This window comes from Pseudomonas sp. FME51, assembly GCF_014897305.1.
The window spans coordinates 1-57,671 of record NZ_JABUYN010000017.1; the positions used below are offsets into that span (position 1 = coordinate 1).

At 59.7% G+C, this 57,671-nt stretch carries 49 protein-coding genes and 2 pseudogenes (1 of these 51 running past the window's edge); 23 read left to right on the plus strand and 28 right to left on the minus strand.

All coding sequences use genetic code 11. The features are described 5' to 3' along the window. Positions 1-651: 651 nt before the first annotated feature. The 4 genes from INT39_RS20515 to INT39_RS20530 all read left to right on the plus strand — a co-directional run bounded on the left by INT39_RS20515 (position 652) and on the right by INT39_RS20530 (position 6,303). Positions 652-3,501, plus strand: a complete 2,850-nt coding sequence (locus INT39_RS20515; protein WP_193075830.1) for a valine--tRNA ligase — start codon at positions 652-654, stop codon at positions 3,499-3,501. An 86-nt stretch (positions 3,502-3,587) separates the two neighbouring features. Further along, positions 3,588-4,559, plus strand: a complete 972-nt coding sequence (locus tag INT39_RS20520) for an ABC transporter substrate-binding protein (RefSeq protein WP_193075831.1) — start codon at positions 3,588-3,590, stop codon at positions 4,557-4,559. Between the two features lie 59 nt (positions 4,560-4,618). After that, positions 4,619-5,509 carry an ABC transporter permease gene (locus INT39_RS20525; RefSeq protein WP_193075832.1) on the plus strand — a complete coding sequence of 297 codons (891 nt, stop codon included), beginning with the start codon at positions 4,619-4,621 and terminating at the stop codon, positions 5,507-5,509. Next, positions 5,509-6,303 carry an ABC transporter ATP-binding protein gene (locus INT39_RS20530; RefSeq protein WP_193075833.1) on the plus strand — a complete coding sequence of 265 codons (795 nt, stop codon included), beginning with the start codon at positions 5,509-5,511 and terminating at the stop codon, positions 6,301-6,303. Before INT39_RS20525 ends, INT39_RS20530 begins: the two co-directional genes overlap by 1 nt. Positions 6,304-6,517: 214 nt before the next feature. On the opposite strand, the gene INT39_RS20535 is transcribed toward INT39_RS20530, so the two are convergent. The 3 genes and pseudogenes from INT39_RS20535 to INT39_RS20545 all read right to left on the minus strand — a co-directional run. Then, positions 6,518-6,766 carry a Rho-binding antiterminator gene (locus INT39_RS20535; RefSeq protein WP_193075890.1) on the minus strand — a complete coding sequence of 83 codons (249 nt, stop codon included), beginning with the start codon at positions 6,764-6,766 and terminating at the stop codon, positions 6,518-6,520. Between the two features lie 221 nt (positions 6,767-6,987). Beyond that, positions 6,988-7,104 (minus strand): annotated as a pseudogene (locus INT39_RS23060) (hypothetical protein); the annotation flags it as partial. A 41-nt stretch (positions 7,105-7,145) separates the two neighbouring features. Further along, positions 7,146-7,271: pseudogene (locus INT39_RS20545) on the minus strand (DUF2170 domain-containing protein); the annotation flags it as partial. Positions 7,272-7,653: 382 nt separating this feature from the next. Here INT39_RS20545 and nhaD point away from each other — a divergent pair. Beyond that, positions 7,654-9,027: a sodium:proton antiporter NhaD gene (nhaD, locus tag INT39_RS20550; protein ID WP_193075835.1), complete on the plus strand. Its 1,374-nt coding sequence runs from the start codon at positions 7,654-7,656 to the stop codon at positions 9,025-9,027. A gap of 86 nt (positions 9,028-9,113) precedes the next feature. Here nhaD and INT39_RS20555 read toward each other — a convergent pair whose 3' ends face one another. After that, the gene (locus tag INT39_RS20555; RefSeq protein ID WP_193075836.1) at positions 9,114-11,309 is read right to left on the minus strand and encodes an OsmC domain/YcaO domain-containing protein; all 2,196 of its coding nucleotides are present in this window, start codon (positions 11,307-11,309) and stop codon (positions 9,114-9,116) included. Positions 11,310-11,579: 270 nt separating this feature from the next. Here INT39_RS20555 and INT39_RS20560 point away from each other — a divergent pair, with 270 nt between their 5' ends. The 7 genes from INT39_RS20560 to INT39_RS20590 all read left to right on the plus strand — a co-directional run bounded on the left by INT39_RS20560 (position 11,580) and on the right by INT39_RS20590 (position 21,609). After that, entirely contained in the window at positions 11,580-12,833 is a 1,254-nt protein-coding gene (locus tag INT39_RS20560; RefSeq protein ID WP_193075837.1) for an aspartate aminotransferase family protein, read from the plus strand. Then, on the plus strand, positions 12,830-13,774 hold the full coding sequence (locus INT39_RS20565; protein WP_193075838.1) for a D-2-hydroxyacid dehydrogenase: 945 nt from the start codon (positions 12,830-12,832) through the stop codon (positions 13,772-13,774). The genes INT39_RS20560 and INT39_RS20565 overlap by 4 nt, the downstream gene beginning before the upstream one ends. A gap of 100 nt (positions 13,775-13,874) precedes the next feature. Beyond that, the gene (locus INT39_RS20570) at positions 13,875-15,299 is read left to right on the plus strand and encodes an amidase (protein ID WP_193075839.1); all 1,425 of its coding nucleotides are present in this window, start codon (positions 13,875-13,877) and stop codon (positions 15,297-15,299) included. A gap of 4 nt (positions 15,300-15,303) precedes the next feature. Then, complete coding sequence (locus tag INT39_RS20575) at positions 15,304-16,509, plus strand: pyridoxal phosphate-dependent aminotransferase (RefSeq protein WP_193075840.1); 1,206 nt, start codon at positions 15,304-15,306, stop codon at positions 16,507-16,509. Positions 16,510-16,685: 176 nt separating this feature from the next. Then, positions 16,686-18,512: an SLC13 family permease gene (locus tag INT39_RS20580; RefSeq protein WP_193075841.1), complete on the plus strand. Its 1,827-nt coding sequence runs from the start codon at positions 16,686-16,688 to the stop codon at positions 18,510-18,512. A gap of 107 nt (positions 18,513-18,619) precedes the next feature. Continuing rightward, a complete protein-coding gene (yejK, locus tag INT39_RS20585; RefSeq protein WP_193075842.1) occupies positions 18,620-19,630 on the plus strand; it encodes a nucleoid-associated protein YejK in 1,011 nt (336 codons plus the stop codon). Between the two features lie 173 nt (positions 19,631-19,803). Then, positions 19,804-21,609 carry a glycoside hydrolase family 15 protein gene (locus INT39_RS20590; protein WP_193075843.1) on the plus strand — a complete coding sequence of 602 codons (1,806 nt, stop codon included), beginning with the start codon at positions 19,804-19,806 and terminating at the stop codon, positions 21,607-21,609. Between the two features lie 24 nt (positions 21,610-21,633). Here the strand turns inward: INT39_RS20590 and INT39_RS20595 are convergent, their stop codons facing one another. From INT39_RS20595 to INT39_RS20610, 4 genes are all read right to left on the minus strand, one after another. Continuing rightward, positions 21,634-22,395: an ABC transporter permease gene (locus INT39_RS20595; protein WP_193075844.1), complete on the minus strand. Its 762-nt coding sequence runs from the start codon at positions 22,393-22,395 to the stop codon at positions 21,634-21,636. Beyond that, positions 22,392-23,345 (minus strand): ABC transporter ATP-binding protein, encoded by a 954-nt coding sequence (locus INT39_RS20600; protein WP_193075845.1) that lies wholly within the window; start codon positions 23,343-23,345, stop codon positions 22,392-22,394. Before INT39_RS20600 ends, INT39_RS20595 begins: the two co-directional genes overlap by 4 nt. Continuing rightward, positions 23,345-24,280, minus strand: a complete 936-nt coding sequence (locus tag INT39_RS20605; RefSeq protein ID WP_193075846.1) for a glutathione S-transferase family protein — start codon at positions 24,278-24,280, stop codon at positions 23,345-23,347. Before INT39_RS20605 ends, INT39_RS20600 begins: the two co-directional genes overlap by 1 nt. An 85-nt stretch (positions 24,281-24,365) precedes the next feature. Continuing rightward, complete coding sequence (locus INT39_RS20610) at positions 24,366-24,683, minus strand: GIY-YIG nuclease family protein (protein ID WP_193075847.1); 318 nt, start codon at positions 24,681-24,683, stop codon at positions 24,366-24,368. 29 nt (positions 24,684-24,712) lie between these two features. On the opposite strand from INT39_RS20610, the gene INT39_RS20615 reads away from it, so the two are divergent. Continuing rightward, positions 24,713-25,195, plus strand: a complete 483-nt coding sequence (locus tag INT39_RS20615; RefSeq protein WP_193075848.1) for an asparaginase domain-containing protein — start codon at positions 24,713-24,715, stop codon at positions 25,193-25,195. Positions 25,196-25,525: 330 nt separating this feature from the next. On the opposite strand, the gene tldD is transcribed toward INT39_RS20615, so the two are convergent. The 8 genes from tldD to mreB all read right to left on the minus strand — a co-directional run bounded on the left by tldD (position 25,526) and on the right by mreB (position 36,387). Further along, positions 25,526-26,971, minus strand: coding sequence for a metalloprotease TldD (gene tldD / locus INT39_RS20620; RefSeq protein ID WP_193075849.1), 1,446 nt, complete (start codon positions 26,969-26,971; stop codon positions 25,526-25,528). Positions 26,972-26,975: 4 nt separating this feature from the next. Further along, entirely contained in the window at positions 26,976-27,821 is an 846-nt protein-coding gene (locus tag INT39_RS20625; protein ID WP_193075850.1) for a carbon-nitrogen hydrolase family protein, read from the minus strand. A 1-nt stretch (position 27,822) separates the two neighbouring features. Further along, entirely contained in the window at positions 27,823-31,677 is a 3,855-nt protein-coding gene (locus INT39_RS20630) for a YhdP family protein (RefSeq protein ID WP_193075851.1), read from the minus strand. A 29-nt stretch (positions 31,678-31,706) separates the two neighbouring features. Continuing rightward, positions 31,707-33,164 carry a ribonuclease G gene (gene rng / locus INT39_RS20635; protein WP_193075852.1) on the minus strand — a complete coding sequence of 486 codons (1,458 nt, stop codon included), beginning with the start codon at positions 33,162-33,164 and terminating at the stop codon, positions 31,707-31,709. Between the two features lie 54 nt (positions 33,165-33,218). Further along, complete coding sequence (locus INT39_RS20640; protein WP_193075853.1) at positions 33,219-33,815, minus strand: Maf family protein; 597 nt, start codon at positions 33,813-33,815, stop codon at positions 33,219-33,221. Then, positions 33,805-34,278, minus strand: a complete 474-nt coding sequence (gene mreD, locus INT39_RS20645; RefSeq protein WP_193075854.1) for a rod shape-determining protein MreD — start codon at positions 34,276-34,278, stop codon at positions 33,805-33,807. Before mreD ends, INT39_RS20640 begins: the two co-directional genes overlap by 11 nt. After that, entirely contained in the window at positions 34,268-35,257 is a 990-nt protein-coding gene (mreC, locus tag INT39_RS20650) for a rod shape-determining protein MreC (protein WP_193075891.1), read from the minus strand. The genes mreD and mreC overlap by 11 nt, the downstream gene beginning before the upstream one ends. Before the next feature lie 92 nt (positions 35,258-35,349). Further along, positions 35,350-36,387, minus strand: coding sequence for a rod shape-determining protein MreB (mreB, locus tag INT39_RS20655; RefSeq protein ID WP_193075855.1), 1,038 nt, complete (start codon positions 36,385-36,387; stop codon positions 35,350-35,352). A 257-nt stretch (positions 36,388-36,644) separates the two neighbouring features. On the opposite strand from mreB, the gene gatC reads away from it, so the two are divergent. The 5 genes from gatC to INT39_RS20680 all read left to right on the plus strand — a co-directional run bounded on the left by gatC (position 36,645) and on the right by INT39_RS20680 (position 42,495). After that, positions 36,645-36,932, plus strand: a complete 288-nt coding sequence (gene gatC, locus INT39_RS20660) for an Asp-tRNA(Asn)/Glu-tRNA(Gln) amidotransferase subunit GatC (protein WP_193075856.1) — start codon at positions 36,645-36,647, stop codon at positions 36,930-36,932. 42 nt (positions 36,933-36,974) lie between these two features. Next, positions 36,975-38,426, plus strand: a complete 1,452-nt coding sequence (gatA, locus tag INT39_RS20665) for an Asp-tRNA(Asn)/Glu-tRNA(Gln) amidotransferase subunit GatA (protein ID WP_193075857.1) — start codon at positions 36,975-36,977, stop codon at positions 38,424-38,426. 12 nt (positions 38,427-38,438) lie between these two features. Next, entirely contained in the window at positions 38,439-39,884 is a 1,446-nt protein-coding gene (gene gatB / locus INT39_RS20670; protein ID WP_193075858.1) for an Asp-tRNA(Asn)/Glu-tRNA(Gln) amidotransferase subunit GatB, read from the plus strand. Between the two features lie 61 nt (positions 39,885-39,945). Beyond that, a complete protein-coding gene (locus INT39_RS20675) occupies positions 39,946-40,338 on the plus strand; it encodes a septal ring lytic transglycosylase RlpA family protein (RefSeq protein WP_193075892.1) in 393 nt (130 codons plus the stop codon). Between the two features lie 99 nt (positions 40,339-40,437). After that, the gene (locus INT39_RS20680; RefSeq protein ID WP_193075859.1) at positions 40,438-42,495 is read left to right on the plus strand and encodes a BCCT family transporter; all 2,058 of its coding nucleotides are present in this window, start codon (positions 40,438-40,440) and stop codon (positions 42,493-42,495) included. A gap of 43 nt (positions 42,496-42,538) precedes the next feature. Here INT39_RS20680 and INT39_RS20685 read toward each other — a convergent pair whose 3' ends face one another. Both INT39_RS20685 and INT39_RS20690 read right to left on the minus strand, forming a co-directional pair. Next, positions 42,539-43,123, minus strand: coding sequence for a YajG family lipoprotein (locus INT39_RS20685; protein ID WP_193075860.1), 585 nt, complete (start codon positions 43,121-43,123; stop codon positions 42,539-42,541). 48 nt (positions 43,124-43,171) lie between these two features. Beyond that, positions 43,172-43,477 carry a PA4642 family protein gene (locus INT39_RS20690; protein ID WP_319021403.1) on the minus strand — a complete coding sequence of 102 codons (306 nt, stop codon included), beginning with the start codon at positions 43,475-43,477 and terminating at the stop codon, positions 43,172-43,174. 242 nt (positions 43,478-43,719) lie between these two features. Between INT39_RS20690 and dauA the strand changes: the two genes are divergently transcribed. Continuing rightward, positions 43,720-45,459 carry a C4-dicarboxylic acid transporter DauA gene (gene dauA, locus INT39_RS20695; protein ID WP_193075861.1) on the plus strand — a complete coding sequence of 580 codons (1,740 nt, stop codon included), beginning with the start codon at positions 43,720-43,722 and terminating at the stop codon, positions 45,457-45,459. Here the strand turns inward: dauA and INT39_RS20700 are convergent. After that, complete coding sequence (locus INT39_RS20700) at positions 45,453-46,010, minus strand: hypoxanthine-guanine phosphoribosyltransferase (protein WP_193075862.1); 558 nt, start codon at positions 46,008-46,010, stop codon at positions 45,453-45,455. The two genes, dauA and INT39_RS20700, sit on opposite strands and share 7 nt — an antisense overlap. Positions 46,011-46,213: 203 nt before the next feature. On the opposite strand from INT39_RS20700, the gene upp reads away from it, so the two are divergent. After that, positions 46,214-46,855 (plus strand): uracil phosphoribosyltransferase, encoded by a 642-nt coding sequence (gene upp, locus INT39_RS20705; protein ID WP_193075863.1) that lies wholly within the window; start codon positions 46,214-46,216, stop codon positions 46,853-46,855. After that, complete coding sequence (locus INT39_RS20710; RefSeq protein WP_193075864.1) at positions 46,855-48,105, plus strand: uracil-xanthine permease family protein; 1,251 nt, start codon at positions 46,855-46,857, stop codon at positions 48,103-48,105. Before upp ends, INT39_RS20710 begins: the two co-directional genes overlap by 1 nt. A 7-nt stretch (positions 48,106-48,112) precedes the next feature. On the opposite strand, the gene INT39_RS20715 is transcribed toward INT39_RS20710, so the two are convergent. The 6 genes from INT39_RS20715 to INT39_RS20740 form a co-directional block, all read right to left on the minus strand. Further along, a complete protein-coding gene (locus INT39_RS20715; RefSeq protein WP_193075865.1) occupies positions 48,113-48,517 on the minus strand; it encodes a type IV pilin protein in 405 nt (134 codons plus the stop codon). Between the two features lie 11 nt (positions 48,518-48,528). Beyond that, on the minus strand, positions 48,529-51,420 hold the full coding sequence (locus INT39_RS20720) for a PilC/PilY family type IV pilus protein (protein ID WP_193075866.1): 2,892 nt from the start codon (positions 51,418-51,420) through the stop codon (positions 48,529-48,531). Then, a complete protein-coding gene (locus tag INT39_RS20725; protein WP_193075867.1) occupies positions 51,401-51,901 on the minus strand; it encodes a PilX N-terminal domain-containing pilus assembly protein in 501 nt (166 codons plus the stop codon). Before INT39_RS20725 ends, INT39_RS20720 begins: the two co-directional genes overlap by 20 nt. A 17-nt stretch (positions 51,902-51,918) precedes the next feature. After that, positions 51,919-52,704, minus strand: coding sequence for a PilW family protein (locus INT39_RS20730; protein ID WP_193075868.1), 786 nt, complete (start codon positions 52,702-52,704; stop codon positions 51,919-51,921). Next, positions 52,701-53,189 (minus strand): type IV pilus modification protein PilV, encoded by a 489-nt coding sequence (gene pilV / locus INT39_RS20735; RefSeq protein ID WP_193075869.1) that lies wholly within the window; start codon positions 53,187-53,189, stop codon positions 52,701-52,703. The genes INT39_RS20730 and pilV overlap by 4 nt, the downstream gene beginning before the upstream one ends. Before the next feature lie 131 nt (positions 53,190-53,320). Beyond that, positions 53,321-54,277, minus strand: coding sequence for a 2-hydroxyacid dehydrogenase (locus tag INT39_RS20740; protein ID WP_193075870.1), 957 nt, complete (start codon positions 54,275-54,277; stop codon positions 53,321-53,323). A 63-nt stretch (positions 54,278-54,340) separates the two neighbouring features. On the opposite strand from INT39_RS20740, the gene INT39_RS20745 reads away from it, so the two are divergent. Continuing rightward, positions 54,341-54,979, plus strand: coding sequence for a LysE family translocator (locus tag INT39_RS20745; RefSeq protein ID WP_193075894.1), 639 nt, complete (start codon positions 54,341-54,343; stop codon positions 54,977-54,979). Between the two features lie 21 nt (positions 54,980-55,000). Here INT39_RS20745 and hemH read toward each other — a convergent pair whose 3' ends face one another. Beyond that, positions 55,001-56,020, minus strand: a complete 1,020-nt coding sequence (hemH, locus tag INT39_RS20750; protein WP_193075871.1) for a ferrochelatase — start codon at positions 56,018-56,020, stop codon at positions 55,001-55,003. A gap of 50 nt (positions 56,021-56,070) precedes the next feature. Here hemH and INT39_RS20755 point away from each other — a divergent pair, with 50 nt between their 5' ends. Next, positions 56,071-56,739 carry a DUF2878 domain-containing protein gene (locus tag INT39_RS20755; protein WP_413468957.1) on the plus strand — a complete coding sequence of 223 codons (669 nt, stop codon included), beginning with the start codon at positions 56,071-56,073 and terminating at the stop codon, positions 56,737-56,739. Between the two features lie 52 nt (positions 56,740-56,791). Here the strand turns inward: INT39_RS20755 and INT39_RS20760 are convergent, their stop codons facing one another. Both INT39_RS20760 and murI read right to left on the minus strand, forming a co-directional pair. Beyond that, positions 56,792-57,316, minus strand: a complete 525-nt coding sequence (locus tag INT39_RS20760; protein WP_193075872.1) for an acyloxyacyl hydrolase — start codon at positions 57,314-57,316, stop codon at positions 56,792-56,794. Between the two features lie 46 nt (positions 57,317-57,362). Further along, positions 57,363-57,671 carry the final stretch of a glutamate racemase gene (gene murI / locus INT39_RS20765; protein WP_193075873.1) on the minus strand. The gene runs 480 nt beyond the window's last position, so 309 of the gene's 789 nt are visible here — the last part of the coding sequence; its start codon lies off the right edge, out of view; the stop codon is at positions 57,363-57,365.

Genomic DNA, 57,671 nt, shown 5'->3' on the forward strand with positions numbered 1-57,671 from the left:
TTGGTGGCGGAATTTTGTTTTCAAGAATCATCATTGTTACCCCTTGAGGCATAACAGTGATTAGACCGCATGCGGCACTAATACATAACAGTGACTGCGACATAACTCCGCTTCATCGAAATTACGCCGCCAGAAATACGCTTAAAAAACAATATCTTATAGATCTCGCCACAGCCCACCCCGTATTCGCTTGACTGCGTCTTTTCATGAACCCATTACTACTGGATAAAAACCCACCTCGCCAGCCACGCTACCGCCCCACCCTCTACAGGCAGGCAAGCCGGTACGCTCTCAATTCGGGTATGGAAGGTAGGCTGTCCTTGGCCCTTGGGCGGGAACGGCTGCAATCCTTGCTTTGAGGTCAACATAGCCCAGAGAATGGCGCTTGGCCATAGTCAGAAAGTCATAGAGGGTGAATGCAGATATCGGGGCGGCGTTCAGCCAGCGCTCAATGCACCCTGCACACCATGCAAACAAGGATGCGACCACCCTCCCTCCTCGCTATAATGGCCGTTTTTGCGACTCTGTCTCATGGCGCGCGGAGTTCCTGCTTTATATAGCCCCACCGATCGGCGGGCCAGGCGGGACTCCTGTAAGCTGCCGTGGCACCCTTTACCGTCGCCAGCCATATACCGGACAGCCAAAACACCCATGGATAAAACCTACCAGCCCCACGCTATTGAATCCTCCTGGTACCAGACCTGGGAGCAGAACAATTATTTTGCTCCGCAGGGTTCTGGTGAGTCGTACACCATTGCTCTGCCGCCGCCGAACGTGACCGGTAGCCTGCACATGGGCCATGGTTTCAATAACTCGATCATGGATGCGCTGATCCGTTTCCGCCGTATGCAGGGTCGCAATACCCTGTGGCAGCCGGGTACGGACCATGCGGGTATTGCCACGCAGATGGTGGTGGAGCGGCAGCTGGGGGCTCAGGGTGTGAGCCGGCATGATCTGGGCCGGGAGATGTTTCTGGAGAAGGTCTGGGAATGGAAGGAAAAGTCCGGCGGCACCATTACCGGGCAGATTCGCCGGCTGGGCAGCTCCGTGGACTGGAGCCGTGAGCGCTTCACCATGGATGAGGGCATGTCTGCCGCCGTGCAGGAGGCCTTTGTGCGGCTGCACGAGGACGGGCTGATCTACCGTGGCAAGCGGCTGGTCAACTGGGACCCGGCGTTCCACACCGCCATTTCCGATCTGGAAGTGGAGAACCACGACGAGACCGGTTCGCTGTGGCATTTGCGTTATCCGCTGGCCGATGGCGCGACCACTGCCGAGGGTAAGGATTACCTGATCGTTGCCACTACCCGCCCTGAGACCATGCTGGGTGATACCGCTGTGGCGGTGAACCCGGAGGATGAGCGTTACCAGGCGCTGATCGGCAAGTTTGTCGAACTGCCTTTGGTGGGCCGGCGCATTCCGATTGTTGGCGACGACTATTGCGACCCGGAGTTCGGTACCGGCTGCGTGAAGATCACCCCGGCCCATGACTTCAACGACTATGAAGTCGGCAAGCGCCACAACCTGGCGCTGATCAACGTGCTGGACAAGAACGCGGCGGTTCTGGCCCGTGGCCAGGTGTTCAATATTGATGGCAGCGTCAATGATGACGTGGACGCTACCCTGCCCGCCGCCTACGCTGGGATGGATCGGTTCGTTGCCCGCAAGCAGATCGTTGAAGACTTCGATGCCGCTGGCCTGCTGGAGAAGATCGAACCCCACAGCCTGAAGACGCCCAAGGGCGACCGCTCTGGCGTGGCCATCGAGCCCTGGTTGACCGATCAGTGGTACGTGTCCACCAAGCCGCTGGCCGAGCCGGCGATTGCGGCAGTGGAAGATGGCCGTATCCAGTTTGTGCCCAAGCAGTACGAGAACATGTATTTCTCCTGGATGCGCGACATTCAGGACTGGTGTATTTCCCGCCAGCTGTGGTGGGGCCACCGCATTCCGGCGTGGTATGACGAGGCGGGTAACGTTTATGTCGGCCGCGATGAGGCAGAAGTGCGCGCCAAGCACAACCTGGGCGATGCCGTTCTGCGTCAGGACGAGGACGTGCTGGACACCTGGTTCAGCTCGGGCCTGTGGACCTTCTCCACCCTGGGCTGGCCGGAGCAGACCGAGGCGCTGAAGACATTCCACCCCACCGATGTGCTGGTAACCGGTTTCGACATCATCTTCTTCTGGGTGGCCCGCATGATCATGATGACCATGCACCTGATGAAGCATGAGGACGGCAGCGCGCAGATTCCGTTCAAGACCGTTTATGTGCACGGCCTGGTGCGTGATGGCCAAGGCCAGAAGATGTCCAAGTCCAAGGGCAACGTGCTCGACCCGCTGGATATCGTTGACGGTATAGATCTGGAGTCGCTGGTAACCAAGCGCACCAGCGGCATGATGCAGCCCCAGCTGGCCGCGAAGATCGAGAAGCAGACCCGCGCCGAATTCCCCGAGGGCATTGCTGCCTACGGTACTGACGCGCTGCGCTTTACCAACCTGTCGCTGGCCTCCACCGGCCGCGATATCAAGTTCGATATGGGCCGGGTCGAGGGCTACCGCAACTTCTGCAACAAGATCTGGAACGCCGCGCGCTACGTGATGATGCAGTGCGAAGACAAGGATGTGGGCGCTAACGGCGAGCCCGTCGAGCTGACTCTGGCCGACCGCTGGATCATCTCCCAGCTGCAGCGCACCGAGGCGGAAGTGACTCGCCATCTGGATCAGTTCCGTTTCGATATGGCGGCCACCGCACTGTACGAGTTCATCTGGAACCAGTACTGCGACTGGTATCTGGAGCTGTCCAAGCCGGTACTGTGGGACGAGAACGCCCCAGCCGAGCGCCAGCGCGGCACCCGCCGCACCCTGGTGCGCGTGCTGGAAACCGCCCTGCGCCTGGCCCACCCCTTCATGCCCTTTATTACCGAAGAAATCTGGCAGCGCATTGCGCCGATGGCCGGCAAGGATGGTGACACCATCATGCTGCAGCCCTGGCCGGTGGCGGCGGATGACAGCATTGATGCCGCCGCCGAAGGTGATATTGAATGGCTCAAGAATCTGATTCTCGGCGTGCGTAATATCCGTGGCGAAATGAACGTCGCTCCGAGCAAGGAACTGGAACTGCTGCTGCGCAAGGCTGGTGATGAGGATCGTCGTCGCCTGAACGAGAACGACGCTTTCCTGCGCAAGCTGGCCAAGCTGGCTTCCATCACCGTTCTTGCTGCAGGTGAAGAAGCGCCGCTGTCCGCTACCGCGCTGGTGGGTGAACTGGAGGTGCTGGTGCCCATGGCTGGGCTGATTGACAAGAGTGCCGAACTGGCGCGTCTGGACAAGGAGATCAGCCGTCTGCAGGGTGAGGTCAAGCGCATCGGTGGCAAGCTGGGCAATGAAGGTTTCGTTGCCAAGGCACCGCCGGCGGTGATCGACAAGGAACGCGCGAAGCTGGACGAAGCAGAGAAGGCGCTGGGCCAGTTGAGCGAACAGCGGGAGCATATCGCCAATCTGTGACAGACAGGGAATAATGCGTCTGTTTGACCCGTGACACGGAAACAATAATCAGAACAGGGCCTTCTGCCGGCCCACAAGGAAATAACATGAAGTCACCTATTAATAAGTGGTTATCCCTCGGCGCGCTGACTATGGCGTTGGCGGCCCCGTTTTCCAGCGTTGTGGCCGATACCAAGTCAGTGGCAGCTACCGCCATTGTTGAACATCCCGCGCTGGACTCCGTGCGTGACGGCGTTCGTGCTGCGCTGGAAGAAGCAGGCTACACAGGCGATAAACTCAAGTGGCAATATCAGACCGCTCAGGGCAATACCGCCACTGCCGGCCAGATCGCCCGCAAGTTCGTCGGTGATCGCCCGGACGTCATCGTTGCCATCGCCACCCCTTCGGCCCAGTCCGTGGTGGCCAGCACCAAGTCAGTGCCGGTAGTATTCGCTGCGGTGACTGATCCGATCGCGGCTCAGCTGGTACGTGACTGGGAGCCGTCCGGCAGCAACGTCACTGGCATTTCCGATGAGCTGGAACTGGATCGGCAGATGGAGCTGGTCAAGCGTGTCCTGCCCGAAGCCAAGCGCGTGGGCATGGTCTACAACCCCGGCGAAGCCAACTCCGTTGTGGTGGTCGAGCGTCTGCGCGAGCTGCTGCCGGAAATGGGCATGACCCTGGTTGAAGCCGCCGCGCCACGCACCGTTGATGTAGGCTCTGCCGCCCGCAGCCTGGTTGGCAAGGTTGATGTGATCTACACCAACACCGACAACAACGTGGTGTCGGCTTATGAGTCCCTGGTCAAGGTCGGTAATGACACCAAGACCCCGCTGATCGCGTCGGATACCGACAGCGTCAAGCGCGGCGCCATTGCCGCCCTGGGCATCGACTACTACCAGCATGGCGTGCAGGCCGGCAAAGTGGCGGTGCGGATACTGCAGGGTGAAGAGCCCGGCAGTATTGCACCGCAGAAGACCGGCGAGTTGAGCCTGTACATCAACCGCTCCGCCGCTGCAGCCCAAGGTGTCACCCTGTCCCAGGAGCTGATCGACTCAGCCGCCGAAGTCATCGAATGATCTGACCTGTGCCGGCGCACCCCGCGCCGGCACAGCCGCTCACCAAAGGCTCAACACCCATGTCACTGTTTTCCCTATTTGGCGCCCTCGAAGTTGGTCTGATTTTCGGCCTGGTCGCGCTTGGCGTATTCATTTCTTTCCGCCTGCTGCGCTTCCCCGACCTGACGGTCGATGGCAGTTTCCCGCTGGGCGGCGCTGTTTGTGCTGTGCTTATCTCCAATGGCATGGACCCTTTTCTGGCAACCATCATCGCCACGGCCGCCGGCGCGCTGGCCGGGATGGTTACCGCTGTACTCAACGTGCATCTGAAAATCATGGATCTGCTGGCCAGTATCCTGATGATGATTGCGCTGTATTCGATCAACCTGCGCATCATGGGCCGGCCGAATATTCCGCTGATCATGGAACCGACCATGTTCAGTATCCTGCAGCCGCAGTGGCTGTCCGACTACATCGCCCGACCGCTGATCTTGCTGGTGGTAGTGATCATCGCCAAGATGCTGCTGGACATGTACTTCGCCACCCGCCAGGGTCTGGCCATTCGCGCCACTGGTTCCAACCCGCGCATGGCACGCTCCCAGGGCGTAAACACCGGCGCCATGGTCATCCTTGGCATGGCTATTTCCAACGCACTGGTTGGGCTGGCAGGCGCCATGTTCGTCCAGACCCAGGGCGGCGCCGATATTTCCATGGGCATCGGCACCATCGTCATTGGTCTGGCGGCGGTCATCGTCGGTGAGAGCATTCTTCCGGCCCGCCGCATCTTCTATCTGACCCTGGCGGTGATTCTCGGCGCCATCGTCTATCGCTTCTTCATCGCACTGGCCCTGAACAGCGACTTCATCGGTCTGCAGGCCCAGGACCTGAACCTGGTCACCGCCGTGCTGGTGGTTATCGCCTTGGTCATCCCGCTGATCAAACAGCGCCTGACTCGCAGGAGGCACGTCTGATGCTCAGCGCACAGAATCTCAAGATCACCTTCAATCACGGCACACCGATCGAAACCCGCGCGCTGCAGGGCCTGTCTCTGGACATTCCCACCGGGCAGTTCGTCACCGTGATCGGCACCAATGGCGCAGGTAAATCGACCTTTCTCAACGCCGTGTCCGGTGACCTGCCGGTAGACAGCGGCAAGATCCTGATCGACGGCGATGACGTCACCCGCCTGCCGGTATGGAGCCGCGCGGGCCGTGTGGCGCGGGTATTTCAGGACCCCATGGCAGGCACCTGCGAAGACCTGACCATCGAGGAAAATCTCGCACTGGCACAGCAACGCGGACAGCGCCGCGGCCTGGCAAAAGCGGTACAGACGTCCATGCGCGATGAATTCCGCGAGCGCCTGGCCACCCTTGGCCTGGGTCTGGAAAGCCGCCTTACCGACCGCATCGGTCTGCTCTCGGGCGGCCAGCGCCAGGCCGTCAGCCTGCTGATGGCCGCATTGCAGCCGTCACGCATTCTGCTGCTGGATGAACACACTGCGGCGCTCGATCCGCGCACCGCAGACTTCGTGTTGCAGCTGACCGCGCGCATCGTCGCCGAGAAACAGCTGACCACCATGATGGTCACCCACAGCATGCGCCAGGCGTTGGATATCGGTGATCGCACGGTGATGCTGCATCAGGGCCAGGTGGTGCTGGATGTGGCTGGGGACGAACGCAAGGGACTGGACGTACCGGACCTGCTGCACATGTTCGAGAAGGTGCGTGGCGAAAAGCTATCGGATGATGCGTTGTTGTTGAGCTGAGCAATCAACTGCCAGCAGATGGTCGAGGTGTCGCGCACCAGAACACACCTACGCCTCACCATTCGCTGGTACCTCAGACCCTATCCTTTGTGGGAGCGGGCTTGCCCGCGAGGTTTTTCTATAGGCACCATACGTGGCCCCCTCCCACCAGTCCGTCCATCAAGGTCAGCGCTCTGTTTAGTGCGCGACAACTGTCCACAAGCGAGGCGGCAACTCACGCACCGAAGCGGACCTCCTTGAAGTGCGGATTGTCGATCAGAGCTATCATCGCGACAACGCCATCCAGCCCCACCCACTCTTCGCTTTCACCAACCTTCATCAACAGGCACTCCTCTCGCTGGCCGTTGTAACCAGTATCCAGCGGTGTACCTTCCACTCGCCGCCCCTCTGGCCACGTCAAAGCGATGGGGATGCGATAAAGGCAGGCGATTTCAAGATAATCGGACTGGTCGCAGCTGATCATATTCACCGGTAGAGAGTCGTAGGTTCGGGTAAGAATAGCTGATTCTCAACCCACCAACGGCTGACATTGAATATCCCATGCCACACCCGCCCCAACAGGGACGGGAAAAAGCGCGGCGTAACAATCGTTCACGGCTGGCCTTTGCTCGTTGTCTTGCACTCCAGCCCTCCAATCAACGGTTTGAGCGACTCCTGCAGATTGCCTCCCAGCTCACTGGCGATGTATTGCTGGATAGAGACCGCGCTGCTATCGATTTCTCGGCTGAGATTGAGCAGTCCGGAAATCCCCCGCACCAGCTCGGCATTGCCCGTGCGGCCTAAGAAGTCGCTGCGCTGCGGCAAGGAAATATCCCGTTCACCACGAACGTCGATATAACGAACCTACCATAAGCCAGAAGTCGTGCCGCATGTTCAGGCAGAACCCAGACCTCCTTCTTCACCAGCCCCCGTTCCCGCAAGCGCTGGCGGTAAAGCCGCTGGTAATATGCAGACGATTTCTTTTGCATGAGGCGGAAATCAAGCCATTACATGTGAGGGAACAACTGGGGTAATGAGGGCTGGTTCACACTCTAAATACGCGCAACGAGATTCGAGTCGTGGCTTCCCTCTTTGAAATCGGTTTCAGCATGCCGCCGGTAGTCCTGCGGTATATACTCCGCGCCGGGCTAACAACCGTACCGGGTCAGCGTTACACAAAGGTTCCTGCGCGAAATCGGGGCCACCAGGCGCTCTGGAATTGACCAATGACAAATCAAAGCACCCTCCCACCACGGACAATAGCGCACACATTTTCGGCTGCCGGTAATGACCTGCCGCCGCCACCCGCAGCACAGCAAAACCACAGCCTGCGCGGATCAAAGATTTCAAAAATGATAGGGAGTCATTTCCATGTATGTCCTGATGGCAGTCATCTTTGTAGTTGGCTATTTATGTATTGCGCTGGAGCATCCGCTCAAGCTGGATAAGGCGGCCTCGGCGCTGCTTACTGCGGCGATGACCTGGGCGGTGCTGGTGCTGGGCGCGGATCAGATTCTGCCTACCCTGACACTGGGCAGTAATGACCCGGCCGATTCTTCCGGCATTGTCGTGGAGGCCTTGCGTCATCATCTCGGGGAAATTGCCGAGATTCTGTTCTTTCTGCTTGGCGCCATGACTATTGTTGAACTGATCGACGCCCATGGCGGCTTCAAGGTGATCACCGACCGTATTACTACACGTAAGCGCGTTTCGCTGCTGTGGATTATCGGTGTGTTGACCTTCTTTCTCTCCGCCGTGCTGGATAACCTGACCACCACCATTGTGATGGTCTCATTGCTGCGCAAGCTGGTGCGGGGTCGTCCGGAGCGTTGGCTGTATGTCGGCGTAGTGGTTATCTCTGCCAATGCCGGCGGCGCCTGGTCACCGATTGGTGACGTCACCACCACCATGCTCTGGATCGGCGGGCAGATTACCGCCCAGCAGGTGGTCATTGAGCTGTTTCTGCCCAGTCTCGTCTGTTTACTGGTCCCGCTGGCGATTCTCAGCGTCCGCCTGAAAGGTGATGCGCCACGCCCCCGCCTGCGTGCCCATGTCGCCGACGGCGGTCACGCCACCACTGACCGGGAGCGCAATATAGTGCTGGCGATGGGCATCGGTGCGCTGCTGTTTGTGCCTGTATTCAAGACCGTGACCGGACTACCGCCTTATATGGGCATCCTGTTCGGATTGGGCGTGTTGTGGGTTGCTACCGAGATAATGCACCGCGACAAGAAACCTGAACTCAAGCATCCGTTGTCGGTGATCGGCGTGTTGCACCGGGTCGATACGCCGAGCATTCTGTTCTTCCTCGGCATTCTGCTGGCAGTATCCAGCCTCGCCACAGCCGGCCATCTGGGGCAGATAGCCGTGGGCCTGCGCGATAGCCTGGGCAACACCTTTGCCATCAACTACGCCATCGGCCTGCTGTCGGCCGTGGTAGATAACGTACCGCTGGTCGCTGGTGCAATGAAAATGTACCCCTTGGTCAGTGACGGCATGCTCGCCTCTGCCGCAGCCTCCGAATCCGAATGGCTCGGCCAGTTCGTCACCGACGGCAGGTTCTGGCAACTGCTGGCATTCTGCGCCGGCACCGGCGGCAGCAGCCTGATCATTGGCTCCGCGGCTGGCGTAGCGGCGATGGGCATGGAGAAGATAGGTTTCTTCTGGTACATCAAGCGCGTCAGCCTGCTGGCGTTCTTGGGGTATACCGCTGGGGCTGCGGTCTATTTCCTGATGTATATGTAACAGCGCTCAATGGCCGGGCGGAACGGAACTCTGCCCATTTGGAAAAAGCACCCGAAGGTGCTTTTTCTGGTCGTACTGACAGGTACTCAGCCAGCAGCTCGCGCCCGCGCTGCGTGCAGCTTTTTCAGACTGTCGATCATCCGCAGATGCTTATCCAGGCCTTCCAGCCGCATGCTGGTCGGCGCCAGGCCGTGGAAGCGTACCGTACCTGCCACTGACCCTATCACCGCATCCATGCGCTCGTTACCAAACATGCGGCGGAAGCTGGCTTCGAAATCGTCCAGTTCCAGCTCGTCATCCAGGGTCACTTCCAGCACCGCGCCCATGGCCTGATAGAACAGTCCACGCTCCACCGTGTTGTCGTTGTATTGCAGAAACTCTTCGACCAGCTCCAGGGCTTCGTCCAGACGGTTCAAGGCCAGATAGATCAGCAGTTTGAGCTCCTGAATGGTCAGTTGGCCCCAGGCGGTGTTGTCGTCGAATTCCACGCCGATCAGGGTGGTGATGTCGGTGTAGTTATCCAGTTCGCTTTCTTCCAGACGCTCCGCCAGCGCTGCCAACTCATCTTCGCTGAGGCGGTGCAGGTTGAGAATGTCTTCACGGAAGTACAGCGCCTTGTTGGTGTTGTCCCAGATCAGATCATCCACCGGATAGATTTCCGAATAACCCGGCACCAGAATCCGGCAAGCAGTAGCCCCCAGGTGCTCATACACCGCCATATAGGCGTCCTTACCCATATCCTCGAGAATGCCGAACAGCATGTCGGCTTCCTCGGCGTTGTTGTTACTGCCGCCATTGGTGAAGTCCCATTCGACAAAGTCATAATCGGATTTGGCACTGAAGAAGCGCCACGACACCACGCCGCTGGAATCGATGAAATGATCCACAGAGTTGTTCGGTTCGGTTACCGCCTGGCTTTCAAAGGTGGGGCGCGCCACATCGTTCAGGCCCTCGAAACTGCGGCCCTGCAGCAACTCGGTGAGGCTCCGCTCCAGCGCCACTTCAAAGCTCGGGTGCGCGCCAAAGGAGGCAAACACACCGCCGGTGCGCGGATTCATCAGGGTGACGCACATCACCGGGAACTGGCCACCCAGCGAGGCATCCTTGACCAGCACGGGAAAGCCCTGCTCTTCCAGACCCTGAATCCCCGCCAGAATACCGGGGTATTTGGCCAGCACGGCCTGCGGTACATCCGGCAGTGCCATTTCACCTTCCAGAATCTCGCGCTTGACCGCCCGCTCGAAGATTTCCGACAGGCACTGCACCTGGGCTTCGGCCAGGGTATTGCCGGCGCTCATGCCGTTACTGAGAAACAGGTTCTCGATCAGGTTGGAGGGGAAGTACACCACCTCGCCGTCTGACTGACGCACATAGGGCAGCGAACAGATGCCGCGCTCTACATTCCCTGAATTGGTGTCGTACAGGTGCGAGCCGAGCAGCTCGCCCTCGGGGTTGTAGATATCCAGGCAATGCTCATCGAGAATCTCTTCCGGGAGTTCATCATTGGCGCCAGGTTGGAACCAGCGCTCCTCGGGATAATGCACGAACTCGGCATGGGCCAGTTCTTCACCCCAGTACTGATCGTTATAGAAGAAGTTGCAGTTCAGCCGCTCGATGAACTCGCCCAAGGCCGAGGCCAGTGCACTTTCCTTGGTCGAGCCCTTGCCATTGGTAAAGCACATCTGCGAATGGGCGTCGCGCAGGTGCAACGACCAGACGTTGGGCACGATATTGCGCCAGGAGGCGATCTCGATCTTCATGCCCAGGTCGGCGAGAATGCCGGACATGGTAGCGATGGTCTGCTCCAGCGGCAGGTCCTTGCCGGGTATGCGGGTAAGCGCACCATCAGCCGGCGGCGCCATCAACAGTCCCTGCGCATCGGCGTCCAGATTCTCTACTACCTCGATCACGAACTCCGGCCCGGTCTGCACTACTTTCTTGACCGTACACCGGTCGATGGAACGCAGAATGCCTTGGCGATCCTTGTCGGATATATCCTCTGGCAACTCGACCTGGATCTTGAAGATCTGGTTGTAGCGGTTCTCCGGGTCGACAATGTTGTTCTGCGACAGGCGGATGTTTTCCGTGGGGATGCCACGGGTCTGGCAATACAGCTTCACAAAATAAGCCGCACAGAGCGCCGACGAGGCCAGGAAGTAATCGAACGGACCGGGCGCCGAGCCATCGCCCTTGTAGCGGATAGGCTGATCAGCCACTACAGTGAAGTCGTCGAATTTGGCCTCAAGTCGGAGGTTGTCGAGAAAGTTGACCTTGATTTCCATGCGGGATTACCAGAATAGCGGGCAGAAAAGGATGGGGCGCTATTATCCGGGTTTTAGGCGGGGAATGTTGTGAATCAGTATTAAATGACAGCAGTTCATCGGAACGCTGGCTGAAGATCGCGGCTATAGCTGGGTAGCCAGTATTTGCATACCCCCAGTCCCCTTCCTACACTGCCAGTCACACCGCTCTGTGTGGAGGTCCGTCGTGGTTTCCACCAGTGGCATCAAAAACCGGGGCATCCCCCCCGTAAAAGAGATAGGAGCTTTGTCATGAGCCACCTGTCACCTCTGTTGAAACAGTCGAGCAAAGTCTGCGCCGAGCGCGGCGAAGGCTGCTGGTTGATTGCCAACGATGGCAAAAGCTACCTGGACTTCACCGCCGGCATTGGTGTTACCTCCACCGGCCATTGCCACCCGACTGTGGTCGCCGCCGCCCGCGAACAGGTGGGCAAGTTGATTCATGCCCAGTACACCACCGTCACCCACCAACCCATGCTTGATCTGGCAGAGCGTCTGGTAGCCAAAATGCCCGATGGTATCGACTCGGTAGCGTTCAGCAATGCCGGCTCGGAAGCGGTAGAGATGGCCCTGCGTCTGGCCCGCCACGCCACCCGCCGCGCCAATGTCATCGTTTTCAATGGTGGCTTCCATGGCCGCACCATGGGTGCTGCATCGATGACCACCTCCGGCACCAAGGTTCGCAATGCCTATCACCCGATGATGGCAGGGGTCGTGGTCGCGCCCTTTCCCCACAGCTGGCGCTATGGTTGGAGCGAGGAGGAAACCACCCGTTTCTGCCTCGCCGAACTGGACCATATCCTCAAGACCCAGACGGCGCCGGAAGATACCGCCGCCATGGTGATCGAGCCGGTGCAGGGCGAGTTCGGTTATTACCCGGCCAATAGCGCGTTCATGCAGGGACTTGCCGAGCGCTGTAAACAGCACGGCATTCTACTGGTGTGCGATGAAATCCAGGCAGGTTATGGTCGCAGCGGCAAGTTCTGGAGCCATCAGCATTTCGGCATCACCCCGGACATCGTGATCACCGCCAAGGGGCTGGCCAGCGGCTTCCCGCTTTCCGCCATGGCCGCTTCGCAAACCTTGATGGCCAAGGGTCTGGCCGGCTCTCAGGGCGGCACCTATGGCGCTAATGCGGTGTCCTGCGCCGCCGCTCTGGCCACTCTCCGCGTTATGGATGAGGAAAACCTGGTGGCCAACGCGGCGGCCCGGGGCCAGCAACTCTGGGACCACCTGCAGACTCTGCGCCAACAGTATCCCCTGCTGGCAGACCTGCGCGGCAAGGGACTGATGCTCGGCCTTGAGGTTGCCGAATCTCCCGGCAAGGCGCTGCCCGACCTGGCAGCCAGCCTGACCAGCGCCAGCGAAGAAGAAGGCCTGCTGTTACTGCGCTGCGGCACCGATGGCCAGATCATCCGCTGGCTGCCCCCATTAGTGGTCAGCGAGGCAGAGGTGGACGATGCCGTGCAGCGCTTTACCCGTGTCCTTTCCCGGGTAATAACATGATCAATATCCTTGTACTGGTAGCACCGGAAGACGGTGAGCTACCCGGGTTGCAGACGCTCGTTGAAAGCGCTCATATTCGCACTCTCAGCGATGAGCAAGAGCTCAGGGATGCGCTACCGAATACAGATATTCTGGTAGTGACGGATTTTCGCACCGGCCTGCTGGAGCGCTGCTGGCCCGAACAGCACACCATCCAGTGGGTACACGCCACCAGCGCCGGCATCGATGCGCTGAGATTCCCGGCCTTGTGGGACAGTGATATCCCGGTGACCAATGCTCGGGGGCTGTTCGACCGGGGCATTGCCGAGTATGTGCTGGGATCGATATTGCTGTTTGCCAAGGATTTTGCCGGCAACCTGCGCTACCAGCAACAGCACCAATGGCACCACCGGGATACCGAACGCATCGACGGTCGCCAGGTATTGATAGTAGGCGCCGGTTCCATCGGCGGCGAAGTCTCGCAACTGCTGCGCGCGGTAGGCATGCAGGTCACCGGTCTGGCCCGCAGCAGCCGCGATGATCCCCGCTTCGATCAGGTGCTGGCCAATGACCGCCTGCCCGAGCTGCTGCCGGACGCCGATTTTGTGGTGATTACCGCTCCACTCACCGAGGACACCCGCGGGTTGTTCGACCGCCGCACCTTTGCGGCCATGAAACCCACGGCGCGCCTGATCAACGTCGGTCGCGGCCCCATCGTAGTCACCGATGATCTGGTCGAGGCGCTGAATAGCGGCATCATCGCCGGCGCTGCACTGGATGTATTCGAGGAAGAGCCCCTGCCCTCCGAGCACCCGTTATGGGACATGTCCAATGTGATGATCTCCGCCCATATGGCCGGGGACTTCATCGGCTGGCGACAAGCACTGGGCGAGCAGTTTGTGGCCAATTTCCGGCGCTGGCAGGCCAATGATCCATTGCTTAACGAGGTGCGCAAAGCCTAAATCGATCCAAGCGCCCCGCCCCTGCTCTGCACACCCTTTTCTGCACTACACTGGGGGTGTGACGTGAATGCGGCCCACTGGCTATGACTGGAGGAGCGATATGCGCAACGATATCCTGACCATGACCGCCACCGACCTGCTCGGCTACTATCGAACTGGCAAGCTTTCCCCTGTAGAAGTCTCCGAGGCCATGCTCGATCAGATTGAGCGGCTCGACAGCCATACCAATGGCTTCTGCCTGATCGACCGCAAAACCAGCCTCGATTTCGCCCGAGAATCGGAGACACGCTACCAGCGCGACGAACCGCTGGGTCTGTTGGACGGCGTGCCGGTGGGCGTCAAGGATGTCTTCCTCACTCCCTGGTGGCCGACGCGGCGCGGCTCGCGCACCGTCGATCCGGACACCACGCTGAATAAGGCCGCCCCTTCAGTAGCCGCCCTTGCACGTCATGGTTTTGTGCCGATCGGTAAGACCACCACTCCAGAACTGGGCTGGAAAGGCGTTACCGACAACCCCATTGATGGCGTTACCAACAACCCCTGGAATCCAGCCAGAACCGCGGGCGGCTCCAGCGGCGGCAGCGCCGTGGCGGTGGCCCTGGGCATGGCACCTCTGGCACTGGGCACCGATGCCGGTGGCTCCATCCGTATTCCCGCCGCCTTCTGCGGCATCGTTGGTCTCAAGCCCTCCTTCGGTGAAGTACCCCACTGGCCTGCCAGCCCCTTCGGCACCTTGGCTCATGCCGGCCCCATGGCATGGACCGTGGAGGACTGCGCATTGATGATGAACGTCCTGACCGAAGCCGATCACCGCGACAGCAACGCGGTACCCCGCCGCTCCATTGATTATCTGGCGGCGCTGCAAGGCGGAGTGAAGGGGCTGAAAATCGCCTACAGTCCCAACCTCGGCTTCGTCGATGTAGATCCCGCAGTGGAAGCGGCACTGACCGAGGCGGTAGCGGTATTTACCGCGCTGGGGGCAGAGGTGTCACGGGTTGATCCTGGGTTTGGTGACCCGCTGGGCGCCTTCGGGCACCTGTTCTATGGCGGCGCCGCCAACGCCATCCGCGATTTATCGGCAAAAAAACGCGCCCTGATGGACCCGGAACTGGTCACGGTAGCGGACAAGGCAGCGCAATTGTCCATGCTCGATTATCTGGGCGCGGTCAATGAATCCATGGCCCTACGCGAGCGCATGGCCCACTTCCATCAGAAGTACGACCTGCTACTGACCCCGGCCCTGCCGATCACCGCCTTCAAGACTGGCCGAGAAGTGCCCGAGGATTGGCCCCATACCCGTTGGCCCACCTGGACCCCGTTCACCTACCCCTTCAACATGACCGGTCAGCCGGCATTGTCGGTTCCCTGTGGTTTTGACAATGACGGCCTGCCCATTGGTCTGCAATTGGTCGGCGCCCGGTTCAACGACGCGCTGGTGCTGCGCGCCGGTCATGCTTACCAGCAGGCAGCCCCCCTCACTGATCACCGACCAGCACTGTTCGATTCCCCGGTCGAGACGGAGTAAGGCCATGTCTTTGCGTAATATCGATATCGAGATGTACGAGTCCGAAGATCCGCTGTGGCATCCGTCCGTGCGCGCCATGCCCATGCCGGGCATCCGCAAGATGGTCAACATGGCCGCGTCGATGCCGGATGTGATCCACCTGTCCATCGGTCAACCGGATCTGCCGGCCCCGGACAATGTCGTCACCGCCGCCGTCGAGGCCCTTCGTGCCGGACAGACCGGTTACACCATGGACGCCGGCCTGCCCCAGCTACTCGAAAGTCTCGCCGCCTATTATGGCGACCGCTACCAGAAACCGCTGACCCCGGAAAATGTGCTGATCACCACGGGCGCCACCGAGGCTATCTATCTGGCGCTTACCGCCGTGTCGGCCCCGGGCCGGCACTTTATCGTGCCCGACCCGTCCTTCATTCTCTATGCGCCGTTGATCCGCATGAATGGCGGCGAGGTCACCGCAATCCCCACCCATGCAGAAAACAACCACCAACTTGATCCCCAGGCGGTGATCGACGCCATCGAACCCCATACCTATGGCATCGTACTCAATTCCCCCAACAACCCGACCGGCACCGTTTACCCTCGGGAAACCCTCGATGCCATTCTCCAAGAGGCGGCCTATCGCAACATTCAGGTGATCAGCGACGAAGTCTATGATCATCTGATTTACGACGGTATCGAATACCCTTCAGTGCTGGAAACCTGCAGCGACCTCGATAATGTCATGGTCATCAGCAGCTTTTCCAAAACCTACAGCATGGCGGGCATGCGCATCGGCTGGATATTCGCCAGCCAGGCGGCCATCAAGATGTTGCGGCGCTATCACATGTTCACCACCACGGTAGCCAACACGCCGTTCCAGTGGGCCGGGGTGGCCGCCCTGCGTGGCGACAATGACTTTATCGACAATATGCGGATGGAATATACCCGGCGGCGGGATCGGCTGGTACAGCTGGTGGACGCCACCCCCCATCTCACTGGCTACAAGCCGGAGGGTGCCTTTTACATGTTTCCGTCCTTGCCCGAAGGCGTCAACGGCACCCATGTGGCGCTGCGGCTGCTCAAGGAAACCGGTGTGTGCACCATCCCCGGCGAGACCTTCGGCAGTCACAGTAACAACGCCCTGCGGCTCAGCTACTCCACCTCCCTGGACAATCTCGAGAACGCCTTCGAGCGCATCATTCCGTGGATGAAAGCGCAGGACTTCGATTGAGGCGACCTGCCTTCAACCAGTCATGTGACGCAGCCAACAATGGCCAGGGAGGGTGGTACAGGCAACCGGCAATCGTCGGTTGCCTGGCTTGCTTGCCGGGCGCGTTGGGGGCACCTGTTCGTTGTCCATTCAGGTATCCTTGAGACGTATTTATCCCACTCCCCGGAAAGGACCCCATGAACTCCGAACTCGCCATCGTTCTCGCCCTGCTCCTTGGCAGCATGGTGCTGTTCATCCGTAACAAGCCGCGCATGGATGTGGTGGCGTTAATGGTGATTGTGGCGTTGCCGTTGACCGGTGTGCTCAGCATCCAGGAGGCGGTCGCGGGGTTCAGTAATCCCAGTGTGTTGCTGATTGCGGCGCTGTTTGTAATCGGCGATGGGTTGGTGCGTACTGGAATTGCCTACCAACTGGGCGATTGGTTGGCGCATCAGGCGGGCAGCAGTGAAACCCGGCTGATTGTGCTGTTGATGCTGACGGTAGCGGCGCTGGGGTCGGTGATGAGTTCTACCGGGGTAGTGGCCATATTCATTCCAGTGGTGATGAGTGTCAGTGTGCGCATGGGTATTCCAGCGTCGCGGCTGATGATGCCCCTGAGCTTTGCCGGCTTGATCAGCGGCATGCTGACGCTGGTCGCTACGCCGCCCAACCTGGTGGTCAGCAGTGAGCTGGTGCGTAACGGGTTCGAGAGCTTCTCGTTTTTCAGTTTCACGCCTATCGGCTTGGTGGTGCTGTTCTTTGGTATCGGTTACATGCTGTTTGTGCGCCGCTGGCTGGGCAGTTCGGGGGCGGGTAAGGATGAACCGGAACGTCAGACCATGCATGATCTGGCAGAACTCTACCGACTGCCGGAGCGCGAGCGGCGGCTCAAATTGAATGTTGATTCACCGCTGATCGGCCGCCCTTTGAACGAGCTGGAGCTGCGCAGCGAGTACGGCATCAATGTGATTGCCATCGAGCGCCAGCGGCGCTTTCGTAATCTGTTACAGGTTGCGACGGGCAATACTGCGCCCCAGCCGGGGGACATTCTATTGGTCGATCTGGCCAGTCCGGCCATTGCTCTGCTGGGCGCCTATCAGGAGATCGGTGCAACACCGCTGGAGCTGGAAACCTCCTATTACAGCACCCACTCCCATCAGCTGGGATTGGCCGAAGTGGCGCTGCCGCCGGAATCACGGCTGCCCGGCAAAACCATCCAGGAACTGGCGTTCCGCAGCCGCCACGGACTGAACGTTGTAGGTCTGCGCCGCAACGGCGAGGCGCTGCCGGGATTGCTCGTGGATGAGAAACTCAAGGCGGCGGATACGCTGCTGGTGGCAGGTAGCTGGAAAGATATCAACCGCCTGCACATGTTGACTCGGGACTTTGTGCTGCTGAGTCTGCCAACCGAGGTCAAGGAGGTGGTGCCGGCCGCGCGCAAGGCGCCCTATGCCCTGCTCAGTCTGGGAGTGATGGTGGCGTTGATGGTCTCGGGTGTGGTGTCGAACCTGATGGCGGCGCTGATCGGTTGCCTGCTGATGGGTGCCTTCAAATGCATCACCATGGATTCCGCCTACAAGTCGATCCATTGGCCGAGTCTGATCCTGATTATCGGCATGCTGCCGTTCGCGCTGGCGCTGCAGAAAACCGGCGGTATCGATCTGGCCGTGAACGGCCTCATGAATCTGCTCGGCGATGCGGGGCCGCGCGCGCTACTGGCGGCGCTGTTCATTGCCACGGCAGTGATCGGGCTGTTCATTTCCAATACCGCTACGGCAGTGTTGATGGCACCGGTGGCGCTGGCTACCGCGCAGGCGTTGGGCGTGTCGCCCTATCCCTTCGTGATGATAGTGGCGCTGGCTGCATCCGCTGCCTTCATGACCCCGGTATCCTCACCGGTCAACACCCTGGTGCTGGACCCCGGCGGTTACCGTTTCAGCGACTTTCTGAAGATCGGCGTCCCGTTCACCATTCTGGTCCTGTTGATCAGTGTGGTATTGGTGCCGATGGTTTTCCCGTTGTAATCGCTCCGTTGTCGGTTTGCTGCAAACCGGCAACTGGAGTAACTTGCTGCAGCTCAACACATTGATTCATCGTTTCTGTCACCCGTTTCAGCGTTCCGGATACCCGCATGCCCATCGATAACAGTATTGTTCATCAGATTCACAAAAAGCCCGACGGCCAACCCGCCAGCCTGACCTTGCGTGATGCCGAGCTGGCCAGCTCCGAGGCGCTGGAACAGCTGCTGGCCGGTCTGATCGAAGCCTATAACAGCAAGCCCAACAAGGCCTGGGGCTACTTCCATGAAGAGAGCGGCGCCTACCCGTTCAGTGGTTGGCTGCAGCAGTTGCTGGATGAGGAGCAGGACTTTGTCGGCTTTTCCAAGAAGTCCGCCGAACACCTGAAAACGCTGATGGAAGGCTCCAACCTGGCACTGGGCGGACATGTGCTGTTCATCCGCTACCGTCAGGGCATGACGGCGTTTCTGGTGATCGCCCTGCTGCACCACACTGAGGGTGTGACGGTGACTGATGATCTCAACGTGGCGGCCGCACGGCATCTGGATCTGTCCAGCCTGAACATGGCTGCACGCATCAACCTGACCGAGTGGAAACAGAACGCCAGCTCCAAGCAGTATATTTCCTTTATCCGCGGGCGCAGCGGCAAGCGCGTGTCGGACTATTTCCGTGACTTCATCGGCTGCATCGAGGGCGCCAACCCCGAGCAGGAAACCTCCACTCTGCTGCAAGCGTTTCAGGATTACGTCGGCGAAGCGGATATGCCGTCCGACGAACTCAAGGGCAAGACCAAGGCCATGAGCGGTTACGTCAGCGGCCAGGCTCGCCAGGGCGAGCAGGTTGCGCTGGAAGAACTATCGGGTCTGATGGACGAAGAACAGCCCCGGGCTTTCTATGACTATATCCGCAACAAGGATTACGGGCTGGCTCCGGAAATCCCGCCGGACAAACGCACCCTGAACAACTTTCTGAAGTTCTATGGCAAGGCTGATGGTTTGTCGATCAGCTTTGAAGCACACCTGCTGGGTGATCGCGTGGAATATGACGAAAGCGATGATTCGCTGGTGATCAAACATCCGCCAAAAGGGCTGATCCAGCAGTTGCGTAACAAGCGAAAGAGCTAGGCACGTTACTCCCTGCCCTTCTCTTCGGAGCATAGCGGACCATTTTGAGCGATTTCGTCCGGCGTTTAACCTGAACGGCACAGCGACGCGGAAGGTCATCTGTTCTACAAGATGCATTCCGGAGCTGTGCTGATGACCCCCTCAAACAAAATTATCGTGATCTGCGGCGCCCTGTGACTCAGCCCATTAAGGATTATGCATTGATTGGCAATCTGCGCTGCGCAGCGCTGGTTGGCCGCAATGGCAGCATCGATTGGTTCTGCCCACCACGCTTTGATTCCCCCGCCTGCTTCACCCAGCTGCTCGGCACCGAGGAACATGGTTTCTGGCAATTGGTTCCAGAACAGGCACCCCATAAAATCGAACGTTATTACCAGCAAGACACCTTGGTGCTCTGCACCGAGTTTCATTGCGGTGGTACAGGCCGTGTTCAGATCTGCGACTTCATGCCACTCCGGAATGATGCCGTGATCGTGCGCCGGGTCGAGATGCTGGCAGGCCAGCTACAGATGAATATGCAACTGTCACCTCGCTTTGGCTATGGCGCACGCCAGCCGCGCAGCGAAGAGAGTATTGAAGGTATCAGCCTGTGGGATACCGACGGCCAGCGACTGTTGCTGCGCAGTGAGGTACCGCTGCGGAGAGAGGAGGGGAATGTCCTCGCCAGCTTCGCCTTGAGCGCTGGTGAGGTGCGGTATTTCACCCTGAGCCACCTGGCGCCCGAGCAGGCGCCGAATCCTGATATGGAGCCGCCCCAGCTACTCGCTGATTGCGTGCAATGGTGGCAAGACTGGGTCCGCCAATGCTCTTATAACGGACGCTGGCGGGACGCGGTGATCCGCTCACTGATCACCCTCAAGGCGCTGACGTACGAACCCAGCGGCAGCATGGTCGCGGCGCCGACCACCTCATTGCCGGAAGCACCGGGGCGCGCTGCCAATTGGGATTACCGGTTCTGCTGGATCCGCGATGCGGTGTGGGCGCTGGACATATTGATCGACTCGAACTATATGAGCGAAGTACACGCCTGGGTCGACTGGTTGCAGCGCGTGATTGAGCGCACCGCAGGAGATATGCGCGTGCTGTACAGCCTTGATGGGCAAGCAGAGCATGGCGAGTATGAACTGGACTGGCTGCCCGGCTACCTGAACTCCCGACCAGTGCGCGTCGGTAACGCAGCCCATGACCAGCATCAGCTGGACGTCTACGGTCAACTGGTTGATCTGCTCCACGTAGCCCGGCGCAACGGCATGCAATTGAACCAGCAGGGCTGGCATGATCAATGCCGATTGGTGGAAGAGGTCATCAAGTGCTGGCAACAGCCAGACGAGGGTATATGGGAGTTACGCGACCAGCGTCGCAACTATGTCCATTCCAAGGTATATGCCTGGGTTGCTCTTGACCGCAGCATTCGTGATGCAGAGAAATGGAAGCTGCACGCTCCGCTGGATCAATGGCGTGCTGTGCGCGACCGGATCCATTCAGACATCTGCCTTAAAGGCATAGATCCGCAACGCGGCGCCTTCAAGCAGAGCTACGAACAGGCTAAGCCGGATGCCAGCCTGCTGATGATTCCCTTGCTAGGGTTTCTACCCATTGAGGATCCACGCGTGCAGGCCACGATCACCTGGATCGAACAGGATCTACTGCGCGACGGCCTGATACAGCGTTTCCCCCCGCAAGACAGCTTCAGCGGTAACGAAGGCGCTTTTCTCGCCTGCTCCTTCTGGTTTGCCGACAATCTGGTGATGAGCAAGCGTGAGGAAGAAGCGGAGGTCATGTTCGCCCGCTTGCTGGCCCTGCGCAATGATGTAGGACTGCTGGCAGAGGAATACGACCCGAAATACGGTCTGATAGGTAACTTCCCTCAGGCGTTATCGCATCTGGCTCTGGTCAAGAGCGCCTACCTGATGCAGGCCTGCGAGCAGGTGCACCATGGCGGCGCACCCGAACGCCACTCTTACAAACCCATGTCATAGGACAACCCTTTTCCGGGCGTTGACTCAGGGCTTGAGCTTGTAACCGGTACGGAAAATCCACCATACCAGTGCCAGACAGACCGTCAGGAAGACGAAGGTCATGGCCAGGCTGGTGGCGATATGGACATCGGCCACACCGTAGAAACTCCAGCGAAAACCGCTGATCAGATAAACCACGGGATTGAACAGGGTGACGGTTTGCCATACCGGCGGCAGCATGCTGATCGAGTAGAAACTGCCACCCAAAAAGGCCAGTGGCATGACGATCATCATCGGAATGATCTGCAACTTCTCAAAGCCATCGGCCCACACGCCGATGATGAAGCCGAACAGGCTGAAGGTCACTGCCGTGAGAATCAGGAAGGACAGCATCCATAGTGGATGAGCGATCTCGTATTCCACGAACAACCGCGCCGTGAGCAGGATCAGCAGCCCCAGCAATACCGATTTGGTCGCCGCAGCACCTACGTAGCCGACCACAATTTCCAGCGGGGAGACGGGAGCGGACAGTACCTCGTACAAGGTCCCGGTGAACTTGGGCATGTAGATGCCGAAGGAGGCGTTGGAAATACTCTCGTTGAGCAACATCAGCATGATCAGGCCAGGAATGATGAAAGCGCCATAACTGACACCGTCGATCTCTTCCATCCGCGCACCGATCGCCGCACCGAATACGATGAAATACAGCGAAGTGGAGATCACTGGCGAGGCGATGCTCTGAAACAGCGTGCGCCACATACGCGACAGCTCGGAATAGTAAATCGCCCACATGCCATGCAGATTCATACTTCAACCCTGTCGCGATTGCTGTCATGTACCAGACCGACAAAAATCTCCTCCAATGAACTCTGGCTGGAGTTCACATCCTTGAACTCGACACCCTCACGCGCCAGTGCCCGCAGCACATCACCAACCCCGGTCTGTTCGCCCTGCGCATCGAAGGTGTATGTCAGCGTGCAGCCATCGTCGGCCAACTCCACCGCCCTGCCCTGTACCGCTTCCGGCAGAGCCGTCAGCGGTTGTTGTAACTGGATAATCAGCTGCCGCTTGCCGAGCTGACGCATCAATACCGCCTTGTCTTTCACCAACATCAGCTCGCCGCGGTTGATGATCCCGATGCGGTCAGCCATCTCCTCGGCCTCTTCGATGTAATGGGTAGTCAGGATAATGGTCACCCCCTTGTCCCGCAGTGTGCGCACCATCTCCCACATATCCCGACGCAGCTCCACATCGACGCCCGCGGTCGGCTCATCCAGAAACAGGATCTGTGGTTCATGGGCCAGCGCCTTGGCAATCAACACGCGACGCTTCATACCGCCGGACAGCGCCATCATCTTCTCGTTGCGCTTGTCCCACAGCGACAAATCACGCAGCACCTGTTCCAGATAGACCCGATTCGGTGCTTTGCCGAACAGCCCGCGACTGAGATTGACGGTCGCCCAGACTGTGTCGAACAAATTGTTGGTCAGCTCCTGCGGCACCAGACCGATCAGACTGCGCGCCCGGCGATAATCGCGGACGATATCGTAGCCATCCACCGTGACCTTGCCGCCACTCGGATTGACGATGCCGCAGATGATACTGATCAACGTGGTCTTGCCCGCGCCGTTGGGGCCCAGTAGAGCAAGAATCTCGCCCCGACGAATCTCCAGATCAACCGTCTTCAACGCCTGAAAGCCTGAGTCGTACGTTTTGCTCAGTCCACTGACAGAAATAATGGCTTCGCTGGTGGACATCAGACAGCATCGATCCGAAAGCCAACACGCGGAAAATGCACATGCACCAAACCGACGCGCTCATCTTCACGGGCAATGACGATTTCCTCCGACGCTTCATGCACCAGCTTACCGGCAACCGGGTCACAGCCGTAATCCACCGCACTGACGGTAACCGCCTGCCCCAGCGTCAGGCCTTGGGTACTGACGAAGCCGTGCTCGGGCAACGTTTCCGGCGTGGCATCCCGGGCGATACGGATAGCTTCTGCCGCATCCATCTTCATCGAGGCACCCTGGCCCATGTCGGCGATGCGAGCCATCCAGGCGCGGATCATCGGATAGTCTTCCAGCATCACGGCCACCACCGCATTGGATGCCATAAACCATAGCGGGTGATACCAGGCCAGGTCGGCAATGCTCGGCTCTTCACCGAGTAGAAATTCACCATCACGCTCGAGCTGTGTTTCCAGGCGGCGCATCAACACCGGCCATTGCGCCAGCGCCTCATCTGCCGACGGCCGCTTGACGTTGCCGTTTTCAAACAACGCCTGCCGGTCCCGCACAAAGCCCTTCATGGCCTCCTCGGGCAAATCAGCAAACCGCGCCGCCACCGCCTCGGGCTGAAAATTGATCGCGATGGAATTGTGGAACAGCACCTGATCCCCATACTGCGCCAAGGCCGCAGCAATCGCCTCGCGACCTTCGGGGAACAACGCCGGCACAGCCTTCTCCCGCTCCAGACGACGGGCAATCAAGGCCGTATCACAATAGATATCCGCACCAACCTGCAATACCGGCGTGCGCCGATAGCCGCCCGTGAGTGCCGTCAGATCAGGCTTGGGCATGACCGGCGGAATCAACACCGAATGCCAGGAAAGCCCCTTGATCCCGAGCATCAACCGGGCTTTCTCGGCAAAAGGTGATTGGGGATAGTGGTGCAGAATCAGTTCGCGCATGACAGTCTCCGATCAACAATGAGAATCAGCTTAGCTTGTGCCAGCCACCCCTGCATCGTCAATCGGACATCATCGGTGACGCATATCACTCGTCATGCGCTGGCGCCAGCTGCAGAAGAATCAAGCGTTCCTTGGCTGCCTTGCGCAGCGCTTTCACCGCCAGCTCGCGGCGCAGAGCCGCCGACTTGTCCGCACAGCGCTCGCGCCACACCAGCGCGCTGGCCGGGCTGCGATTAAAGAATCGCGCCCCCCGTTTACCGCTGACATGCTCCTGCAATCGCCGCTCGGGATCGAGACTGATGCCGGTATACAGATGACCATTCTCGGCTCGTACCATGTACACCCACCAGATTTTTTCCGGCTTGGCGGTGACGGGGCTGTGTTCGGCGGTGTCAGACGGCATACTTGCGGCAATCATCCTGGGAGAAAGTCATGTTCGTACAGATCTTCAGCACCGGCGGTACCATCGACAAACTGTATTTCGATGCGCTCAGCGAGTATCAGATCGGTGAACCCATGGCCGGCGAGTTGCTGGACCAGGCTCGGGTAGGTTTCAATTATGCCATCGAGCCGCTGATAAAAAAGGACAGTCTGGAACTGAATGACGCCGACCGTGAGTTGATCCACGCCAAGGTCGCCGCCTGCCCCGCCCACCACATCCTCATCACCCACGGCACCGACACCATGACGGTCACCGCCGCGGCACTGGCCGACATTCAGGACAAGGTCATTGTGCTGACCGGCGCGATGCAGCCAGCCCGCTTCCGTGATTCGGATGCGTTGTTCAATCTGGGGTTGGCGGTCGGCGCACTGAATGTATGCCAGCCAGGGATCTATATTGCGATGAGTGGCAAGGTATTTCCGGCGGATCAGGTGACAAAGAATCGATTGGCTGGGCGATTTGAGGGGGTTTGAGCTTCGCCTTTAAAATAACTATCCGAAAATAAGGGACTCTCCGGCGGCGCAGTCCGACAGGGCTGAGCCGACCGTCGGTCGCCAAGGACGGCGACCGCGAGCCTACAGGGATGTATTTACGGCGTGTCGGCGCAGCCCTGTTGGATTGTGCCGCCCTGCGCGAATCGCCGCTTCTTGTCCTGCGTATATGGTGCAAGCCAGCCGGCCCATCCCGACACGCCGTAAATACATCCCTGTAGGCTCGTTGATGACATCCCTGTCATCAAACGGTCGGGCTGGGCCGGCTGGCTTACACCATCGTTATACCTTGTATATGACTGGAAGAGGCCGTTAAGCCCCGGTGCCGCCGACAGTGATCTGATCGATTTTCAGAGTCGGCTGACCAACCCCTACCGGCACGGACTGATCGTCCTTGCCGCAGGTACCTACACCGCTGTCCAGCTCAAGATCGTGGCCGACCATGGAGACGAGGTTCATCACTTCCGGGCCGTTACCGATCAGCGTGGCGCCTTTCACTGGAGCAGTGATCTTGCCATCTTCGATGAGATAGGCCTCGCTGGTCGAAAACACAAACTTGCCACTGGTGATATCCACCTGACCGCCACCGAGACTGGCGCAATAGATACCCTTCTTCACCGACCGGATAATCTCTTCCGGATCACTCTCCCCGGCCAGCATATAGGTGTTGGTCATGCGCGGCATGGGCAGGTGGGCGTAGGACTCTCGGCGACCGTTACCGGTAGGCGCAACGCCCATCAGGCGCGCATTCAATTTGTCCTGAATGTAGCCCTTGAGTATGCCGTTCTCGATCAGCGTGGTGCAATTGGTGCGGCTACCCTCGTCATCAACGTTCAACGAACCTCGACGCCCCGGCAACGTGCCGTCATCGACGATGGTGCACAGACTGGAAGCGACCTTCTCTCCGACCCGGCCACTGTAGGCCGAGCTGCCCTTACGGTTGAAATCACCCTCCAGACCGTGTCCGACCGCTTCGTGCAACAGCACGCCAGACCAACCCGGCCCCATGACCACCGGCATGCTGCCGGCAGGAGCGGCGATGGCATCGAGATTTACCGTAGCCTGGCGGACCGCTTCACGAGCATAGGCCATGCCGCGCTCTTCAGCCTCGAAGAAGCGGTAGTCGGTACGCCCGCCGCCGCCGAAGCTGCCGCGCTCGCGGCGACCGTTATGTTCGATGATGACGCTGATATTGAGGCGTACCAACGGGCGGATGTCGCCGGCCCAGGTGCCGTCGCTGGCCGCGACCAGCATCGTATCGTGCACGCCGCCAAGGCTGACGGAGACCTGGGTGATGCGCGGGTCCAGACTGCGGGTATAGGCGTCCAGACGTTGCAACAAGGTCACCTTATCGGCCTGCGGCATGACATCCAGCGGGTTTTCCACGGCGTAGAGAGCGCGATTATCACTGCGTTGCCAAGCCTGGACTGCACCGCTCTGGCCACTGCGAGCGATGGATCGCGCCGCGCCTGCGGCCTGAGTCAATGCGGCCAGGCGCAGATCGTTACTATAGGCGAAACCGGTTTTCTCGCCGGATTGAGCACGCACGCCGACACCTTGATCGACGTTGAAGCTGCCGTCCTTGACGATGCCGTCTTCCAGCACCCAGGACTCGCTGATCTGATGCTGAAAATACAGATCAGCTGCGTCCACACCGGGTGCCGATACCAATTGTCCCAGCACACTGGCCAGGCTATCGGGACTCAGCTCGGCCGGCAGCAGCAGGCGGCTCTCAACCTGGGTCAGCAGATTACTCATAAATTCACTCCGTGGAGGCCGGGACGATATCGTCCATCGGCACAAAGCGGCGATGCCCGGATACCGGCATGCGTCCGCGTATGGTGTTCAAATGTTGCAGATCGATCTCGCCGGCCACCACGCCCTCGCCTTGCGGCAGACAGGCGGTAATCTCGCCCCACGGATCGATCAGACAACTGTGGCCGAACGTCTCGCGACCATTGGCATGCTGGCCGCCCTGATTGGCGGCAAGGATGTAGCACTGGGTTTCGATCGCCCGGGCACGCAGCAATACGTCCCAATGGGCAGCGCCGGTTACCGCGGTAAAGGCCGAAGGCACCACAATCAAGTCGGCCCCCGCACGCCGCAGCGCTGCATACAGTTCGGCAAAGCGCACATCGTAACAGATGCTCAGGCCAAGCCGTCCTACCGGGGTATCGATACAGACGAAGCGGTCGCCGTAGCCGTAGTCCTTTGACTCGCGGTAGCTGCGCTGACTGTCGCTCACCTCGACATCGAACAGATGCAGCTTGTCGTAGCGCGCCACCTCATTGCCCTGGGCGTCCATCACCAGGCAGCAGGCCATGGCCTTGCCACCGGGCTCGGCGGGCAAAGGGATACTGCCAGCCACCAGCCAGACGCCGTGCTGTCTGGCCTGCTCGGCGAGAAAGCGACGAATCGGCCCGCTACCGTCGAATTCGGCAGCGGCAATACCTTTCAGCTCACGATTACCGAAAGCGGCGAAACATTCCGGCAGCAATACCAGCTGCGCACCGGCGGCAGCGGCGTCGGCTATCAGGCGTGCAGCGGTGCGCAGGTTGACCTGCACATCCGCGCCACTGATCATCTGTATGGCGGCTACTTGTGACATTTCAATCCTCCAGGGCGGCCTTGTTATCGAACGCCCGGTCAAAATCGACCGACGGCTGACTCCAGTTGCCACTGATCCGGTACTTCACCGAGGCAAAGCGCGCGACACGATCCCCCAGGATCTTGTCGGCCAGAAACAGGACGCCACCGATGTGCGGGGCGCCGGCAATGATCGCCGCCAGCGGCAGGTTGTTGGTCACCGGCAAGGTCACCAGCAAGCCCATATCGATTCGGTCCGCCGGCAGATCCACCGTACCCTCCAGCTGCAACTTGGCACTGGGGCCATCCATCATCAGCGGCGACATGGTTTGTATCAGGCCGTTGGTCAGGGCGACCTCGCCGTTGAAGGTATCATATGCCGTGCCCTTGCCGAACAGGTCGGAGAAGTCCAGCCGCAGGCGTCGGGCCAGGGTATTGAAGTTCAGCAAACCGAATACGCGTAATGCATCAGCAGAGCTTTCGCCGCTCTGCAGCATGCCATCCTGAGCCTGCACCGCCAGTGAGCCTGTGCTGCGCTTCAAGGCGAACCAGGCTGGCGAGCCGGGCCACTCCAGGCCGACACTGGCAGTGAAGGCCTTGCTGGTCAAGGTCGGCGCATAACGCCAGGCACTCAGCACCCGGCCGATGTCGCCGGCGGCCAGGCTGCCGTCAAACCGTGTGTGCTGCGGGTTCCAATGCATCGCGCCGTTGAGTTGCAAGCCGCCACGCAGAGCAACATCGATCTCATTGATATCCAGCCCAGAGGCCGTCGGCCGCAATCTGAAGTAGGTTGCGCCAACCAGATCCTCGCCCCAGTACAACTCGTCGATACCTATGTCCATGGCCGGCAGATTGGCCGGATTGATATCCCGTAGCGGATCTTCACTGGCCAGCGGCTCGATGAAACCATCGGCTTCGCTTGGCAGGTCTGTTGTCTTGGGAAAGCCCAGCCGCTGCAGATCCACATCAATGATCCCATCAGTAGCGGCGGGCAACTGGATACGCCCGCGCAGATCAGGATGACTGACATCCAGTTCCCAACCGGCTGCCACTGGTCCGGCAGCAACATTCAGCTCGTCCAGCTCAAGACCGAACCCGGTGAAATGTCCGGCCTGAACATGCACTGCATTCAATAGCTGAGCGGGTGTCCGACCGTCCGAACCGAGCGTTTCTGTGATCGCATTCTGCGGCAGCACGCCGGAAGTGAACCAGCCTTGCCATTGGTTCCAGTCAAACTCATCGAAGCGGGCGCTGACCGAGATCCCCGCTTCCGTCGGCATCCGCGGCACGCCTCGCCGGTAGCGAACATCCCCGGACAGCGCGCCATCGCGCTGAAACAGCAGGCCTCGAAGATCGTCGCCGAGTTGCCACTGCCAGCGTGACGACGGACCCATATCCAATTGCAATTGGCTCGGCAGACTGGTTTCAGCTGCCTTGGCCAACGGATCAGGCAGGTTAAGCCGGACGCCTTTCAAATCGCTACGCACTTGCAGTTGGCGCAGATCCTTGCCCAACAGCAGCTCGGCATCCCAGGCGAAGCTGCCCTCAGCCAGCTTCTCAGGCAAGGCGTCGAGCAACGGCCAGCTACGCAGGTTCTTCACCTGATGCCGGCCCTGCAGTCGCAGGCGTTGATCAGCACCACGCAGATCGATGCGCCCGGTTACCCGTTGATCGAGAAAGCGCCCAGTGACCTTGTCGCTGAGCAAGCCCTTGCCGTGCTGATAGCTGAAATCACCCACCAGGTCATACAAAGGTACCTGCAATTGCGGAATATTCAGTTGTTGCGCGCGCGCTTGCAGTTGCAGACGGACGTCCGGCTGCTTGCCGTCCGTCAGCGGTATGCCCAGTTGCAGGTCACCCTGCAACTCACCTGTCCCGCTCCAGCCGTGCAGCGGGTCGCCGGTCAGCTTGGCCAATGGCGTATCCTGCATCAGCTGCAACCCATCGCTCAGCGGTCCGGCAACGGCGCTGGCAATGTGCAGCTCAAGTCCCTGGTCAACGGGATTGCGTTCCAGCGATACATTGATGTCATCAAGCTGGGTCTGCAATAACCGGCCCTGCGCCTGATTGATATCCAGATCACTGTTATGCAGGTACAAGGAACCAGTGACGTCTTCCAGCGCTGGCCAGGCCGGCTGGAACAACAGGCTGCCCTGCTCCAGTCGGCCGAACAGGCTGATCTGCCGCTCTTCGGGAGTTGCCGCTTTGAGTAGCGAACCTTCGTAGCCGAATATCACCAGAGGCACCGACCCGCTGAGCTGTGAGTCCTGCAACCACTGGGTGAGCGCCGGGCTCATCGCGGGCGACAGGCTTGGCAGATAGCGGCTGTGGTATTCGGCGCGACTGTCACGCAGGGCGACGCGCAAGTCCATGGTCGGCGTACCGCCCGGACGTGGCAGACGCAGGTCCAGCGTGGCCGAGGCTGCACCTTCACTGCCTTGCACCGCTGCGCCTGGTACTGCCAGATGCAGGCCATCCTGATCGGACCAGCTCCAGTTCAGTACACCGACCAGCGTGTCGTATTCCCAGCGCTCGGGAAACAGCTTTGGCAGATGCATGCTCCAGCGCTGACTGTCGACACGCAGTTCGCCTGCCATCGGTGTTCCCGAAACCACCCCACTGACCCCGGCGAAAGCGGGTACGCCTTCCCAGGCCTGCACACCTACATTGTCCAGTCGAGCCAGTAGCGACCAGCCCAGAAAATCAGACCCGTCGCCGCCGCTCAACAGCACATCATGTAGAGAACCTTCCAAGGCGAGGGTGTCGAGTATCTCGGCGCTGTGGGTATCCGGCAACATGCCACCCACCCATTGGCCCAGCAGATCCAGCGGCAGGTGGTCAGCGCGCACCTGCCATTGCCCGTCGTTGGGCTGACGCTGCAGTTGCAGGCGGGTTACTGGCCAGATCTGGTCATCCAGGCGCAGGCTGAAGTTGTCGATACTCAGCTGCTGTCGATCCTCTTCCAGTTGCAATTTAAAGTGCATCGACAGGTCTTGCAGAGAGGGAGCCGGGCGCTGCAGATCAAGCTCGATGACCGGGGCCTGCACAATGCCGCTGAGTTGCTGCATGCGGGTGTCACGCCAGCGCCCCCAAAGCTCGCCCCCGGCAACTACTCGGTCGATGCGCGCGCTGCGCAGCAGATCCTCGGGCAGCCAACCGCTCCAGTCGCTGGACGGCAGTTCGGCATAGAAATCCATGTCAGCGCGACGCCAGTCGCGGCCCGGCATGCGGCCATTGAGCTGCAGGCGGACCAGCTGATCATCCGGCAGTCGCATCTGGGCATCCAGGCGGTGTCGCGCGCCATCGTTCAGCAGCGTCAGATCACCATCGGCAAATACCCAGTCGGGTTGTGCCCAGGGGCTGAGGCGTATGCGCGTATCCAGCAGGGTGATGCGGCGTTGCTCGAACAACTGCTTCAAGGCACGATCAAGTCCATCCCCCGCCGTGCCCTTGTGCCCCAGCCCCATGAGGCGCCAGTCGCCATCCGCGTTTTCGATGACCTCAAGGGACAGGCCCTCCAGCTGTAGTGCGTCCATCACCGGCTGGCGTTGCCACAGACTGGCGAATACATCGACCCGCGCCGTGACATGCTCCAGATCGAGCAGTACCGGGCTGTCCACGTCCGCTGTTTCGTGCACCCGCAGCCCGCGCAGCGTCAGTACCGGTTGTGCCCCTTGCATCTCGCCTTCGAGACTCTGCAACTGGATGGCCCGCCCGGTCTGCTGCTCGACCCACTGCACCAGCTCGACCTGATAGTCCGTCACTGCCGGTACGAACTGACGACCGAGGCTGACATAGGCGGCAGCCAGCAACAGCCAGCCCACCAGCAGCAGGATCAGTCCGTCGAGAAAACGCCGCAACCAGCGCTGCCAGGTCATGTGAAGTCAGTTGCTCCGGTCAGTGTGGATCAGGTCAGCACCACGTCGTATTGTTCCTGGGTATACATGGTCTCTACCTGGAACTTGATGGGCCGCTGAATGAACAGTTCCAGATCGGCGACATTACCCGACTCTTCATCGAGCAGCCGGTCGATCACCGCCTGCGAGGCCAGCACCATATAGCCTCCGGCCTGATAGGCTCTGGCTTCGCGCATGATTTCCCGGAAGATCTCGTAACAGATGCTCTCCGGCGTTTTCTGGATACCGCGCCCGGTACAGCAGGGGCAAGGCTCACAGAGAATCTGCTCGAGACTTTCACGGGTGCGTTTGCGGGTCATCTGCACCAGCCCCAGCTCGGTGATGCCGATGATGTTGGTCTTGGCGTGGTCGCGCTCCAACTGGCGCTCCAGCGTGCGCAGTACCTGACGCTTGTGCTCCTCGTCTTCCATATCGATGAAGTCGATAATGATGATGCCGCCGAGGTTGCGCAGACGCAGCTGGCGAGCGATCGAGGTAGCCGCTTCCAGATTGGTCTTGAAGATGGTCTCTTCGAGGTTGCGGTGACCGACAAAAGCCCCGGTGTTGACGTCGATGGTGGTCATTGCCTCAGTCTGGTCGATCACCAGATAACCACCGGACTTGAGCATCACCTTGCGATCCATGGCCTTCTGGATCTCATCCTCAACGCCATACAGGTCAAATATCGGCCGCTCGCCCGGATAATGCTCCAGCAGATCCTCCACACCAGGCATCAACTCATGAACGAACTGCTCCACTTTCTGGAAGGTTTCCCGCGAATCGATACGTATCTTCTCAAGGCGCGGGTTGGCCAGGTCGCGGAGGGTACGCAGCGCCAGCGGCAGGTCTTCGTAGAGTACCGAGGGCGCCGGGGCGGTATTCATCTGCTGCTGGATCTGCTGCCAGAGACGGCGCACATAGCGAATATCAACCAGAATATCCTCTTCGCGTGCGGCTTCGGCAGCGGTACGTAGAATGAAGCCGCCCTGCTCTTCTACGCCTTCCTGCTCGACACAGCGGGCGACGATGTCCTTGAGCCGATCACGCTCGGCTTCTTCATCGATCTTCAGAGAGATGCCCACATGGGCGGTGCGCGGCATGTAGACCAGATAGCGGGATGGCACTGACAGGTGCGTGGTCAGACGCGCACCTTTGGTGCCTATGGGGTCCTTGGTCACCTGTACCACCAACGCCTTGCCGTCGTGCACCAGTGCACTGATCGATTCGACCGCAGCGCCTTCGCGCTGGGAAATCTCCGAGGCATGAATGAAGGCCGCGCGTTCCAGACCAATATCGACAAAAGCGGCCTGCATGCCGGGTAACACCCGAACTACCTTGCCTTTGTAGATATTGCCCACGATGCCACGACGCAGGGTACGCTCGATATGGACTTCCTGCAGAACGCCATTCTCCACCAGCGCGACCCGGGTCTCCATTGGCGTGATGTTGATCAGAATTTCTTCGCTCATGGAGCCCTCTTCCTCTGTGTCAGACACTCAGGATACCGGCCCGCCAGCGCTCTGTCAGCGCAACTGCCAACAAGGAACAGCAAATTCTGCGAGGAGCAACGCGGTTTCGGCCAACGGCAAGCCGACCACGGCACTGTAGCTACCCTCGATATGTTCGACAAAAACCGCGCCCAGCCCTTGGATACCGTAGGCTCCAGCCTTATCTGCCGGTTCGCCGGTCTGCCAATAGGCGAGGATTTCCGCGTTGCTCAACGGACGAAAACGAACTTTGCTTGCCACCAGCTGCAACCGGATATCGCTGTCACGAGCGACTGCCACAGCGGTCAGCACCTGATGCTGCCGTCCGGATAATGATTGCAGCATCGCCTGGGCATGCTGCTGATCCACCGGTTTGCCGAGAATATTGCCATCCAGCACCACAGCCGTGTCGGCGGCCAGTACCACCGCACCGGCCGGCGCGATGGCCACACCGGCACGGACCTTGTCCCTTGTTACTCGCTGAACATAATCCGCTGCGGCTTCGTCGAGGTATGGCTGCTCCTCCACCGCGCAATCCACTCGCTGCACCGGCACGCCGATTTGCTCGAGCAGCTCACGGCGGCGCGGCGATGCCGAGGCAAGATGCACCACACAGAGGTGTTCAGAGCACATGGAAGCGTCGCCTCACACCACGCAGCACGGAAAACACCCAGGGCCAGAGCACGGCGCTGATCACCGCCGGCAACAGATACAACAGAGTTGGCGGACGATTGCCGGCCAGACTGTTCAGCCATAGCGCAACCATCTGTGCGATGCCCAGCACCGGCAGCATGACCAGGCTCTGCTGCCACAATGGAAAGCGCCGGATGCGCTGATACAACAGCAATATCAGCCAAGCCACCAATACCAATACCAGTGCGTTCTGACCGAACAGCTCACCGAACAGCACATCTGCCGCCAGACCCGTCACCCAGGCGGTGAGCAAGCCGACGCGATGGGGTAGCGCCATGACCCAATACGCCACCACCATCGCCAGCCACATGGGTCGGCCCGCATCAAACGGGCTGGGCATGGGCACCACACTGAGGATCAGCGCCACCAGAAAAGTCAGCCCCACTATCACGCTACTGCGCATTGCTCTGCTCCTCGTCGCTCTGCGGTGCCGCGCCCTCAGGCTGCGTGCTCGACGCTGAAGTCTGCTCCGAGTCAGGCTCTGACTGCAGGGCAGTATCGGAAGGCAGCTGATCATCAGCTGCTTCGACTGTTTCCCCGTCAAGACTCAGCGCAGGTATAACGTCGCCGTAGCCACTTTCCGGGCTGAACACCAGCAACAGATAGCGGCTGCGATTAAGCTGCGCCGTCGGCTCGACCCGAACATCGGCGAAGGGTTGTGAGGAGTCGCGATTGACTGCGGCCACGCGGCCGACCGGATAACCCGCAGGAAAGCGCTGCCCCAGCCCCGAACTGACCACAATGTCATTCACCCGGACATCCGCGGTATCACCGACGTAGCGCAGCTCCAGCCACTCGCTGTTACCGGTACCACTGGCGATGGCACGCAGGCCGTTGCGGTTGATCTGTACCGGCAGGCTGTGGGATGCATCGGTAATCAACAATACCCGGGCGCTGAAGGGCAACACTTCCACCACCTGCCCCATCAACCCGGTGGCATCCAGTACCGGCTGACCGAGGAAGACTCCGTCCCGCTCACCCTTGTTGATGAGAATGCGCTGGGTGAAGGCGTTGGGATCGACACCGATCAGCTCGGCAACCAGCACGCGCTCGTCGACCAGTTCGGAGGAGTTGAGCAGTTCGCGCAGGCGCACGTTCTGCTCGGTCAGCGCCGCGAGTTTCTGCAGTTTGCGTTTGGTCAGCAACGCCTCGGCCCGCAGACCTTCGTTCTCGGCAATCAGATCCGCCCGACTGGTCAGCTGCAGATAGAGTGTATCCAGAGCACGCACCGGCAATTCGGCGACGTAATACAAAGGCGTGAGAAGCATACCCAGCTGCGAACGCAGAGGCTTGAGTGCGGCGAAACGGGCGTCGACCACCATCAGTGCTATCGACAGCACCGTCAGCGCCAGAAAGCGGACCCCAAGTGACGGGCCCTTAATGAAAAGCGGTTTGATGATGGGCTCCTTGCTACGGCAGGATCAGGCTGTTGCGGCAGCTCGACGCATCATACGTCGGACTGCCGCGGCACCGCTTATTCGGTGGACAGCAGATCCATGGCGTGCCGGTCCATCATTTCCAGCGCCCGACCACCGCCACGGGCGACACAGGTGAGAGGCTCCTCAGCAACGATGACCGGCAGACCGGTTTCCTGGCTCAACAGCTTGTCCAGATCACGCAACAAGGCGCCACCGCCAGTCAGAATCAGGCCGCGTTCGGCGATGTCCGATGCCAGCTCCGGAGGCGATTGCTCCAGCGCGCTCTTGACCGCCTGCACTATGGTCGCCAGGGATTCCTGCAGCGCTTCCAGTACTTCATTGGAGTTCAGCGTGAAGGCACGTGGCACCCCTTCGGCCAGATTGCGGCCACGTACATCGACTTCCAGCACTTCGCCACCGGGGAAGGCCACGCCGATTTCCTGCTTGATGCGCTCTGCAGTGGATTCGCCGATCAGGCTGCCGTAGTTGCGGCGCACATAAGTGATGATAGCTTCGTCGAAGCGGTCACCACCGACCCGTACAGACTCGGCGTAGACCACGCCATTAAGGGAGATCAACGCGATTTCAGTAGTACCACCACCGATATCCACAACCATGGAACCGTGCGCTTCCTCAACCGGCAGACCGGCACCGATGGCTGCAGCCATCGGCTCTTCGATCAGATAGACTTCCCGAGCCCCGGCACCCAGCGCGGACTCACGAATGGCACGACGCTCAACCTGAGTGGATTTGCATGGCACGCAGATCAGCACGCGCGGGCTGGGCTGAATGAAGCTGTTCTCATGCACTTTATTGATGAAATATTGCAACATCTTCTCGCACACGCTGAAATCGGCGATGACGCCATCCTTCATCGGGCGGATCGCCTGAATATTGCCGGGTGTACGGCCGAGCATGCGTTTGGCTTCGGTACCGACCGCCACCACGCTTTTCTGGTTACCATGGGTACGAATGGCAACGACGGACGGTTCATCCAGTACAATGCCCCGCTCACGAACATAAATCAGAGTGTTGGCGGTTCCCAGGTCGATGGACAAATCACTGGAAAACATGCCGCGAATTTTTTTGAACATGCGTTGAATACACCCCGAGGGCACGTGGGTTGATTGTTAAGAAACACTGATATGCTGCTACCTGGCGGGCACCACCGGCCATCATGAATGAAAGCGGTGGGTTGACTTGAACACAGGTAACTGCTCGGTACTTCCTGAAGTGTCGCAACTCTAACAATGGCGGGGTTTTTGGGCAAGGCGCGGATGTGGTAAATTCATCCCTTTGTCCGCATTCAACACCAATCAAACCGGATCGTCCGGCTTCATGGAGAATATACATGGCCCTAGACCGCACTGACGTGGAGCAGATTGCCCACCTCGCGCGCATTGCCATCCAAGGCGATGATGCTGACGCGATTACCGCCAAACTGTCCGGCATCATGGGCTTGATCGACCAATTGCAGGCCGTCGACACCAGCGGTATCGAACCACTCGCCCATCCGCTGGAAACCACCCAGCGCCTGCGCGCCGACAACGTCACCGAAACCAATCAGCGCGAAGCGCTGCAGGCCATAGCGCCAGCCACCGAACAAGGTCTGTACCTGGTTCCCCGGGTCATCGAGTGATCATTGAATACCGCTGCCGCGCTTTGAAACGAGACAAACCACATGCATGAGAAAACCCTCGCCGGCCTGTCCCAAGCCCTGCACAGCAAGGCGATTTCCAGCGTCGAGCTGACCGAACACTACCTCAAGCGCATCGAGCAGTTCGACGGTGCGCTCAACAGCTACATCACCGTCACTCCGGAACGGGCGCTGGAGCAGGCCCGCGCCGCCGATGCCCGCCTGGCCGTCGGTGACAGCACGCCGCTGACCGGTATTCCGCTGGCGCACAAGGATCTGTTCTGCACCCAGGGTATCCGCACCAGCTGCGGCTCGAAGATGCTCGACAACTTCATCGCACCCTATGAGTCCAGCGTGACCGCCAGGCTGCTGGCCGCCGGCACCGTGACTCTGGGCAAGACCAACATGGACGAGTTCGCCATGGGCTCGTCCAACGAGTCGAGTTTCTACGGCGCGGTACACAACCCGTGGAACACCGATCATGTACCCGGCGGCTCTTCGGGCGGTTCTGCCGCCGCTGTGGCGGCACGCCTGTGCGCGGCAGCGACCGGCACCGATACCGGCGGTTCGATCCGTCAGCCAGCGGGCTATACCGCGTTGACCGGCCTCAAGCCGACCTATGGCCGCATCTCGCGCTGGGGCATGATTGCCTACGCCTCCAGCCTGGATCAGGCTGGCCCCATGGCCCGCACCGCCGAAGATTGCGCGCTGCTGCTGCAAGCCATGGCCGGTTTCGACGAGCGTGATTCCACCAGCGTCGATCAGCCGGTACCGGATTACAGCGCCGAGTTGAACCAGCCGCTCACCGGCCTGCGCATCGGCCTGCCGAAGGAATACTTCGCCAGCGGGCTGGATACCGCTACCGCCGACGCCATCGCCGCTGCGGTCAAGCAGTTCCAGAGCCTGGGCGCGGAAATAAAGGAAGTCAGCCTGCCCAACGCCGAGCTGGCAATCCCGGCGTACTACATCATCGCGCCGGCTGAAGCCTCCTCCAACCTGTCGCGTTTCGACGGCGTGCGTTTCGGCTACCGCTGCGAGAACCCGGCTGATCTGACCGATCTGTACAAGCGTTCGCGTGCCGAAGGCTTCGGTGACGAGGTCAAACGCCGCATCATGGTCGGCGCCTATGCGCTGTCGGCCGGTTACTACGATGCCTATTACCTGCAGGCACAGAAGGTCCGCCGGCTGATCAAGAATGACTTCATGGCCGCCTATGAACAGGTCGATGTCATTCTCTGCCCGACCTCGCCGACGCCGGCCTTCCGCATCGGCGAGAAGATCGACGACCCGGTGAGCCTGTACCTGACCGATATCTATACCATCACCGCCAACCTCGCCGGTGTACCGGGCATCGCCCTGCCCGCTGGTTTTGCCGGTGATCTGCCGATCGGTATGCAACTGCTTGGCCCCTACTTCAGCGAGGCTCGCCTGCTGAATATTGCGCACCAGTACCAGCAGAACACCGACTGGCACACCCGCTCGCCCGGTGGATATTGAGGAATACTGAACATGCAATGGGAAATCGTTATCGGGCTGGAGATTCACGCCCAGCTCACCACCGCCTCGAAGATCTTCTCGGGCAGCGCCACCACTTTCGGCGCCGAACCCAATACCCAGGCCAGCCTGATTGATCTGGGCATGCCTGGCACGCTGCCGGTGCTCAACGCTCAGGCGGTCCGCAATGCGGTCAAATTCGGTGTGGCAATCGATGCCGAGATCGGTATGACCAACGTCTTTGCGCGCAAGAACTACTTCTACCCGGATCTGCCCAAGGGGTATCAGATCAGCCAGATGGACCTGCCGATTGTCGGCAAGGGCTTTCTCGATATCACTCTGGATGATGGCACCGTCAAACGCGTTGGCGTGACCCGCGCGCACCTGGAAGAAGACGCTGGCAAAAGCCTGCATGAAGACTTCCAGGGCATGAGCGGCATCGACCTGAACCGGGCCGGCACCCCGCTGTTGGAAATCGTCTCCGAGCCGGACATGCGCAGCGCCAAGGAAGCCGTAGCCTATGCCAAGACCATGCACTCGCTGGTGCGTTATCTGGGTATCTGCGACGGCAACATGGCCGAAGGCTCACTGCGTTGCGACTGCAACGTGTCGGTACGCCCCAAAGGCCAGGTCGAATACGGTACCCGCTGCGAGATCAAGAATGTGAACTCGTTCCGTTTCATCGAGAAGGCGATCAACACCGAAGTGCAACGCCAGATCGAACTGATCGAGGACGGTGGCAAGGTGATCCAGGAAACCCGCCTGTACGACCCGAACAAGGACGAGACGCGCTCCATGCGCAGCAAGGAAGAAGCCAACGACTACCGCTACTTCCCCGACCCGGACCTGCTGCCCGTCGTCATCGAGCCGGCTTTCATCGAAGACGTGCGCAGTGAACTACCGGAGCTGCCGCAGCAGAAGCGCGAGCGTTTCCAGCGCGAGTTCGCTCTGTCGGCCTATGATGCCAGTGTGCTGGCTGCCAGCCGTGAGATGGCGGACTATTTCGAGGAAGTGCAGCGCGTCTGTGGCGATGCCAAACTGGCCGCCAACTGGGTGATGGGCGAGCTGTCCAGCCTGCTCAACAAGGCGGACGTCGAGATCGATCAGTCGCCGGTCAGCGCCAGCCAGCTGGGCGGCATGATTCTGCGTATAAAGGACAACACCATTTCCGGCAAGATTGCCAAGATGGTGTTCGAGGCCATGGCCGACGGCGAAGGCGATGCCGACCAAATCATCGAAGCCAAAGGTCTGAAGCAGGTCACCGACAGCGGCGCCATCGAGGCCATGCTGGATGACGTGCTGGCGGCCAACGCCGAACAGGTTGAACAATATCGCGCCAGCGATGAAGCCAAGCGCGGCAAGATGTTCGGCTTCTTCGTCGGCCAGGCGATGAAAGCCTCGAAAGGCAAGGCCAACCCGCAGCAGGTCAATCAGCTGTTGAAACAGAAGCTGGATGGCTGACCCGGTGGTTGTTAAGCACAGGGTTATCCGCGCCTTCCTCGGTCGCATCGGCAGCAGGCCGATGTGGCTGGGGCAGGTAGCCCTGGCAGCCGTGCTCACGTTGGCCAACAGCGTCGCCATCGGCGACAGCCTCGATGAGGATGGCGGCCTGCACTACGCCGCCGAGGGCCGCGCATCCTATTATTCCTCGCGCTTTCATGGTCGACGTACCGCCAGCGGCGAACCCTACGACGAAACCGTCATGACAGCCGCGCATCCCAGCCTGCCGTTCGATACTCAGTTATGCATCACCAACCTGAACAATGGACGCGGCACCATGGTCCGTGTCAACGACCGGGGCCCCTTTGTGGGTGGCCGCATCATCGATGTGTCGATGGCCGCCGCTCGGGAACTGGGCATGCTGCGCGCCGGCATCATTCGGGTCAGGGTGGAGACCTGCGAACTGGAAACCTGACTCCGCCAGGGAGTCAGACCCGGACTGCTATACTTCTTCGCACAACACTACCCGCACCTTAACGCGAATCCCCTCATCTGGCCCAAGGAGCGCTCCCGCATGCCGGAATCAACCAGAGGCCGTCTCTGGAACACCACCATTCTGCTGCCGGTCTTCATTCCGTCATTCTTCTTCATCCTGCTGCTGGTCATAGGCACAGCCACTCAACCGGACCTGGCCGGCGAGTTGTTTTCCTCGGTATTGAGCTACATCACCACGACGTTCGGCTGGTTCTACATGCTGTCGGTGGCGATCTTCCTGGTGTTCATCGTGATTGTGGCCATGAGCAAGTGGGGCCATATCAAGCTCGGGCCTGACCATGCCGAGCCGCAATACAGCTTCCCCGCCTGGTTCGCCATGCTGTTTTCCGCAGGCTACGGCATCGCCCTGCTGTTCTTTGGTGTCGCCGAACCGGTACTGCACTATGCCGAGCCCCCGCAAGGCGCCGGAGGGCTGACGGTGGATGCAGCCAAGCAAGCCATGCAGATCGCCTTCTTCCACTGGGGCTTTCACATCTGGGCAATCTACGGACTGACCGGCCTGGTACTGGCCTACTTTTCCTTCCGCCATGGGTTGCCGCTGTCCATCCGCTCTGCGCTCTACCCCTTGATCGGCGATCGTATTTACGGGCCTATCGGCCATGCGGTGGATACCTTCGCCATTCTCGGCACCATGTTCGGTATTGCCACTACACTCGGCCTGTCCGTCGCGCAGATCAATGCCGGCCTAAACTATCTGTGGCCGTCGATTCCCATCGGTATTGGCGTACAGGTCGGCACCATCGCCTTCATCACCTTCCTGACCATGGGCTCGGTGATTGCCGGTATGGATAAGGGCATAAAGAACCTGTCCATGTTGAATATGGTGGTGGCGACCTCCCTGATGTTATTCGTTTTCTTCGCCGGCCCGACCATCTTCATTCTTGAAGCCTTCCTGCAGAACACCGGCAGCTACCTGAACAATATTGTCGAACGCACCTTCAACCTGCAGGCCTATTCCCGCAGTGACTGGATCGGCAACTGGACCCTGTTCATCTTCGGCTGGACCATTGCCTGGGCGCCCTTTGTCGGCCTGTTCATCGCCAAGATCAGCCGGGGCCGGACCATCCGCCAGTTTGTCTTCGGCGTGATGCTAGTGCCCACCATGTTCACTTTCTTCTGGTTCTCGGTATTCGGTGACACGGCACTGCATCTGATCATCAACCAGGGCTACTCGGAGCTGATAGACCAGGTACAGGCGGATAATGCCATCGCTCTGTTCAAGTTATTCGAACAGCTGCCCATGACCTCCATCATTTCCACCATTACGGTGATACTGATTACCCTGTTCTTCATCACCTCTGCGGACTCCGGCGCGCTAGTGGTCGATTCGCTGGCATCTGGCGGCGCCCTGGTTACGCCGGCCTGGCAGCGCGGTTTCTGGGCCATTCTCAGCGGCGTGCTGGCCTCGGTGCTCCTGGTCGCTGGCGGGCTCAAGGCGCTACAGAGCATGGCGGTGGCCAGCGCCCTGCCCTTCGCCATCATCATGTTGATATCGGCCTTGGGCATGTGGCGCGCGCTGGTGATCGAAAGTCATCATCAGCAAGTCAACATGGGCCATGGCATGCACACCGCCGGACGCGGCGCCGCATTGTGGAAGAAACGCCTGGCTGGCATCGTCAACTATCCGGCAAAGGACGAGGTGGAACTCTTCATCAAGGATACCGCGCTGACCGCCATGATCCGCGTGGCCAAAGGCTTGCAGGCGCAATCCTGGCCTGCTGAAGTCCACTATGATGAAGAGCATAGACGCGCCTACCTGGAAGTTATCACTCCGGATCAGCTGGACTTTCTGTATGAGATACGGCTGCGCGACTACCTGCGTCCCGCCTTTGCCCACCCGGAAATCGAGGTGACCGCAGATGACGACAGCTTCTATTATCGGGCCGAAGTCTTCCTGCGCCGAGGTGGCCAGGCATATGACATCTACGGTTATGACCAACAGGAAATCATCGGTGACATTCTCGACCACTTCGAGAAGTACCTGCACTTCCTGCATCTGACGCCAGGTGTACTGCCGTGGAATATGGCCGAGCATGATGAAATGCTGCAAACGCCAAAGGAACCGAAGGAAGAGTGAGGAGCCGCGGGCCGCAACAGGACGGCCCGCCGCACTTCAGAGATTACTGCTGCAGGATGCGAATAATTTCCGGATCCTTGAAAATCCGCGACAGCGCGCCGCTCATCACCTCGGTAACCAGACGCGTGTTGGTCGCCTGGTTAGGTGCATAGCCGAAACGATGTTGCGCGGAAGCACTGTAACGACCGTTATAACGCTGATTCGTCGAGCGCGCTTCAGCCGAGAAAGCTGCGCCGATGTCCGCCTGAGTGACATACACCCCTTCTTTGGGCGACTCATAGGACAGTTCAGCCAGGCTCACCACCAGACTGTTGGCGTTGGGCGTTCCTTCCGGTACCACCTGAAAACCCAGCTTGCCGAGCGCCTGCTCCACCTGCTGACGCAGATGCGGCACGGTCTGGTCGCTGATGGTCAGGTTGCTGGAGTCGGGATACAGACCGCCACGCGTGCCCATCACTGGCGATGACCGGCTATCCTGCACCGTGAGTACAACCGGCTGTTGACGAGCCACCTGGCTCAGCGGAATGGTCACACTGGGCGTGACATTCAATTGTTGCGGGCTGTGAGCACAACCGGACAGTACGACTGCCAGCCCTGCTACTGCCAGAAAACCCAGACGTTTCAACATGCTTGCACTCCTTGGGGAATAGTTAGCCGTCGCTCGTTGCATGACGCCTCAGGCATCAATGGAGCGGGCACCGACGGCTTCCATTGCTGCGACGTAATCCTCTGCCTGAGCATGCTCACGCAGGATCTGCAGCATGGTTCGACCATCAGCACCGATGGCGTTCACGTCATGGCCAGCGGCCTGGAACATGTCCAGAAAACGGGCGAAATCATGCGCACGCAAGCCGCGATAGGCGCGTGTCAGCATGTACATATCAACGGACTCGTCAGCGTCACGCGGACGAAAGCTCAGGAAGACGGCAACCTGCTCATCGCTCATGGGCTCGCCAACTACCTTTTTCTTGTCTTTGCGCACGAACAACCCCTCATGTGAATACGGAAAGCCCAAATTGTAACCATCCGACCGTCCCGCCGCCACCAGCATCGGGTGACAGGAATCCAGCATCAGCTGGATATGAGTGAGCGCCAACCTTACATTGTCGGGGTTCGGCGGCGTATGCTTGAAGCTGGTTAGCGAGTTCTCATGGCGTAGCTTCCCCAGCAGACAGCAATATCTGTCGTGGCGGCATGCCCAATGTTGTCAGCACAGGATGGGTCATGACTGGTCGTTCCTTCAAACTCCCGCTGTTTGTTGCACTGCGGGACAGTTTCCAACAGGGATATTCCCTTGCAGCTTTTCGTAGTGACATGCTGGCCGGACTCACCGTCGGCATCATTGCTATTCCTCTGGCCATGGCACTGGCCATTGCCGTGGGCGTCGCGCCGCAGCACGGCTTGTATACAGGGATTGTCGGCGGACTGATCATCGCCATCTGCGGCGGATCACGTTTCAATATCTCCGGGCCGACTGCTGCCTTCGTGGTGATTCTGCTGCCCATCACCCAGCAATACGGACTGGGTGGGCTGTTGCTGGTGACGCTGATGGCGGGGTTGATCCTGCTGGCCTTGGGGCTGGCACGCATGGGTAGCCTGATCCAGTTCGTGCCCTATCCGGTGGTCATGGGCTTCACTGCGGGTATCGGGGTGGTCATCGCCACGCTGCAGATCAAGGACTTCTTCGGTCTGCAGCTGAGTGCACAGCCCAGCCATTACCTCGAACAATTGCAGATGCTCGTCACCGCGCTGCCCTCGATCCAGTTGGGCGACACTCTGGTCGGCGCGGCCACCTTGTTGACGCTGATTCTCTGGCCTCGCCTGACCCGACGCATTCCCGGTCACCTTATCGCCCTGCTCGCCGGCAGCCTGCTCGGCGCGCTGCTGTTGTCCCTGGATATCCCCGTGGCTACGCTCGGTGCACGCTTCAGCTATGAACTTGATGGCGTGGTCCATGCCGGTATTCCACCCTTTGCACCCCAGTGGGCTTTACCCTGGACGCTGCCGGGGGCCGATGGCCAGCCGTTGACGGTGAACTTTGCAATGCTGCAGCAACTGCTGCCCTCCGCGCTGGCGGTGGCGATGCTGGGTGCCATCGAGTCACTGCTGTGCGCACTGGTTGCCGACGGCATGGCCAATACGCGACATGACCCCAATGCCGAGTTGGTAGGCCAGGGACTGGGCAACATGATTGTGCCGTTTTTCGGCGGCATCACCGCCACTGCGGCAATCGCCCGCACCGCCACCAGCGTACGCAGCGGTGCGTTCTCGCCGATTGCTGCGATAGTACATGCGCTGGTCATTCTGCTGGCAGTGGTGTTGCTGGCCAAGCTGTTCGCCTGGCTGCCGATGGCATCGCTGGCGGCCATGCTGCTGATAGTCGCCTGGAACATGAGCGAGGCACCCCATGTACTGCATATGCTGCGCGTCGGTCCGCGCCAGGATGTGGTGGTGCTGATCATCTGTCTTCTACTGACAGTGCTGTTCGATATGGTTCTGGCCGTGGGCGTGGGGCTGCTGCTGGCCTCGGCACTGTTCATCAAGCGCATGGCAGATTTGAGTGAAGGTAGTGCGCAACCACGCAGCCAAGATCAAGCCCTGGCGGACTTGCCGGACAGCGTGGCGCTGTATCACATCCATGGCCCGATGTTCTTCGCTGCCGCCGACAAGGCGCTCGAAGCCATCAGCCGTTTTGATGATCAGATCCGGTATGTGGTCATCGATATGCGCAGCGTACCGAGCATGGACATGAGCGCGCTGGTGCTGTTCGAGAAAGCCCTGCGCGGATTGGCCGAACGCAACATCGCCGTGTATCTGGTAGGCGTCAAGGCGCCGATCCGGCTCAAGCTCAGACGCGCCGGACTCGACGCTAACCGTAATGTGCGCACCTTCGCTGCCACACCGGAACGGGCAGCGCAGATGATCTGTGCGAGGTTGGCGATGTCACTGCAGACGGATCAGTGATCCTTCAGCGCGTAGATACCCGCAGCATTGCGCCAGTAGCCCTTGTAGTCCAGACCAAAGCCGAACAGGTAGCGGTCTTCGACATCCAGACCGGTGAAATCGGCACGCATGCCTTCATAGGCCTTGCGATCATGACACTTGTCCAGCAGCACGCAGGTCAGCACCTGAGCAGCACCGGCATCGCGGCAATATTCGACGATGGCCGCCAGCGTATGGCCTTCATCCAGAATGTCATCAATGATCAGCACCGTACGCCCGACCAGCGAATGCTCGGCACGCGCTTTCCAGAACAGCTCGCCACCAGAGAGCTTGTTGCGGTAACGGGTGGCGTGCAGGTAACCGACTTCCATCGGGAAATTCAGTCGGGTCAGCAGTTGACCGGCGATGATCAGCCCACCATTCATCACGCTGTAGACGATCGGATTGCTGTCCTGCAGAGCCTGGGTGATCTCGGTGGCCATATTGTCCATGGCGTCTTCGATCTGTTGATGGTTGTACAAGCAATCTGCCTCGTTCATGACCTGCTTGACATGGTCAAGATCAGTGGACATGCAAAACCTCCGGAGCGGTATGAAAAGGGGAGCGAAAATACTGCACCAATGCCATCAGCGCAAGTAAACCGGCCAATGCGCACAGAGAATCGGATGACCAGCATAAAACATTCGTTTAACCTTACGGAAATTCTGGACGCGCTGGCACTTGCAGTCCATCCAGAAGTTCCCGAATGCATTTTAGCCGCCCCTGGAACCTGTCAATGAATATCCAAGAAATACGCCATCCGCTAATTCGCCACAAACTTGGTCTGATGCGACGCAATGACATCAGCACGAAGAACTTCCGTGAGCTGGCTCAGGAAATCGCCGCCCTGCTGACCTATGAAGCGACCAAGGACATGCCCATTGAAAACCACACCATTGATGGCTGGTGCGGTGATGTCAGTGTCGAGAAACTCGCTGGCAAGAAAATCACCGTCGTGCCCATTCTGCGCGCCGGCATCGGTATGCTCGACGGCGTGCTCAGCCTGATCCCCAGTGCCAAAGTCAGTGTCATCGGCATGGTACGCAACGAACAGACCCTGGAAGCTGACACCTACCTGGAAAAGCTGGTCAGTGAGCTGAATCAGCGCCGTGCGCTGATCATCGATCCGATGCTGGCCACCGGCAGTTCCATGGTCGCTACCATCGACCTTCTGAAACGGGCTGGGGCTCATGAGATCCGGGCGCTGGTGCTGGTTGCAGCTCCAGAAGGCATAACACGAGTGAATGCCGCGCACCCGGATGTGGAAATCTTCACCGCCTCGGTGGATGAGCGTCTGAACGAACAGGGTTACATCATCCCCGGTCTGGGCGATGCGGGCGACAGGATTTTCGGCACCCGTCAGAAGGACGCGCATTGATGCAGAACATGGATACAACCGGTTGGCGCAGCATGCTGGCTGGTTCGCAGATGTTGTTCGTGGCATTTGGCGCCCTGGTGCTGATGCCACTGATCACCGGTATGAATCCAAGCGTAGCTTTGTTTACCGCCGGTATCGGCACGCTGATCTTCCAGTTTGTAACCCAACGCCAACTCCCGGTTTTCCTCGCCTCCAGCTTCGCCTTCATCGCTCCGATCCTCTACAGCAACCAGACCTGGGGAGTGCCGGCCACGCTGGGAGGGTTGGTTGCAGCCGGTATGGTCTATCTGCTGTTGAGCCTGCTGGTGCATCTGCGCGGACCCGGTTTTATCCATCGTCTGCTGCCGCCAGTGGTCGTGGGGCCGGTCATCATGGTCATCGGTCTCGGTCTCGCCGCCACTGCAGTGAATATGGCGACCGGCAAATCCGGTGACGGCAGCGTCCAGCTGATCGACTATCCCACCGCCCTGATCATTTCCATGGCCTCTTTGGTGACAACGCTGGCCGTGGCGGTGTACGCCAAAGGCGTGTTCCGCCTGGTGCCGATCATGGCGGGTGTTGCCGTGGGTTACAGCCTGTCCTGGCTACTCGGCGTAGTGGACTTCACTACTGTCAATAATGCCGGCTGGCTGGCTACCCCGGGCTTCATGTTTCCGGAATTCCATCTGGCAGCCATTCTGTTCATGATCCCGGTCGCGATTGCCCCGGCCATCGAACATATCGGCGACGTGTTGGCGATTGGCTCGGTAACCGGCAAGGACTATATTCGCAAGCCCGGCCTGCAGCGCACCCTGTTGGGTGACGGGCTGGCTACATCCACCGCCGCCTTCCTCGGCGGACCGCCCAATACCACCTATTCCGAAGTAACCGGTGCGGTCATACTCACCCGTAATTTCAATCCTGCGGTAATGATCTGGGCGGCGCTGTTTGCCATCTGCCTGGCGTTCATCGAGAAGTTCGGTGCCGTTCTGCTGAGCATGCCGGTACCCGTGATGGGTGGGATTCTCTGCCTGCTGTTCGGCTCCATTGCCGTGGTCGGCATGAACACCCTGATCCATAATAAGGTAGACCTGAGCCAGGCACGTAACCTGTGTATCGTCTCGATCACCCTGGTATTCGGTATCGGCGGCATGGCCATAGGTCATCAGGAATTTACTCTCCAGGGCATCAGTCTGTGCGGTGTGGTGGCCATCGTCATGAACCTGCTGCTGCCGGCAGAAAAGCCTCTCGCAGCTCCTGCTGCTGATTGAAATCAGCTCAGCGCCGCCAGCATTTTGTGTCCGCTGGCGCGCGCTGCCCCACCTGATTCAAGGTATAGGTTGCGCAGGCATCCCCGGCCATGATGCCTCCGGCTACCGCCGTCGCTGTCAGAATAAAGCTCTCGGGAGCCAGTGTCGGCACTATGCTGAAGACTGCCGCTCCGCTGGAAGGACTCTGACTGATCAGCCCATTGATGGTACCGCTGTCGTAACTGCCGTTACGGGTGTAATGACGCTCCAACATCTGTGCGTTCTCCAACAATAGCGCCGACACCTCCGCTCGCCTGGTCTGGCGCACATGCTCCTGATAAGACGGCAGTGCTATTGCTGCCAATATCCCGATGATCACCACCACGATCATGACTTCTATCAAGGTGAACCCCTGCTGCGTCCTGCTCCCCATGGTCCTTCTCCCTATTGCAGCTGCCGCCACATGATACGGTTGAACTGACAGTGCGGCTGGCCAGTCACCACAGCTACGTCACTTGAGCCCTGTACCACATAGACTTCACCGCTGCAGCCAGGCTGCATGCCCGTCTCATCCTCGTTCAGTACATTGAGATCACCCGCCAGACCAATGCCCAATTCCAACCCCGCCGCTGGCAGATCATTATCATCAGTAACCCGGTCGCCATCAGTATCCAATACCTGCCTGGTTGGCATACCACCGGTGCCCAGCGTCACCGCCATCAACCAGCCACCGGCCTGGGTCATGCAGGGGTCAGTGACGCCAGTCTTGATGAAACCAGTGGTGAACAGCACCCGCGCATTCCTGATAACGAAGTCGCGGGTCACCCGCTCACCCTCAGCTCGGCCGTTGTAGATCAGCGGCAGGTACCAGCCATACTGGGCACTCCAGTCCGGCGTGTTGGAACTGACCGTACGTACCGCTTGACCACTGGTGGGATCAGTGCTGACAGAGTCGATCTGCTGATGCTGCAACTGCGCCGGAGTCAGCCCGCCGCTGGGTGGCGCCGATGTGTCGAGTACCGCATAGAAGGTCTGGGTCGTGGTATCTGTCAGATCGCCGATTTCCATGAATTTACCGGTGCCAAACAGGATCAAGTCCTCACCCGCCGCCACGCTGTGGTGAATCTGCGGTTGCACAGTGATCGGCTGTCCAGCTGCTGCGGTAAACAACGGCGTGCCGTTATGGGCTACTGCCCAGCGGGCCGGATCCGGATCGCTCAGATCAAATTTCCACAGTTGTCCATGCAGGTCACCGGCAAAGGCCGCACGCACTTCGCCGGCGGCATCGAATTGGAGTACCGGCGGTGACAATCCATTACCCTGATGCGCCGCAGCCCGGCTGGCGACATTCAGTTGCGTGAGCAAGTCGCCACTCTGCAAATCGAAAACCAGTAGCGCTCCGGTATCCATTGCACTACCGTAACCGTTGCCGGTGAGCAGGACGCTGCGTCCGTGCAGCTGGGCTATGACGGGTCGACCATAGATATGGCCAATGTCCGCTATCTGGCTGGCGTTGGCTTCCCAGAGCGCGCCACGCGCCCCATTGCCTTGCGTTGCGTCGAACAGGCGCACGACAAATACACCTTTTCCTCCAGCGCCCATTCCACTGGCAACCAACGTGCTCCAGTGCGCGCCCAGCGGGGCGTCGGCAATCACGATCCGCCCATCTACTCCCGACCTATGATGGTTGCCGGCCCCATAATCGGTACGCGCCCGCGTGCCCAGTCCGACATGCAAGGCTGCAGGCAGAAAGGAATACAGGTGGGCGCCCTGGGTATCGAAGATGCGCAGAAAGCCGTCGTTGGCACCGAGCACCATGGCTTCGGTCATACGGGAGCTTCGATCCTGCAGATAGGCGAGATAATCGGTGGTGCCATTGGCGGATACATGATGGTTGGCACCCACCATCACTGGTGCCGAATTGATGATATCGCCCAGCAACCGACTGCGCGAACGCAGGTCGGCGTCACGACTGCCACGCACCCAGTTGAGCAGACGCTGCGCCGCATTGGTGCCGGTCAATCCCGCTGACGCGGCTTCCGCATCCAACGTCGCCTGTTGGGCGGGCGACAGTGCCGCCCAGGCACCCGCCCCCAGGTTGACGGGGCCCGCCATGGCAGTGCCCTGCGCATTGCGCCAGGTCTGGAAAGCACCTGACTGCGTACCTTGCACAAAGGTGTTGTCGGTCGTCCACAACAGGGTATCTGGCTCGCCCTCTGCGTTCATGCTGTAGCCCCGCAGACTGCCGCTCCAGTCTGCGGGGTCGAACTGGGTCTGGTAGTAACGGCTGACGCCGGCGCTGAGCTGCTGACTGTCGGTCACTGCGCCACCGCCGGAACCTGCTGATGCGATGATTTCCTGCAGCGCGCTGCTGAGGGCATCCTTCAATTGCTGGCGATCGGTGGCGGTGAAGTAACGGCCGTTGCCGGCCGTCGCGGTCTGCTGAAGCCGGTGATCATCCAAGGCAAAACCCACGGTATAGGTTTGCAGGCTTTGCAAGGGAAACTGCGGATCGTTCCAGCTCTGCCCGGCCTGATCCGTCCCTGTGGTGCGCAGATCGGTTTCGTAGGCAAAGCGGGCAATATCATCCAGATAGAAGGTCCCACCTTCGGTGCCCTCCGACGCGGTGATATCCCCGCCATCGCCGTCCCAATCCGGGAGATTGAAAGTGCCACTCAGAGCCAGGTTGTTGCCGTCGGGCTCCTGCGCCAGCGTAGCGGGAAATTCACTGTCGTAGGTCGGCAGACCATCGGTCACCACCAGACCGAAATTCTTCTGGCAGCGATATTCAATCGGGCTGCGGAAGACATCGCGCTGGGCCTCAGCCTGGCTTTGTGGATAGAAGGCGCGCATCCCTCGCAGGTACCGGGTGACTTCATAGTAGGATTCGGCCAATGGAGTCCAGGTCAGATTGCTGTTTGCAGCCGGGTTCAGCGCATCCAATGCCTGGTTGATCTGATTGAAGCGGGTTTCCCCTGTTGTCGAGCCTGCCTCAAGACTTCCCGCGTCCACCCGCAGCATACCGCCGGGCCCCGGATCGCTCATCATGGCTTCGCGAAAGGTGAACAGACCGAACCGAACACCTCGGTTGGCGGCGATCACTTCCTTGGTGACATCCCGGGCGATATCCAGACGGGTCTGCCCATCGACCCTGTTCATCACCATGCTGGACGAGTTGTCGAACAACACCACCACATTGGGCGCCACCGCCGAAGCCGACAGTACCGGTCCGCTCAGGGGCGCAAAGGCCTGCGCTGGCAATACCGTGACGAGCCCAAGCGCCAGCCCGGCGGCAAGACTGTACAGTCGGCGCGCTTCAAATCCGTGTGAATGCATAAATACTCTCCAGAACCGTCCGTGTGGGGCCCTTGTGGCTGACCACAGAAATCCGATACAGGGTGCTTGGCGCTTCGGCGAACAGATTCGCCGGCATCGCGCTGTCACCCAGCCGCACAATGCGATACCAGGTGGCCATGCCATTGCCGGCCACCGATGAGGGCACCTGACTCCAGTCCGGGCCCGGAGCAGATAGATGATCCGGATCAAGCGCTGTGGACGGGAGCCCGCAGGCAGCCCGAGCGCATACGACCACCGGCAATGGCAGCGCATTCCGGCGAATCTGCTCCTCGACATGGCGCATGCCGCTTTCCGCTGCCTGGAAGCTGTCATTCTTCAGTTTGACGTTGAACGCCATACGCTCCTGGCCAGTGGACGTTCTGATGCCGGCCAGCGCGGTGATCGTCATCAGCAGCAGGAAAACCAGGCTGATGATCAGAGCCGAACCGGTCTGGATGTGCCGCGGGTTATCCTGGGTCATGAGCCGTCCCTCTCCCTTCAATCCAGACGATTGCGCAGCGCGGTCACCAGCGTGTATTGCTGAACACGGACCTTGCCATCGGCGGTATTGGCCGGGTTATCACTCAGACTGAGGGCGACACGGACGCTGCGAATACGCTCATTGTCTGCCGCTGCAACGTTGGTGACATAAGCGCCATCGACCGCGCGCTGTTCCGGCGTGGCGGCCAGGCCGAATTGCATATCGAAACCGGCGACGTCGTCGATCAGCACCTCGAAATTGCCGTTGCCATTGAGACGGGTCTGCACCCGATGCCGGTCCAGCCGATATTCGACCTGGCGGATGGGGATGACGAAATCACCCGGTTCAACCTGCAGACTGTTGCTCCCCGCAGCGATACGCAGCTCATCAAGGCAGTTGGTTGCCAGTAGCCATCGAGCGCCATAATCGGCAGCCTGGCGCGTTCCGGTGGTCGTTATGCCATCGTGTACCGGCACTGCGGTAATCACCTTGAGTACGTCATTGGCAAAACTGATGGGAACGGCGAACTCTACCGGCAGCTGGTTACGCGTAGTCGCCGGCAGGCGAGCTACATTCAGGCAACCGAACATACCCGCCTGACGCAGGTCCCTGCTGATTCGGCTGAGGATGAAGCGGGCATTCTCCTGCAGCGCGGCAGTGTGCTGTTGCACCACGAAGCTCTGCTTGCCGGCAATGAATATCTGCGACACGCCGAGCACCAGGATCAGCCCGAGCGTCATGGCGATCATCAGCTCGATCAGCCCGAAGCCCTGCTGCGGCCGGGGCGCGGCCCGGCAACTCACAGGTCACCCCGGATCATTGAGGAGACGATAAATTGGGTATTGCCGCCAGCGGCCACGATGCGCTCTTCCGACCAGCCCACGGTCACGGTAGCGTGATTACCGTTGATAACGACACTGCCGTAGCCGCCCGGCAGCAGACAACTGACGGCGTGCGCAAAGTCCTGACGATCAACCGCCAGGATCGACGAGCCCGAGTTTCCTGCGGCACAGGTTGAATTGACGTTGATGGCGTAGCTGGCAAGGTTATCAGCGTTGGCTCGCATGCGATCAAGGATATCGTAGGCGAGAAAGCTGGCCTGGGTATTGTACGCGGCGCTGGCGTTGTAGCGCAGCGCATTGACTTGCAGAGATACGGCGCCCAACACCCCGACCGCCAGCACCAGTACCGCAATCAGCACCTCCAGCAGGCTGGCACCACGCTGGGTGACAGCCGCTGAACTCCCTATCCGGATCAGCAGACGACGCGTCGGTCGTTCCTTGCCCATGGCAGTTTCCTCAGTAGCAGACAATTGCTCAGGGAAAGCCTGCTCCTGATAGAAGCCGGAAATCTAACGATGATCGAAGTCAGCTGCATCACTCAAATAGGTGGTTATTTTCAATTTGCGGGTCAGTTCACTCAGACCACGCTACGACTCGCACGCTGCTCGTCATCGGTCAGGTTTTCCACCAGCTGCCCCAGAATACGCTGACGCGCTTCCCGGCTACCCCAGGCACTGTGGGGCGTTACCACCAGATTAGGCACCGAGTTGTCGAGCAGCGGATTGCCGTTCACCGGCGGCTCGGTCGTCAGCACATCGAATCCGGCGCCACCCAAATGGCCGCTACGCAGGCTGTCGACCAGCGCCTGCTCATCCACCAGCCCGCCACGCCCGGCATTGATCAGCAAGCTGCCAGGCTTCATCAGCGCCAGCTGCTCGGCACCGATCAGATGACGAGTCTGCTCGGTAAGCGGGCAATGCAGGCTGAGCACATCCACCTGAGGCAGCAGCTCTGCCAGATTCGGGCGATCCGGATGCTCGCGGCCCGGCAATGAGCCAACCAGAATGCGCATACCGAAGGCACTGGCCAGTCGTCCGACTTCCTGACCCAGTTCGCCGTAGCCAAGAATACCCAGCGTGCGCCCGGATAATTCGCCAATCGGATAATCCAGCAGACAGAACTGGTTGCTGCGCTGCCAGGCGCCGTCGCGCACCGCCTGACGGTAGGATTCGAAGCGGGTAACCAGTACCAACATGAGCATCAAGGCGTGCTGAGCCACAGACGGCGTGCCATACGCCTGACAATTGCATACGGTGATGCCGCGTCGCTGTGCCGCTTGCAGATCCACATTATTGGTACCAGTCGCCGCCACCAGAATCAGCTTCAGCTCGGGGCAGGCTTGCATGACCTGCTCATCGATGACCACTTTGTTTGTGATGACCACTTGATGGTCCGCCACGCGCGCCGCGACCTGGTCTGCGGCGGTCACCGGATACAAGGTCAATTTTGCGGCAGCATCATGCAGTGTCTGCATATCCAGGTCGTCTTGATCCAGGGACGCTTGATCCAGAAATACCACTGACAGTTTTTTCATTTCGGTACCTGTTTAGACTAGGGCAGGAGGTTTAGAATGGCTGTTTTTGGCCGGAGCAGTGCATTGTATCTGAACGAGTTTCTATTGGTGGCGATGGTCCACCTGCTGGCCGTGGCCAGCCCCGGCCCGGACTTTGCCGTGGTGATCCGCAACAGCGTCAGCGCCGGGCGACAGACCGGGCTGATCACCGCGCTGGGCATCGGCGTGGGCATCTTTCTGCATGTGGCCTATTCGCTGCTGGGCATTGGCATCATTGTGTCCCAGTCGGTATGGCTGTTCAACATGCTGAAACTGCTGGCTGGCGCCTATCTGCTGTATCTTGGCATCAAGGCCCTGCGTACCCGCCCTCAGCCTGTCGTTGATGGCGAGACGGCCGCCGCACCGATCAACATGCCGCCGACCAAGGCCTTCATCAACGGCTTTGTCACCAATGGCCTGAATCCCAAGGCGACGCTGTTCTTTCTGTCAGTATTCACCCTGATTATCAGCCCACAGACTCCCACGCTGGTTCAGGCGGGTTATGGCCTTTACCTGGCGATAGCCACCACCTTGTGGTTCTGTCTGGTTGCCTTGTTGTTCAGCCAGCCCGGGGTGCGCCACGCCTTTACTCGCATGGGACATTGGTTTGATCGTCTGATGGGCGTCGTACTGATCGGCCTGGGGCTGCATCTGGCACTGGCGGAATGGTTCAGGCGCGCCTGAACCATTCCTCTGGGCGATATATCAAGCACTGACCGGCTCGTTGCGCGCCCAATCGGCCAAGGTATCCATCCATTGCGGGTGATCATTCAGGCAGGGCACCAATACCAGCTCTTCGCCACCGGCATTCAGAAACTGCTCGCGCGCCCGGTCACCAATCTCCTCCAGGGTTTCGATGCAATCGGCGGTGAATGCCGGACACATCACCAGCAAACGTTTGACGCCACTGGCGGCCAGCTCATCCAACATCGCTTCGGTGTATGGCTCGATCCATTTGTCACGGCCCAGACGCGACTGAAAAGCCATGGTCCACTGCCCCGGCTGCAAACCGACCCGCTCGGCAAACGCCCGACTGACTCCACTGCATTGTGCGCGGTAACAGGTGGCATGGGCCGGCGATGGACGCTCGCAGCAATCGGCCGTCGCCAGGCAATGGCTGCCTGTGGGGTCGGCCTTGCGCAGATGACGCTCAGGCAAGCCATGATAGCTGAACAGCAGATGGTCAAAGCCGTGCTGCAGATGCGGCTGCGCACTGGCAACCAGCGCATCCAGATAATCCGCCCGATCATGGAATGCCGGCAGCACCGTCAAGCGGACTTTCAAGCCATGCCTGGCGATCACCCGCTGCGCTTCGCGGACGGAGGTGGTGATGGTACTGTCAGCGAACTGGGGATATTGGTGCATCAGCAGAATCTCGCCCACCCCCTGCTCCGCCAGTGCCAGGATTCCTTGCTCTACGGAGGGTTCCCCATAGCGCATGGCCAACTCCACCGGCATATCCAGGCGTGCGCGCAGCTGATCACGCACTCGACGGCTGATGACCACCAGTGGGGAGCCCTCCTGCCACCAGATCGATGCGTAAGCAGCAGCGGACTGGCGCGGTCGACGCAGCAGGATCAGGCTGACCAGCAGCCGGCGCGCCGGCCAGGGCAGATCGACGACGCAGGGATCCATCAAAAACTGATTGAGGTAACGTCGCACATCGGCCACCTCGGTGCTGGCGGGCGAACCCAGATTCAGTAGCAGGACCCCTCGGTCGGACATCAGGCTTTCCCCTTGTGGCATCATCGTCGGCAGGTGTACGAAAATCCGAATTGTACCCTGCTCCCAAGGGTTTTGCCGCTACCACCATGGCTATCGTCTTCATTGGCAACCCTGATCAACAGCGCCCCTTGCAGCCAACTGACGATTCGGCGAGGATCGCCCGACACAATCACCGTCCTATGGAGAACATTCGCCCCATGACTGGTAAAACTCTGGCCAACGCCCTGCTGTTTATCGTCGGCTGGCTGGCCTGCGTGCTGGCGGGCCACTCCTTCTGGCTGTTGATCCCCGGTGCGGCCCTGTTGATACATTTCTGCTACATCAGCAGCTGGGCAGCCGAAGGAAAACTGGTGGTCAGCTGCATGCTGGTCGGAACGGTACTGGATTCGCTCATGTTGCAGATGGGTTGGCTGCAGGTACGCGGCCATGAGGTACTGGCCCCCCTGTGGATGATGCTCGGCTGGGCCTTATTGGGCACCACTCTCAATCATGCATTGCGCTGGAGCGCCCGCCCCTGGTGGCGTGCCAGTCTGCTGGGCGCCATTATCGGCCCCTTGCTCTACGCTGCTATCATGCAACGGGAAGATGTGTCATTCACTGCAGAGCTGCGGCAGGGTCTGCTGATTGTCGCGCTGGCCTGGGCGATAACGTTGCCACTCTTGCACGGCTTTGCCCAGCTGTACCGGAAGCAACATGCTCCGGTTCGGCGAAGAAGCTGAAGAAGAACAGAGAGATGAAGCTGGAAGAGGGGGCATCCATGCCCGCTGTGGGTCAGAAGCCCAGACGATAATACAGCGCTGCCATATCGATTCCGTCGTTCGGCTGCTTGATACCGGCGTTGGAGTAATGATAATAGCGCACCCCAACCTCCGAGCCGCTGGCAAACATCAGGCCTGCGCCGATGCGATCCTCGAACTGGAATTTGCTGCCCATATCCTGATCGCCGAGGTCGGTCTCGGTGAAGTAGGATGCCCCTATACCGCCTTCAAGGAAAGGCGTCACACCACCATCACTGGCGCCGAAGCTCAGTCGAAACATGGGAGTGAGCGTCAGGCTGGTCGCATCCAGACTGCTCCAGCGGGTCACGCCGGCATCCCAGTAACCATCCAGCTGCACCCCGCCCGACTGGCTTTGCCACAATGTGCGGCCAAATTCGAACTGCGCCCCAATCCGATAGGTTGTGGTATTTTCCGATGACTCACCGATCTGCAAAGTGAGGCCGTCCAACGCATGTGCGGTAGGAATGCTGCACAGCGCAGACAGGGCGCAGGATAATGCCAAGGCCGTTTTTTTCATCTCGTTTTTCCTTGCTATGGTTGATCTCAGCGTAGTCGATTCGCAATTAAACCGACAATGCCTGTACCGTTGCGCTCCCTTCCCACAGCAGCGGCAGCACCTGCTCCAGTGCAGTGATATCACCGCTACTCCAAAGCCGTGCGGGGGCTGCCGGGCCATGAGCAAGCGCATCATGCTCGGTCAATTTTGCGCGTAACTGACGCGCCACAGCCGCGCCGGTATCCACCAGATGGATACCCTCAGGCAGCAGTTGCTGCAGCGCCGGCCGCAGAAAGGGATAATGCGTACAACCGAGAATCAGCGTATCGCAGCCGGCTTCCAGCAGCGGTTGAGTATAGCGGGTAAGCAGAGCGGT

Coding starts and splice junctions, on each gene's coding strand:
- INT39_RS20515 (WP_193075830.1), top strand. CDS start 652: ATGGATAAAACCTACCAGCCCCACGCTATTGAATCCTCCTGGTACCAG.
- INT39_RS20520 (WP_193075831.1), top strand. CDS start 3,588: ATGAAGTCACCTATTAATAAGTGGTTATCCCTCGGCGCGCTGACTATG.
- INT39_RS20525 (WP_193075832.1), top strand. CDS start 4,619: ATGTCACTGTTTTCCCTATTTGGCGCCCTCGAAGTTGGTCTGATTTTC.
- INT39_RS20530 (WP_193075833.1), top strand. CDS start 5,509: ATGCTCAGCGCACAGAATCTCAAGATCACCTTCAATCACGGCACACCG.
- INT39_RS20535 (WP_193075890.1), bottom strand. CDS start 6,766: ATGATCAGCTGCGACCAGTCCGATTATCTTGAAATCGCCTGCCTTTAT.
- nhaD (WP_193075835.1), top strand. CDS start 7,654: ATGTATGTCCTGATGGCAGTCATCTTTGTAGTTGGCTATTTATGTATT.
- INT39_RS20555 (WP_193075836.1), bottom strand. CDS start 11,309: ATGGAAATCAAGGTCAACTTTCTCGACAACCTCCGACTTGAGGCCAAA.
- INT39_RS20560 (WP_193075837.1), top strand. CDS start 11,580: ATGAGCCACCTGTCACCTCTGTTGAAACAGTCGAGCAAAGTCTGCGCC.
- INT39_RS20565 (WP_193075838.1), top strand. CDS start 12,830: ATGATCAATATCCTTGTACTGGTAGCACCGGAAGACGGTGAGCTACCC.
- INT39_RS20570 (WP_193075839.1), top strand. CDS start 13,875: ATGCGCAACGATATCCTGACCATGACCGCCACCGACCTGCTCGGCTAC.
- INT39_RS20575 (WP_193075840.1), top strand. CDS start 15,304: ATGTCTTTGCGTAATATCGATATCGAGATGTACGAGTCCGAAGATCCG.
- INT39_RS20580 (WP_193075841.1), top strand. CDS start 16,686: ATGAACTCCGAACTCGCCATCGTTCTCGCCCTGCTCCTTGGCAGCATG.
- yejK (WP_193075842.1), top strand. CDS start 18,620: ATGCCCATCGATAACAGTATTGTTCATCAGATTCACAAAAAGCCCGAC.
- INT39_RS20595 (WP_193075844.1), bottom strand. CDS start 22,395: ATGAATCTGCATGGCATGTGGGCGATTTACTATTCCGAGCTGTCGCGT.
- INT39_RS20600 (WP_193075845.1), bottom strand. CDS start 23,345: ATGTCCACCAGCGAAGCCATTATTTCTGTCAGTGGACTGAGCAAAACG.
- INT39_RS20605 (WP_193075846.1), bottom strand. CDS start 24,280: ATGCGCGAACTGATTCTGCACCACTATCCCCAATCACCTTTTGCCGAG.
- INT39_RS20610 (WP_193075847.1), bottom strand. CDS start 24,683: ATGCCGTCTGACACCGCCGAACACAGCCCCGTCACCGCCAAGCCGGAA.
- INT39_RS20615 (WP_193075848.1), top strand. CDS start 24,713: ATGTTCGTACAGATCTTCAGCACCGGCGGTACCATCGACAAACTGTAT.
- tldD (WP_193075849.1), bottom strand. CDS start 26,971: ATGAGTAATCTGCTGACCCAGGTTGAGAGCCGCCTGCTGCTGCCGGCC.
- INT39_RS20625 (WP_193075850.1), bottom strand. CDS start 27,821: ATGTCACAAGTAGCCGCCATACAGATGATCAGTGGCGCGGATGTGCAG.
- INT39_RS20630 (WP_193075851.1), bottom strand. CDS start 31,677: ATGACCTGGCAGCGCTGGTTGCGGCGTTTTCTCGACGGACTGATCCTG.
- rng (WP_193075852.1), bottom strand. CDS start 33,164: ATGAGCGAAGAAATTCTGATCAACATCACGCCAATGGAGACCCGGGTC.
- INT39_RS20640 (WP_193075853.1), bottom strand. CDS start 33,815: ATGTGCTCTGAACACCTCTGTGTGGTGCATCTTGCCTCGGCATCGCCG.
- mreD (WP_193075854.1), bottom strand. CDS start 34,278: ATGCGCAGTAGCGTGATAGTGGGGCTGACTTTTCTGGTGGCGCTGATC.
- mreB (WP_193075855.1), bottom strand. CDS start 36,387: ATGTTCAAAAAAATTCGCGGCATGTTTTCCAGTGATTTGTCCATCGAC.
- gatC (WP_193075856.1), top strand. CDS start 36,645: ATGGCCCTAGACCGCACTGACGTGGAGCAGATTGCCCACCTCGCGCGC.
- gatA (WP_193075857.1), top strand. CDS start 36,975: ATGCATGAGAAAACCCTCGCCGGCCTGTCCCAAGCCCTGCACAGCAAG.
- gatB (WP_193075858.1), top strand. CDS start 38,439: ATGCAATGGGAAATCGTTATCGGGCTGGAGATTCACGCCCAGCTCACC.
- INT39_RS20675 (WP_193075892.1), top strand. CDS start 39,946: ATGTGGCTGGGGCAGGTAGCCCTGGCAGCCGTGCTCACGTTGGCCAAC.
- INT39_RS20680 (WP_193075859.1), top strand. CDS start 40,438: ATGCCGGAATCAACCAGAGGCCGTCTCTGGAACACCACCATTCTGCTG.
- INT39_RS20685 (WP_193075860.1), bottom strand. CDS start 43,123: ATGTTGAAACGTCTGGGTTTTCTGGCAGTAGCAGGGCTGGCAGTCGTA.
- dauA (WP_193075861.1), top strand. CDS start 43,720: ATGACTGGTCGTTCCTTCAAACTCCCGCTGTTTGTTGCACTGCGGGAC.
- INT39_RS20700 (WP_193075862.1), bottom strand. CDS start 46,010: ATGTCCACTGATCTTGACCATGTCAAGCAGGTCATGAACGAGGCAGAT.
- upp (WP_193075863.1), top strand. CDS start 46,214: ATGAATATCCAAGAAATACGCCATCCGCTAATTCGCCACAAACTTGGT.
- INT39_RS20710 (WP_193075864.1), top strand. CDS start 46,855: ATGCAGAACATGGATACAACCGGTTGGCGCAGCATGCTGGCTGGTTCG.
- INT39_RS20715 (WP_193075865.1), bottom strand. CDS start 48,517: ATGGGGAGCAGGACGCAGCAGGGGTTCACCTTGATAGAAGTCATGATC.
- INT39_RS20720 (WP_193075866.1), bottom strand. CDS start 51,420: ATGCATTCACACGGATTTGAAGCGCGCCGACTGTACAGTCTTGCCGCC.
- INT39_RS20725 (WP_193075867.1), bottom strand. CDS start 51,901: ATGACCCAGGATAACCCGCGGCACATCCAGACCGGTTCGGCTCTGATC.
- pilV (WP_193075869.1), bottom strand. CDS start 53,189: ATGGGCAAGGAACGACCGACGCGTCGTCTGCTGATCCGGATAGGGAGT.
- INT39_RS20740 (WP_193075870.1), bottom strand. CDS start 54,277: ATGAAAAAACTGTCAGTGGTATTTCTGGATCAAGCGTCCCTGGATCAA.
- hemH (WP_193075871.1), bottom strand. CDS start 56,020: ATGTCCGACCGAGGGGTCCTGCTACTGAATCTGGGTTCGCCCGCCAGC.
- INT39_RS20760 (WP_193075872.1), bottom strand. CDS start 57,316: ATGAAAAAAACGGCCTTGGCATTATCCTGCGCCCTGTCTGCGCTGTGC.